General features: G+C 67.9%; 48 protein-coding genes and 1 tRNA gene (2 of these 49 running past the window's edge). 18 read left to right on the top strand and 31 right to left on the bottom strand.

Features of this window, described 5'->3' with window-relative positions:
- The 5 genes in view from mdtN to L1787_RS05215 are tightly spaced (at most 50 nt apart) and all read right to left on the bottom strand, a layout consistent with a single transcriptional unit that may run on beyond the window.
- Positions 1-199, bottom strand: partial view of a multidrug transporter subunit MdtN gene (mdtN, locus tag L1787_RS05235; RefSeq protein WP_235707481.1) — the 5' portion only. Its footprint begins 851 nt before the window's first position; 199 of the gene's 1,050 nt are visible here — the first part of the coding sequence; its start codon is at positions 197-199; its stop codon lies off the left edge, out of view.
- Between the two features lie 12 nt (positions 200-211).
- Positions 212-589, bottom strand: a complete 378-nt coding sequence (locus L1787_RS05230; RefSeq protein ID WP_235707480.1) for a hypothetical protein — start codon at positions 587-589, stop codon at positions 212-214.
- Positions 590-592: 3 nt separating this feature from the next.
- Complete coding sequence (locus L1787_RS05225) at positions 593-1,468, bottom strand: hypothetical protein (protein ID WP_235707479.1); 876 nt, start codon at positions 1,466-1,468, stop codon at positions 593-595.
- A 37-nt stretch (positions 1,469-1,505) separates the two neighbouring features.
- Complete coding sequence (gene gad / locus L1787_RS05220; RefSeq protein ID WP_235707478.1) at positions 1,506-2,903, bottom strand: glutamate decarboxylase; 1,398 nt, start codon at positions 2,901-2,903, stop codon at positions 1,506-1,508.
- Between the two features lie 50 nt (positions 2,904-2,953).
- Positions 2,954-4,066 carry a linear amide C-N hydrolase gene (locus L1787_RS05215; protein WP_255720261.1) on the bottom strand — a complete coding sequence of 371 codons (1,113 nt, stop codon included), beginning with the start codon at positions 4,064-4,066 and terminating at the stop codon, positions 2,954-2,956.
- Positions 4,067-4,476: 410 nt separating this feature from the next.
- Here L1787_RS05215 and L1787_RS05210 point away from each other — a divergent pair.
- Together L1787_RS05210 and L1787_RS05205 are read left to right on the top strand one after the other, a co-directional pair.
- A tRNA-Pro gene (locus L1787_RS05210) sits at positions 4,477-4,553 on the top strand.
- Positions 4,554-4,783: 230 nt separating this feature from the next.
- A complete protein-coding gene (locus tag L1787_RS05205; RefSeq protein ID WP_235707476.1) occupies positions 4,784-6,745 on the top strand; it encodes a methyl-accepting chemotaxis protein in 1,962 nt (653 codons plus the stop codon).
- A gap of 68 nt (positions 6,746-6,813) precedes the next feature.
- Here the strand turns inward: L1787_RS05205 and L1787_RS05200 are convergent, their stop codons facing one another.
- Positions 6,814-7,902 (bottom strand): mandelate racemase/muconate lactonizing enzyme family protein, encoded by a 1,089-nt coding sequence (locus L1787_RS05200; protein WP_235707475.1) that lies wholly within the window; start codon positions 7,900-7,902, stop codon positions 6,814-6,816.
- A gap of 259 nt (positions 7,903-8,161) precedes the next feature.
- On the opposite strand from L1787_RS05200, the gene L1787_RS05195 reads away from it, so the two are divergent.
- The 4 genes from L1787_RS05195 (at position 8,162) to L1787_RS05180 (ending at position 14,438) form a co-directional block, all read left to right on the top strand.
- A complete protein-coding gene (locus tag L1787_RS05195; protein WP_235707474.1) occupies positions 8,162-9,349 on the top strand; it encodes a mandelate racemase/muconate lactonizing enzyme family protein in 1,188 nt (395 codons plus the stop codon).
- A gap of 135 nt (positions 9,350-9,484) precedes the next feature.
- Positions 9,485-10,555, top strand: coding sequence for an HlyD family secretion protein (locus tag L1787_RS05190; RefSeq protein ID WP_255720260.1), 1,071 nt, complete (start codon positions 9,485-9,487; stop codon positions 10,553-10,555).
- Complete coding sequence (rbbA, locus tag L1787_RS05185; RefSeq protein ID WP_235707472.1) at positions 10,519-13,314, top strand: ribosome-associated ATPase/putative transporter RbbA; 2,796 nt, start codon at positions 10,519-10,521, stop codon at positions 13,312-13,314. The genes L1787_RS05190 and rbbA overlap by 37 nt, the downstream gene beginning before the upstream one ends.
- Complete coding sequence (locus L1787_RS05180; RefSeq protein WP_235707471.1) at positions 13,314-14,438, top strand: ABC transporter permease; 1,125 nt, start codon at positions 13,314-13,316, stop codon at positions 14,436-14,438. Before rbbA ends, L1787_RS05180 begins: the two co-directional genes overlap by 1 nt.
- Before the next feature lie 12 nt (positions 14,439-14,450).
- Here L1787_RS05180 and L1787_RS05175 read toward each other — a convergent pair whose 3' ends face one another.
- The 11 genes from L1787_RS05175 to L1787_RS05125 form a co-directional block, all read right to left on the bottom strand.
- Positions 14,451-15,839 (bottom strand): sigma-54-dependent transcriptional regulator, encoded by a 1,389-nt coding sequence (locus tag L1787_RS05175; RefSeq protein WP_235707470.1) that lies wholly within the window; start codon positions 15,837-15,839, stop codon positions 14,451-14,453.
- A complete protein-coding gene (locus L1787_RS25950; protein WP_235707469.1) occupies positions 15,836-17,302 on the bottom strand; it encodes a sensor histidine kinase in 1,467 nt (488 codons plus the stop codon). Before L1787_RS25950 ends, L1787_RS05175 begins: the two co-directional genes overlap by 4 nt.
- A gap of 47 nt (positions 17,303-17,349) precedes the next feature.
- Entirely contained in the window at positions 17,350-18,597 is a 1,248-nt protein-coding gene (mnhG, locus tag L1787_RS05165) for a monovalent cation/H(+) antiporter subunit G (protein WP_235707468.1), read from the bottom strand.
- Positions 18,594-18,887 (bottom strand): MrpF/PhaF family protein, encoded by a 294-nt coding sequence (locus tag L1787_RS05160; RefSeq protein WP_235707467.1) that lies wholly within the window; start codon positions 18,885-18,887, stop codon positions 18,594-18,596. The genes mnhG and L1787_RS05160 overlap by 4 nt, the downstream gene beginning before the upstream one ends.
- Positions 18,884-19,231: a Na+/H+ antiporter subunit E gene (locus tag L1787_RS05155; RefSeq protein ID WP_235707466.1), complete on the bottom strand. Its 348-nt coding sequence runs from the start codon at positions 19,229-19,231 to the stop codon at positions 18,884-18,886. Before L1787_RS05155 ends, L1787_RS05160 begins: the two co-directional genes overlap by 4 nt.
- Positions 19,228-20,748 (bottom strand): proton-conducting transporter transmembrane domain-containing protein, encoded by a 1,521-nt coding sequence (locus L1787_RS05150; protein WP_235707465.1) that lies wholly within the window; start codon positions 20,746-20,748, stop codon positions 19,228-19,230. Before L1787_RS05150 ends, L1787_RS05155 begins: the two co-directional genes overlap by 4 nt.
- Complete coding sequence (locus L1787_RS05145) at positions 20,741-21,127, bottom strand: NADH-quinone oxidoreductase subunit K (RefSeq protein WP_235707464.1); 387 nt, start codon at positions 21,125-21,127, stop codon at positions 20,741-20,743. The genes L1787_RS05150 and L1787_RS05145 overlap by 8 nt, the downstream gene beginning before the upstream one ends.
- Positions 21,124-21,525 (bottom strand): MnhB domain-containing protein, encoded by a 402-nt coding sequence (locus tag L1787_RS05140; protein WP_235707463.1) that lies wholly within the window; start codon positions 21,523-21,525, stop codon positions 21,124-21,126. The genes L1787_RS05145 and L1787_RS05140 overlap by 4 nt, the downstream gene beginning before the upstream one ends.
- A 2-nt stretch (positions 21,526-21,527) precedes the next feature.
- Positions 21,528-23,849: a hydrogen gas-evolving membrane-bound hydrogenase subunit E gene (mbhE, locus tag L1787_RS05135; RefSeq protein WP_235707462.1), complete on the bottom strand. Its 2,322-nt coding sequence runs from the start codon at positions 23,847-23,849 to the stop codon at positions 21,528-21,530.
- A 238-nt stretch (positions 23,850-24,087) separates the two neighbouring features.
- Positions 24,088-25,746 (bottom strand): tetratricopeptide repeat protein, encoded by a 1,659-nt coding sequence (locus L1787_RS05130; RefSeq protein ID WP_235707461.1) that lies wholly within the window; start codon positions 25,744-25,746, stop codon positions 24,088-24,090.
- Between the two features lie 285 nt (positions 25,747-26,031).
- Positions 26,032-27,045, bottom strand: a complete 1,014-nt coding sequence (locus L1787_RS05125; RefSeq protein WP_235707460.1) for a methyltransferase — start codon at positions 27,043-27,045, stop codon at positions 26,032-26,034.
- Positions 27,046-27,330: 285 nt separating this feature from the next.
- Here L1787_RS05125 and L1787_RS05120 point away from each other — a divergent pair, with 285 nt between their 5' ends.
- The 3 genes from L1787_RS05120 to arsB are packed head-to-tail and all read left to right on the top strand — an operon-like array spanning position 27,331 to position 29,222.
- A complete protein-coding gene (locus tag L1787_RS05120) occupies positions 27,331-27,669 on the top strand; it encodes an ArsR/SmtB family transcription factor (RefSeq protein ID WP_235707459.1) in 339 nt (112 codons plus the stop codon).
- Positions 27,670-27,696: 27 nt separating this feature from the next.
- A complete protein-coding gene (gene arsC / locus L1787_RS05115; protein ID WP_235707458.1) occupies positions 27,697-28,131 on the top strand; it encodes an arsenate reductase (glutaredoxin) in 435 nt (144 codons plus the stop codon).
- Positions 28,128-29,222, top strand: coding sequence for an ACR3 family arsenite efflux transporter (gene arsB, locus L1787_RS05110; RefSeq protein ID WP_235707457.1), 1,095 nt, complete (start codon positions 28,128-28,130; stop codon positions 29,220-29,222). The genes arsC and arsB overlap by 4 nt, the downstream gene beginning before the upstream one ends.
- A gap of 12 nt (positions 29,223-29,234) precedes the next feature.
- On the opposite strand, the gene L1787_RS05105 is transcribed toward arsB, so the two are convergent.
- From L1787_RS05105 to gloB, 3 genes are all read right to left on the bottom strand, one after another.
- Entirely contained in the window at positions 29,235-29,909 is a 675-nt protein-coding gene (locus L1787_RS05105; RefSeq protein ID WP_235707564.1) for an HAD family hydrolase, read from the bottom strand.
- A 183-nt stretch (positions 29,910-30,092) separates the two neighbouring features.
- Positions 30,093-30,518 carry a cupin domain-containing protein gene (locus tag L1787_RS05100; RefSeq protein ID WP_235707456.1) on the bottom strand — a complete coding sequence of 142 codons (426 nt, stop codon included), beginning with the start codon at positions 30,516-30,518 and terminating at the stop codon, positions 30,093-30,095.
- Entirely contained in the window at positions 30,515-31,243 is a 729-nt protein-coding gene (gene gloB, locus L1787_RS05095) for a hydroxyacylglutathione hydrolase (protein WP_369415058.1), read from the bottom strand. The genes L1787_RS05100 and gloB overlap by 4 nt, the downstream gene beginning before the upstream one ends.
- A 394-nt stretch (positions 31,244-31,637) precedes the next feature.
- Here gloB and L1787_RS05090 point away from each other — a divergent pair, with 394 nt between their 5' ends.
- Positions 31,638-32,462 carry a class I SAM-dependent methyltransferase gene (locus L1787_RS05090; RefSeq protein ID WP_235707454.1) on the top strand — a complete coding sequence of 275 codons (825 nt, stop codon included), beginning with the start codon at positions 31,638-31,640 and terminating at the stop codon, positions 32,460-32,462.
- Here L1787_RS05090 and metW read toward each other — a convergent pair.
- Positions 32,398-33,030 carry a methionine biosynthesis protein MetW gene (gene metW / locus L1787_RS05085; protein ID WP_235707453.1) on the bottom strand — a complete coding sequence of 211 codons (633 nt, stop codon included), beginning with the start codon at positions 33,028-33,030 and terminating at the stop codon, positions 32,398-32,400. The two genes, L1787_RS05090 and metW, sit on opposite strands and share 65 nt — an antisense overlap.
- A gap of 5 nt (positions 33,031-33,035) precedes the next feature.
- A complete protein-coding gene (gene metX, locus L1787_RS05080; protein ID WP_235707452.1) occupies positions 33,036-34,268 on the bottom strand; it encodes a homoserine O-acetyltransferase MetX in 1,233 nt (410 codons plus the stop codon).
- A 166-nt stretch (positions 34,269-34,434) separates the two neighbouring features.
- Between metX and L1787_RS05075 the strand changes: the two genes are divergently transcribed.
- The 3 genes from L1787_RS05075 to L1787_RS05065 are packed head-to-tail and all read left to right on the top strand — an operon-like array spanning position 34,435 to position 37,203.
- Complete coding sequence (locus L1787_RS05075; RefSeq protein ID WP_235707451.1) at positions 34,435-35,115, top strand: chorismate mutase; 681 nt, start codon at positions 34,435-34,437, stop codon at positions 35,113-35,115.
- The gene (gene hisC, locus L1787_RS05070) at positions 35,112-36,224 is read left to right on the top strand and encodes a histidinol-phosphate transaminase (RefSeq protein ID WP_235707450.1); all 1,113 of its coding nucleotides are present in this window, start codon (positions 35,112-35,114) and stop codon (positions 36,222-36,224) included. The genes L1787_RS05075 and hisC overlap by 4 nt, the downstream gene beginning before the upstream one ends.
- Positions 36,217-37,203 carry a prephenate/arogenate dehydrogenase family protein gene (locus L1787_RS05065; protein ID WP_235707449.1) on the top strand — a complete coding sequence of 329 codons (987 nt, stop codon included), beginning with the start codon at positions 36,217-36,219 and terminating at the stop codon, positions 37,201-37,203. Before hisC ends, L1787_RS05065 begins: the two co-directional genes overlap by 8 nt.
- On the opposite strand, the gene L1787_RS05060 is transcribed toward L1787_RS05065, so the two are convergent.
- Positions 37,184-38,134, bottom strand: a complete 951-nt coding sequence (locus tag L1787_RS05060; RefSeq protein WP_235707448.1) for a DUF2125 domain-containing protein — start codon at positions 38,132-38,134, stop codon at positions 37,184-37,186. The two genes, L1787_RS05065 and L1787_RS05060, sit on opposite strands and share 20 nt — an antisense overlap.
- Positions 38,135-38,394: 260 nt before the next feature.
- Between L1787_RS05060 and L1787_RS05055 the strand changes: the two genes are divergently transcribed.
- A complete protein-coding gene (locus L1787_RS05055) occupies positions 38,395-38,922 on the top strand; it encodes a gamma-glutamylcyclotransferase (RefSeq protein WP_235707447.1) in 528 nt (175 codons plus the stop codon).
- On the opposite strand, the gene L1787_RS05050 is transcribed toward L1787_RS05055, so the two are convergent.
- The 7 genes from L1787_RS05050 to argH form a co-directional block, all read right to left on the bottom strand.
- Complete coding sequence (locus L1787_RS05050; RefSeq protein ID WP_235707446.1) at positions 38,880-39,716, bottom strand: lysophospholipid acyltransferase family protein; 837 nt, start codon at positions 39,714-39,716, stop codon at positions 38,880-38,882. The genes L1787_RS05055 and L1787_RS05050 overlap by 43 nt on opposite strands.
- Position 39,717: 1 nt before the next feature.
- Positions 39,718-42,042 carry a hypothetical protein gene (locus L1787_RS05045; protein WP_235707445.1) on the bottom strand — a complete coding sequence of 775 codons (2,325 nt, stop codon included), beginning with the start codon at positions 42,040-42,042 and terminating at the stop codon, positions 39,718-39,720.
- Entirely contained in the window at positions 42,042-42,701 is a 660-nt protein-coding gene (gene ftsE / locus L1787_RS05040) for a cell division ATP-binding protein FtsE (protein WP_235707444.1), read from the bottom strand. The genes L1787_RS05045 and ftsE overlap by 1 nt, the downstream gene beginning before the upstream one ends.
- A gap of 786 nt (positions 42,702-43,487) precedes the next feature.
- The gene (locus L1787_RS05035) at positions 43,488-46,079 is read right to left on the bottom strand and encodes a TIGR02302 family protein (protein WP_235707443.1); all 2,592 of its coding nucleotides are present in this window, start codon (positions 46,077-46,079) and stop codon (positions 43,488-43,490) included.
- 367 nt (positions 46,080-46,446) lie between these two features.
- Positions 46,447-47,757, bottom strand: a complete 1,311-nt coding sequence (gene lysA / locus L1787_RS05030) for a diaminopimelate decarboxylase (RefSeq protein WP_235707442.1) — start codon at positions 47,755-47,757, stop codon at positions 46,447-46,449.
- Positions 47,757-47,945, bottom strand: coding sequence for a lipoprotein (locus L1787_RS05025; protein WP_235707441.1), 189 nt, complete (start codon positions 47,943-47,945; stop codon positions 47,757-47,759). Before L1787_RS05025 ends, lysA begins: the two co-directional genes overlap by 1 nt.
- On the bottom strand, positions 47,942-49,378 hold the full coding sequence (gene argH / locus L1787_RS05020) for an argininosuccinate lyase (RefSeq protein WP_255720254.1): 1,437 nt from the start codon (positions 49,376-49,378) through the stop codon (positions 47,942-47,944). The genes L1787_RS05025 and argH overlap by 4 nt, the downstream gene beginning before the upstream one ends.
- A gap of 46 nt (positions 49,379-49,424) precedes the next feature.
- On the opposite strand from argH, the gene L1787_RS05015 reads away from it, so the two are divergent.
- Together L1787_RS05015 and L1787_RS05010 are read left to right on the top strand one after the other, a co-directional pair.
- Positions 49,425-50,036 carry a TlpA family protein disulfide reductase gene (locus tag L1787_RS05015; protein WP_235707439.1) on the top strand — a complete coding sequence of 204 codons (612 nt, stop codon included), beginning with the start codon at positions 49,425-49,427 and terminating at the stop codon, positions 50,034-50,036.
- Positions 50,037-50,216: 180 nt separating this feature from the next.
- Positions 50,217-50,657 carry a L,D-transpeptidase gene (locus tag L1787_RS05010; protein ID WP_235707438.1) on the top strand — a complete coding sequence of 147 codons (441 nt, stop codon included), beginning with the start codon at positions 50,217-50,219 and terminating at the stop codon, positions 50,655-50,657.
- Between the two features lie 78 nt (positions 50,658-50,735).
- Here L1787_RS05010 and L1787_RS05005 read toward each other — a convergent pair whose 3' ends face one another.
- Positions 50,736-51,611 (bottom strand): ion channel, encoded by an 876-nt coding sequence (locus L1787_RS05005; RefSeq protein WP_235707437.1) that lies wholly within the window; start codon positions 51,609-51,611, stop codon positions 50,736-50,738.
- A 185-nt stretch (positions 51,612-51,796) separates the two neighbouring features.
- On the opposite strand from L1787_RS05005, the gene L1787_RS05000 reads away from it, so the two are divergent.
- Entirely contained in the window at positions 51,797-57,184 is a 5,388-nt protein-coding gene (locus L1787_RS05000; protein ID WP_235707436.1) for an alpha-2-macroglobulin family protein, read from the top strand.
- Positions 57,181-57,671 carry the beginning of a penicillin-binding protein 1C gene (gene pbpC, locus L1787_RS04995; RefSeq protein WP_235707562.1) on the top strand. The gene runs 1,591 nt beyond the window's last position, so only the first 491 of its 2,082 coding nucleotides appear in the window; its start codon is at positions 57,181-57,183; the stop codon falls past the right edge of the window. Before L1787_RS05000 ends, pbpC begins: the two co-directional genes overlap by 4 nt.

Here is a 57,671-nt window from a genome sequence, read left to right as displayed (position 1 = left end):
CCGGCAGCTCGACGATCCGCCCCGCCACCGTCGGCGCGATGTGGACGACGGTCGCGCTCAACACCGCTTCGTGGGAAAGCGGATTGCGCTCCGCCTTTCGCAGATGCTGCCAGCCGAGGATCGTCGCAGCGAGGATCACGGATGCGGCGACGATGGCGCCGCCGACGCGGGCCGGGCTGATATGATGGGGGGAAGCCACTCTAGCGCCTCCTCAGCGACCGAAGGCGAGACTGGAGACAAGGAACCCGACCGCCGTCGCGATCCCCACATAGACGAGAAGCCGCATCGGCAAGACGTCGTCGAGACCGATGGCGACGAAGATCACCCGCGCGACGATCGCCGCGCCGATCCCGGCAAAGGCCGCCAGGAGCCAGGACGGGAAATAGGCCCCGAGGAACGGCACCGCAGGCGCGACGGGCGTGCCGTTGCAGGCCGCCAGCGCGAACGCGATCGGCAGCAGCAGCGCCAAGGCGCGCCATCCCCCGCCCGCACCCCGGCCGAACCGCACCGGACGGCCGGACGGTCCGTGGCGGCCCGGCGCGCTGCGGCTCGTCTTCGAGAGGGCTGAGGGAATGGTCAATCGCCGCATGGTTCACGTGCTCTTCAAAGGCTCGGCCGCCGGATGACGCTCCGCGAGGCGGCTCTCATGCATGAGGAGGACCGCGCCGACGAAGAAGCCGAGCGCACCCAGCCCGATATGCGCCGTCGCGACGACCGGGATCCAGGCTGGTTCCGGTCCCGCCGGTACATAGGCCAGCAAACCGGCCGTCATGAAGAATATGCAGCCGAGAAGGTTTACGAAGACGATCCGCCAGTCGAGATCCCTCGGGCGCCAGCTCCAATAGGTGTGCGCCACCTCGATGAAGGCGATATAGCCGGAGACGAGGAAGAGGATCGAACCGACGAGACCCGGCAGGAACACCACGAGATCCTGCATCATCCACCCCGACGGACCGGTAAGCGCGTCATAGGTGTTGAAGTTGAACGCCACGGTGCCGAGAAACTGGGTGAAGGTCGACACCCATCCGGCATTGCGCGGCTGCCAGCCGATGAAGGCGATGCGCCGTCGCCCGTCACGGGGGACCACCGCAAACACGGTCGCGTTGGCCGCCTGGAAATGTTGGAGATAGGCCGCCATCGTGAACGGGATCGAGCCGAGAAAGAACGTGATGTTGATGATCTCGCGTGTCGGCCCGCCGAACGTGGGTGCGCCGAGGGTGAAGGCGCTCCCGAGCATGAAGAGACAAGCGCCGCCCGCGAACAGTGCGCCGATCAGATAATTGTAGGCCGCGCCCTGCCAGAACGGACGCTCGACGCCCTCGAGCCGACGCTCGGCCGGCCGCAGCCCCTTGCGATTCTCCCGCTCGCGCCACACGACGCGCCGTCCATCCTGGACATAATGATGCAGCGTGACGAACGGCCAGGCGCCCTCATCATGGACGCCCCCCGTCCCGATCACCGCCGTCATCACGCGATCCCATCCACAATGGACATTGCCGGCATCCTCAATGGTGGAAGCCGGACGCCTCTTCGCTGGTGAGAGGCGCCTTGGTCGGATGCGCCATGATGTGCTCGAGCGCCGCCTTCATGTCGTCGACGAGGAGCGAGCAGAGGTCGAAGCTCACGCCGTTGCGCACGAGAATGCGCTGGATCGCCTGATGCTCACAGTTCGCGGGAAGCGTGTAAGCCGGCACCTGCCAGCCGCGCACGCGCAAACGATCGGCGAGATCGAAGAGGGTAAAGCCCGGATCGGCGCCTTCCTTGAGCCTCCAGGAGACGGCCGGAATGCCGCGCTTCATGTCGCCGTCATAGACGATCTCGAACGGCCCCATCGCGGCGATCTCGCCCGCGAGATAGCGCGCGGAGGCGTAACAGGCACCGTGCACCTTGCGGTAGCCCTCCCGACCGAGGCGCAGGAAGTTATAATATTGGCAGACGATCTGCCCGCCCGGACGGGAGAAATTGAGCGCAATGTCGCGCATATTGCCGCCGAGATAATTGACCCAGAAGATCATCTCTTCCGGCAGATCCTTTTCCTCGCGCCACAGGACCCAGCCGACGCCGAGCGGGGCGAGGCCGAATTTGTGGCCCGACGCGTTGATCGAGCGCACGCGCGGCAGACGGAAATCCCAGGGAAGATCGGGCGCACAGAACGGGGCGAGGAAGCCCCCGCTCGCCCCGTCGACATGGATCGGAATGTCGAGGCCGGTCTTCGCCTCGAACGCGTCGAGCGCGTCGCTCACGTCCTTCACCGGCTCGAACTCGCCCGTAAAGGTGACGCCGAGGGTCAGGACGACGCCGATGGTGTTCTCGTCGCAACGGGCGATCACCTCTTCCGGCGTCATCAGGAGGCGGCCGTCCTCCATCGGGATCTCGCGATGCTCGATGTCCCAATAGCGGGTGAACTTGTGCCAACAGACCTGGACCGGGCCGGTGATGATGTTCGGCTTGTCGGTGGGCTTGCCGGCCGCGCGCTGGCGCGCCTCCCAACGCCGCTTCATCGCGAGCCCGCCGAGCATCGCCGCCTCGCTGGAGCCCGTGGTCGAGCAGCCGACCGCCTCGCCCGAACGTGGCGCGTTCCACAGATCGGCGAGCATCCGCACACACCGCGCCTCGATCTCGGCAGTCTGCGGATACTCGTCCTTGTCGATCATGTTCTTGTCGATGCAGTCGTCCATCAGGCGATGGACCTCCGGCTCCTCCCAGGTCTGGCAGAAGGTCGCCAGGTTCTGCCGGGAGTTGCCGTCGAGCATCAACTCGTCACGCACGGCCGCATAGATGCGGCGGGGGTCGTTCTCGCCGTCGGGAAAGTTCGCCTTCGGCAAGGCCGTGGCGAGTGCCGTCGCGCCATAGGTTTCGTCATAGACGCCATCGCGCCCATCGCGGGTCGGATCGTCGGCCATTCGTCCCTCGCCTCTTTCGCTTCTGTCCGTTCGTCTCGTCTCGGTCGCCGTCAGGCGGCGCGCGCCGCCATCAGGTGATCGGTTCCGTTTCCGTCGCCCATCAGATGCGCGAGAGGCACGACCCTCGGCCCGTCCGCCGCCGCGAGGGCGGTGAGGTCGAACCGGGCGAAGTTGAGGCTCTTATAATCGCGAACATAGAAGACCTTGCGGCCGAGATCGGCGAGCACCGTCCATGAGGTGAACTCGGTCGCATAAGGCGCCGACGCGTCCTCCGCGAGGCCCGGCACCTCGAGATGACCGTCGTCCGCGCCCGGATAGTCGATGCTGGCGCCGCGCGGCCGGTCGAAATTGTTCATCACGTGGCCGAGCGTCTGCACGGCGAGGTCGGGCGTCGCCGCCTTTTCGGTGAACTGGGCATAATAGACGGCCCGCACGAAGCGGCCGACCGACGTGTTGGAGGACGGCAGCCCCGCCGTCGCGATCCCCGAATCCGGCTGACGGACCTTGAGCGTGCCGAACGTGGCGCTCGGCCGATCGACATTGTCGAGGAAGGTGTAGTTGTCGAGATTGGTGAGGTGCCAGGAAAAGGCCGGCCCGTTGGTCATGACGCCGACGGGGTTGTCATAGATGTTGAGCGTGCCGCCGTCGAACTCGAGGATGAGGCCCGCGCCGGTCGCGTCGTGAACGACATAATGGAAGGGCGACTCGACACCGCCGAGGATCGCGAGCGGGTCGAGCATGATCGGCTGCGTCGCGATGGCATCTTTCAGCGCCGCGACGGAGGCGAACTGGCTGAGCGCCCAGCTCCCGAGATCGGACGCGGAGAGGACGGCCTGGGTCATCTCCACCGCCTTCTGCTTGCCGCTGGCGGACGGATAGGACAGGAGGCTGAAGGTCAGCCCCTGATCGTTCATCCCTTCGAGCACCTTGAGATCCGCAAGCCCGAGCGGCGCCTCCGCCGACGGCAAACGGGCCGGCATCGCGATCGCGATGAAGTCATATGCGGCCTCGAAGTGGAAGACCGGATGCCCTTCGCGCGCCGAGGCGAACGCCTCGCCCTTCGGGAAGTATGTGACTTGGTAAGGCAGGTCGATGGTCAACTCCATCGTCCGTCCGAAATAGGAGCTGCCTTGTTTATCTTGGTAGAGCAAAGACGTGCACATGAAACGATCGCCTCGGGTCGCACACGGAAGGCCTCTTCCGTGCGAAGAAGACTTCCTGATCTGATGGAACTGGGACGACGGACCGGGTCCCAGCCGGCATGGGGTTTGAACATGTGAACATGTTGCGGCAACGTAGGTCGGAGCTAGACACGGTCCTGCCCAGGCTGCTTCATTCCTTAGTCGAACCGGCAAGATTCATCAATCCAATGGCATCATCTTGAACCGATGATGGCGCGCCATGTCGCATCCCGCCCGCCCCGCGACCACCCGTTGCGGCACGGCGCGAGCATCGCACGCGCTGCCCCCGGACGATCGACTGGCGCCGCCGCGAGGGCCGTCCCGCGCTCGTCCCCAATCGGCCCGAACAGACGCTTGCACTGCCGCGCCAAAGGCGATACTCACCCCCACATCGGAGCGTAGCGCAGCCTGGTAGCGCACTTGACTGGGGGTCAAGGGGTCGTAGGTTCGAATCCTGCCGCTCCGACCATTTTCGCCGCTGAGATCCCGACCGCGCATCGTCGTGGACGCCCGGCCCCGGACGTTGAGGCGTCGGGTCGGCCTTTGCCTCCGGCCGCATCCCCATTCCAAACTCACGGCCCCATCCCAAACTCACGAAGAGCGGTGCAATGCCGCCTGACCGACCGTCGGGCAGTCAGGCGAAAGCCTCGTGTGTGACATTCGATCGTCCGAAAGTCACACAAGGGTGAGCCGCCCTCGATGGTACAGACAGCACTCACACGTTTGCGGATCGGCACCAAGGTCATGCTGATCGCCGTCGTCGCGCTTCTTGGGTTCGCGGTGATGCTCGGTGTCATCATGCTCACCGATATCTTGAAATCGCGGGTGAGTTCGGAGCGAGAGGCGGCGCTCGCCAACTATATCGAAGCGCGGACCATCGGCGAAGCGTTCCTGATGGCGCGGCGCAACGAGAAAGACTTCCTTCTGCGCAAGGACGAGGTGTACGCGCAGCGTCACGCCGAGTCGGCGGCCGCCATCGCCCGGTCGATCGCCGACCTCGCGAATGACGATGCGGGCGTCACCGCGGACCTTGCCGCGCTCGACCGCAATTTCAGCATCTACACCGAAGGTTTCGAGGCGGTGGCCGACGACACCATCCGCATGGGCCTCACCGAATCCGACGGGCTGCTCGGCGCCCTTCGCGCCGCGGTCCACACGATCGAAGCCGCGCTCGAGACGCACGACGCCCCGCGTCTCCAAGTGTCGATGCTGATGATGCGCCGCCATGAGAAGGACTTTCTTGCCCGCAAGCACCCGAAATATATCGAGCGCCTGACCAAAGAGCGCGACACCTTCGAGGCGCGCCTTCGCGAGGCCGACCTCTCGCCCCCGGAGCGGGAACGCCTCACGCGCCTGTCGAACGACTATGCGAACGCCTTCAACGCGCTGGCGACACTTCAGTTGAGGCTCGATGAACGCCTCGAGGCGTTGAGCAACGCCTATGCGGCCGCCGAGCCCATCCTGGAGGCGGTCGTCTCCACCAGCGATGCGCAATATAGAGCCGCCCAAAGCCGTATGGAGGCGATCGAGGCGCGCGGACAACGCATCCTCTTCGCGAGCGGGATCACGCTCGCCCTCGTCATAACCGGGCTCGCCGTCGCCATCGGGCGCGGCATCGCGGTGCCCATCAAACGGCTGTCCGACGCGATGACCCGTCTCAGCCAGGGGGACAAGTCGGCGAGCGTCGAAGCCGTCGGGCGGGACGAAGTCGCCGACATGGCGCGCGCGTTCGCGATCTTCCGCACCAATCTCGCCGAATCGGAAGCGCTCGCACTCCGCGAACAGGAGGCTCAGCGCCGCCAACAAGAGCGCAATGCGGTGATCGAGAGCCTCTCGCAATCCTTCAGCGGCAACGCCTCGGTTGTCGTGCGGGCGGTGACCGCGGCGGCATCCAACATGAACGAGACCGCCGCCGCGATGTCCGGCGCCGCGAGCGAGACCGCACGGCAGACCGAAGCGGTCGAGCGCTCCTCCGAGCGCACCTCGGTCAACGTGCAGACCGTCGCGAGCGCCACGGAAGAGCTGTCGTCCTCGATCACCGAGATCACGCGGCAGGTCAGCGAAAGCAGCAGCATCTCGCAAAATGCCGTCAAACAGGCGGAGCGGTCGGGCGCGCTCGTTCAGACCCTGTCACAAGCCGCCGAGCGGATCGGCGCCGTCGTCAACCTCATCAGCGACATCGCCAATCGGACCAACCTCCTCGCCCTCAATGCGACGATCGAAGCCGCGCGCGCCGGTGAGGCCGGCAAAGGCTTTGCGGTGGTCGCTGCGGAGGTGAAGGGCCTCGCCGAGCAGACCGCGAAGGCGACGACGGAGGAGATCTCACTCCAGATCGAGGGGATCCAGAACGCGACGGGCGAGACGGTCGGGACGATCGGCGAATTCTCCGCCGTCATCGGTCGGATCGCGGAGGTGAGCGGGGCGATCGCCGCCGCCGTCGAAGAGCAGGGCGCGGCGACGCGCGAGATCGCGCGCAACGTCCAGGATGCGGCGGACGGCAGCGAAGAGGTCACGACGAGCGTCGCCGCCGTCGCGCGCATCTCGCAAAGCAACGGCGCCGCCGCGGCCCAGCTCCTCGGCGCATCCGAGGACCTCGCCCAACAAGCGGCCGAGATGCAGGCCCATGTCGACGACTTCATCGCGAAATTGAAGGCGGCCTGAGCGGACTGCCTCCCCCCACCCCACGCGCCGCGGCATTCGGCGGGCGGACGAGCCGCCCGCCGACGCCGTCAACCGGCGCGATGCTCGGTGAGGCGACGAAAATCGAGGAGGATGCCGTGGCCCGGCCGGTCCGGCGCATGAGCCTTGCCCTCCTCGATCCGCAGCGGCTCCTCCAGAAAGCGGTTCAGGCTGAAGCCGTGAATTTCGAGGTATGAGCTGTTCGGAACGGCGGCGAGCAGGTGGACGTGGAGATCATGGATCCCGTGCGTCGTCACCGGCAGATTGTTCGCCTCGGCGAGATGGGCGACCTTCAGCCAGGGCGTTACGCCGCCGAGCGTCGCCGCGTCCGGCTCCGGAAAGCTCACCGCCTCCGCCTCGATGAAACGGGCGAACTCGTGGATGCTGTGGAAGTTCTCGCCGGTGGCGACCGGCAGACCGCCATCGCGCACGATGCGCGTGTGCCCGGCGACATCTTCCGGGATCGTCGGCTCCTCGATCCAGAAGAGATCGTAAGTCGCGAGGGCGCGGGCGGCGCGGATCGCCTCGTCCATGCGCCAGATCATATTGGCGTCGGCCATCAGCGTGATGTCCGGGCCGATATGAGCCCGCATCGCGGCGACGCGCTCGATATCCTCCGCCAGACGCGCCCGGCCGACCTTCATCTTGATCGCCCGGATGCCGCCGGCGATCGCCTCGCTCGCCTGGGCGATCAGCTTATCCGTCGGAAACTGGAGATCGACGCCGCCGACATAGGCCGAGACGGCCGGATCGTCGCCGCCGAGGAACCGGTAGAGCGGCAACTTCGCCCGCTTCGCCTTGAGGTCCCACAGGGCGACGTCGATCGCGGCCATCGCGAAGCTCACCGCCCCACCCCGGCCGACATAATGAAGATGCCACCAGTTCTTCTGCCAGATCGCCTCGATGGCATCGGCATCGGCGCCGATGAGGGTCGGCTTCAGATCGTTCTCGCACAGTGACCGGATCGCGTCCCCGCCCGCGCCGACGGTGTAGGTGTAGCCGAACCCGTCCGCCCCATCCGTGTCACGGATATGGACCACGACGAGGTCGAAATGGGTGATGATCCCGTGCGTCGAGTCCGACAGCGGAACGGGAAGCGGGACGTGATAGTGCGCAACGTCGACGGCTTCGATCTTCATGGGGCGAGTGGTCCTTGGGTTGTTTCCGAGGCGTTTTTCGTGGGGCGTCGCGATCGGTGCAATCGATCGCACCCTGTGGCGAGACGATATCGCGGCAATCGCGCGGTGCGCCAGTCCATGCCAGCGAACGCGCTTTCCAGACCGAAATCCAATGCGCTAACCTCATGAACAAACGCCGATTTCGAGATGGCGGCTCCGCCACGGACCGATTTCGGCATCCCGAGGAAACACCCCAGAACGGGCGGAAAAGACGACCGAAATGGCCGAAATCACACGCATCGACACCTACGTCCTCAAAGTGAAGAGCGGCGCGGGCAGCTTTTATTCATCGCAGGAATATTTCGACGAGCGCTCGAGCCTTCTCGTCCGCATCACGTCGAGCGACGGGACCGTCGGTTGGGGCGAAGGCGGGCAATACGGCCCGCCCGAGCCACCGGCCGCCTGCATCCGCGACGTTCTCGGCCCCAAGCTCCTCGGACGCGATCCGACCGCCCCGACGGCGATCTTCGAGGAGCTCTATAGCCGCACCCGCGATTTCGGTCAGAAGGGCGCATATGTCGAAGCGCTGAGCGCGATCGACATCGCCCTGTGGGACATTTTCGGCAAAGAGGTCGGCCGCCCGGTTCACGCCCTTCTCGGCGGCGCGATCCGCACCCGCGTCCGCGCCTACGGCACCGGCTGCTATTATCCGCCCGATTATCAGGACCGGCCGACGATGCTCGCCAAGCTCGAGGAGGAGGTGAAGCGGATCCGCGCCACCGGCGTCGGCGCGGTGAAGATGAAGATCGGCCTCCTTCCCATCAAGGACGATATCGAGCGTATGCGCCTCGTGCGGACGACGCTCGGCGAGGATGTCGACATCATGGTCGACGCGAACCACGCCTACACGGCGTCGGCGGCGATCCGCATCGGGCGGGCGATGGAAGAGCTCGGCTTCCTGTGGTTCGAGGAACCCGTCGTGCCGGAGGATCGGGCGGGCTATCGCCGCTTGCGCGCCGCGCTCGACGTGCCGATCGCCGGGGGCGAGGCGGAGTTCACCCGCTACGGCTTTCGCGACCTCATCGGCGAAGGCTGTGTCGACATCGTCCAGCCCGACATTTGCGCGTGCGGCGGCTTCACCGAGTGGCGGAACATCCTCGCCCTCGCGAGCGCGCACAACATCATGGTGGTGCCGCACGTCTGGGGCTCGGGCGTCGCCGTGGCGGCGGCGCTTCAGGCGCTCGCCATCGTGCCGCGCGCGCCCTACACGGCGAACCCGGTCCCTCTTCAGAACGAGACGATGATCGAGTTCGACCGCACCTATAATCCGCTGCGCGACGACCTCGTGAAACAGAAATTCGTCATCGAGGACGAATGCCTCACCATTCCGACCGGTCCCGGCCTCGGCGTCGACGTGGACGAGGACGCGGTCGCGCGGCATACGGTGCGACACGAACGCATTGGATGACCGCACACGGGCGGGCGGCATCTGATTTGCGTCAATGCGAATCGAACCGGCGTTTGCGACCGAGCCAAAGGGGGCGAATGCCTTTATAATTCCGTGTCATCATCCCGGCCCGGTTTCATGAGAGGCTGACCGCCCATGATCACCACCCGTAGAGTCTTACGCCCCGTCTTGGTGATCGCGGTCCTTGGGATCGTCGCCTATCTCGTCTGGCTGCAGCTACGCCCGAGCGGGGTTCCCGCGGGCTTTGCGGCATCGAATGGCCGGATCGAGGCGGTCGAGATCGACGTCGCCGCCAAGACCGGCGGGCGGATCGAGGATATCCTGGTCGACGAGGGCGAGGACGTCGCCGTCGGCCAGGTGCTCGCCAGGATGGACACGGCGACGCTACGGGCGCAGTTGCGCGAGGCGCAGGCCCTCCTCGCGCAAGCCAAGATCGGCGTCGATACCGCAAACGAGCAAGTCACCCAGGCCGAGGCCGAGCAACGGGCCTCCGAGGCTGTCCTCAAGCAGCGCGAGGCCGAGCTCGACATCGCCAAGAAGACGCTCGACCGCGTCACCCAGCTCGTGCGCCGCAACACCGCCCCGATCGCCCAACAGGACGAGGCCGACGCCACCCACCAAGGCGCGACCGCCATCGTCGCAGCCGCGGAAGCCCAGGTCGCGGCGACGAAGGCCGGAATCACCTCGGCCCAATCCGGCGTCGTCATGGCGAAGGCGAAGGTCGACGCGGCGGAGGCGACGATCGAGCGGATCGAGGCCGATCTCGCCGATGCCGTCCTCACCTCTCCCCGCGAGGGGCGGATCCAATATCTCGTCGCACGGCCCGGCGAGGTCGTCGCCTCAGGCGCGACCATCCTCAACCTCGTCGACCTCACCGACGTCTACATGACCCTCTTTTTGCCGACCTCCGAGGCCGGCCGCATCGCGATCGGCACCGAGGCGCGCATCGTTCTCGACGCGGCGCCGGAATACGTCATCCCCGCGACCGTCACCTATGTGGCGAGCGTCGCGCAATTCACGCCGAAGACGGTGGAAACGGAGGAAGAGCGCGAAAAGCTGACATTTCGGATCAAGGCGCGCATCGATCCGTCGCTCCTCAAGACGTACATCCAATACGTGAAGACGGGCCTTCCGGGCGTCGCCACCATCCGCCTCGACCCCGATGCGGCATGGCCGGACGATCTCGCGATAAGGCTGCCCCAGTGAGCGGCGGGGCGGCCGACGGCGAGGGCGCGGCCTCCCCCGTCGTCCGCCTCCGAAATGTCGGCTTCCACCATGGCTCGAAACGCGCCCTCGACGATATCAACCTCGACATCGCGGCGCGGGACATCGTCGGCTTCATCGGCCCCGACGGTGTCGGCAAGTCGACGCTCTTCTCGCTGATCGCCGGCGCTCGGCGGATCGAGAGCGGCACGGTGGAGGTGCTCGGCGGCGATATGGCGAACGCCGGCCACAGGCAAAGCGCCTGCCCTCAGATCGCCTATATGCCGCAAGGGCTCGGCAAGAACCTCTATCCGACCCTATCCGTCCGCGAGAATATCGACTTTTTCGCCCGCCTCTTCGGTCACGACCGGGCGGAGCGGACACGCCGCATCGCCGACCTCACGGAAAGCACGGGCCTCGCCCCTTTTCTCGACCGGCCGGCCGGCAAGCTCTCCGGCGGCATGAAGCAGAAGCTCGGCCTTTGCTGCGCCCTCGTCCACGACCCGGACCTTCTCATCCTCGACGAGCCGACGACCGGCGTCGATCCCCTGTCACGCCGCCAGTTCTGGGATCTCATCGACCATATCCGCGCGACACGGCCGCAAATGAGCGTCGTCGTCGCCACCGCCTATATGGAGGAGGCGGCGCGCTTTCGCCGGCTGATCGCGATGGACGATGGCAAGATCCTCGCCGAGGGCACGCCCGATGCGTTCCTCGAGCGCACCGGAACCGCCTCGCTGGAGGCCGCCTTCATCGCGCTCCTGCCGGAGGACAAGCGAGCCGGCTATCGCGAGGTGACGATCGCCCCGGCGCGCGACGGAGACGGTCCGATCGCAATCGAGGCTGAGGGCCTCACCAAGCGCTTCGGCGACTTCACGGCCGTCGATCACGCCTCGTTCCGGATCGAAAAGGGCGAGATCTTCGGCTTTCTCGGCTCCAACGGTTGCGGCAAGACCACGACGATGAAGATGTTGACCGGCCTTCTGCCCGCGAGCGAAGGCGAGGCGCGCCTCTTCGGCCATGCCGTCGAGCCGGACGACATCGAGACGCGTCGGCGCGTCGGCTACATGTCGCAGGCTTTTTCCCTCTATAGCGAGCTCTCGGTCCGCCAGAATCTGGAGCTTCACGCCCGCCTCTTTCATCTGCCGGCGGCCGAGCGGCCACGGCGCGTCGCCGAGATGATCGACCGCTTCGACCTTCGCGGCGTCGAGGGCCTTTATCCCGACGACCTTCCCCTCGGCCATCGCCAGCGCCTGTCGCTCGCGGTGGCGATGATCCACGCGCCGGAAATCCTCATCCTCGACGAGCCGACCTCGGGCGTCGATCCGGTCGCCCGCGCCGCGTTCTGGCGCATCCTCGCCGACCTCTCCCGCAAGGACGGGGTGACGATCTTCATCTCCACCCACTTCATGAACGAGGCGGAGCGGTGCGACCGCATCGCCTTGATGCACGCCGGCAAGGTGCTCGTCACCGACACGCCGGCGGCGCTGGTCGAAGCCCAAGGCGGCGGCTCGCTGGAGGACGCGTTCATCGCGCGGCTCGAGGCGGCGTCCGGCGCCGGCACCATCGCGCCCCCACCGCCAACCATCGACGACACACCGGCCGCCGCGCCGCGCGCACCCCGCGCACGCCGGCATTTCGATCCGCGGCGTGTTTTCAGTTATTCCCACCGCGAGGCGCTCGAGCTGACGCGCGATCCGATCCGCCTGACGCTCGCCCTTCTCGGCAGCGTCATCCTGATGTTCGTGATGGGCTACGGCATCAGCTTCGACGTCGAGGGGCTGAAATTCGTCGTCCTTGACCGCGATCAGACCGCGCGCAGCCGCGACTATATCGGCGAGCTTCAGGGCTCGCGCTATTTCATCGCCACCGAGCCCGCCTATTCCTATGACGAGATCGACGCGCGGATGCGGGCGGGCGAGATCAGCCTCGCCATCGAGATTCCGCCGGGTTTCGCGCGGGATATCGAGCGCGGCGCCCCGGTCTCCGTCGCCGCCTGGATCGACGGGGCGATGCCGACGCGGGCCGAGACCATCTCCGGTTACGTCCAGGGGATGCATGCCCACTGGCTCCAGACCCGCGCGACCGAGGCGGGTTATGGCGATCGGATCGCCCCGCTCGCGACGATCGAGCTGCGCTATCGCTATAATCCCTCCGTCAAGAGCATCATCGCAATCGTGCCGGGGGTGATCCCGGTTCTGATGATGCTGATCCCGGCGATGCTCGCCGCGCTCAGCGTCGTGCGCGAAAAGGAACTCGGCTCGATCGTCAATTTCTACGTGACGCCGACGACGCGGATCGAGTTTTTGCTCGGCAAGCAGATCCCCTACGTCGCCGTCTCGATGGTCAGCTTCCTCACGCTGGTCGTGCTCGCCGTCGGCCTTCTCGGCGTCCCGCTCACGGGAAGCCTGCCGACCCTCCTCCTCGGCGCCGTGCTCTATCTGTGCTGCTCCACCGCGATCGGGCTCCTCATCTCGACCTTCATGAAGAGCCAGATCGCCGCGGTCTTCGGCACCGCGATCCTGACGATCCTGCCGGCGGTCAACTTCTCCGGCATGATCGATCCGGTCTCGTCGCTTCAGGGTGTCGGCCGGCTCATCGGCGAGGTCTACCCGACCAGTTATTTCCTGGTGATCGCGCGCGGCGCCTTTTCCAAGGGGCTCGGATTTGCCGAGCTCTATCCGGCCTTCCTGCCGCTCCTCGTCGCGGCGCCGGTCCTTCTCGGCCTCACCGCCGCTCTCCTGCCGAAACAGGATCGGTGATGCGGACGCTTCTCAACATCATCAATCTCGGGGTGAAGGAGCTGCGCAATCTCCTGCGCGATCCGACGATGATGATCCTCGTCGTCTACGCGTTCTCGCTCGCCGTCTATAGCGGCGCGACGGCGGTGCCGGAGACACTCAATCGCGCACCGATCGCGATCGTCGACCACGATCAGTCGCAGCTTTCGGTGCGGATCACGGATTCGTTCTTTCCGCCTTATTTCACGGCGCCGATCCTGACGAGCGAGAGCGAGATGGACCGGCTGATGGACGAGGGCGAGGCGACGTTCGCCCTCGTCATCCCGCCGAATTTCCAGCGCGACGTTCTCGCCGGGCGGCGGCCGGCGGTTCAGCTCAATGTCGACGCGACGCGGATCTCGCAGGCCTTCACCGGGTCCGGCTACATCCAGACCATCATCTCCGACACCGTCGCCGCCTACGCCGAACGCCACCGATCGGCGTCCGGGCTGCCGATCGATCTCACCCTCCGCTCCCGCTTCAATCCGACCCTCGACAAGACATGGTTCGGCTCGATCATGGAGATCATCAACAACGTGACGATGCTGTCGATCGTCCTCACCGGCGCCGCCCTCATCCGCGAGCGCGAGCACGGCACGATCGAGCATCTCCTCGTCATGCCGGTGACGCCGTTCGAGATCATGGTGTCGAAGATCTGGTCGATGGGGCTCGTGGTTCTCGTCGCGGCGAGCCTTTCTCTCCTCGTCGTCGTCGAGGGATTCCTCGCGGTGCCGATCTCCGGGTCGGTCCCGCTTTTCGTGGCGGGCGCCGCCCTCCTCCTCTTCGCGACGACGTCGATGGGGATCTTCCTCGCCACCCTCGCGCGCTCGATGCCGCAATTCGGGCTTCTCCTGATCCTCACCCTCCTGCCGCTGCAGATGCTGTCGGGCGGGATGACGGCGCGAGAGAGCATGCCGGAATTTGTGCAGACGATCATGCTCGCCGCGCCGACGACGCACTTCGTGATCCTCGCCCAGGCGATCCTCTATCGCGGGGCGGGCATCGATGTGGTCTGGCCGCAGCTCGTGGCGATGGCGATCATAGGTGGCGCGCTCTTCACCCTGGCGCTCCTGCGTTTCCGCTCCACCATCAGCGAGATGACCTGAGCGCGGCCTGTCTCACGTCCGATCGTCGTCGGAGCGGCTGGTAAGGCCGTAACGGGTCATCTTCTCCCACAAGGTCGTCCGCGAGATGCCGAGGCGCTTCGCGGCCTCGCTCTGGACGCCGTCGGTGCGGTCGAGGGCCCGCAGGATGTGCTCCCGCTCGGCCGCCCGCCGCACCTCCGACAACGAGGCTTCGGATCCGACCGCGCCCTCGCCGGATGCCCCCTCGCCGGTCGCGGTGACGCCGCTTTTTTCGGGAAAGAGATCCACCGCGCCCACCGTGTCGCCGTCACAGAGCGCCACCGCCCGGTCGACCCGATTGATCAACTCGCGCACATTGCCGGCCCACGCGTGCTGACGGGCCAAAGCGAGCGCATCGGCGCCGAGCGCGAGGTCCGGCCGCCCGAACCGGCTCGCGGCCCGCGCGAGTTGGGTGGTGAGGTGTCGCTCGATATCGGCGGGCCGCTCGCGCAACGGGGCGAGCGTGCAGGTCACGACGTTGATTCGGAACCAGAGATCCTCGCGAAAGGTGCCCTCGGCGACCATCTTGGCGAGATCGCGGTTGGTCGCGCAGACGACGCGGCCGCGAAAGGCGAGATTGCGGGAGCCGCCGAGGCGGCGGAATTCGCCGGTCTCCAAGAGACGCAGCAATTTGACCTGCACCGACAGCGGCAACTCGCCGACTTCGTCGAGAAAGAGCGTCCCCTCTCCGGTCTCTTCCGCGACGCCCATATGCGCCCCGCTCGCGCCGGTGAAGGCGCCCTTCTCATGGCCGAAAATGATGGATTCGGTGAGGTCGGCCTGGAGCGCGCCGCAATTGACCGGGACGAACGGGCGCTCCGCCCTCGCACCGACCCCGTGGAGATAGCGCGCGGCCACCTCCTTGCCGGTTCCGGTTTCGCCGAGGAGGAGGACGGGAAGGTCGGTATCGGCGACTCGCGCCAGCGTCTTCGCGAGGCTGATCATCGCGGGCGAGACGCCGAGCGTCGTGTCGGAGCCGGCCGGGTCACTCTCTTGCGCGACCACCTCGGCGGTCCGCCCGACGGCGGCATTGAGCGTTTCGATCAGATCCTCGACGGCGAAGGGCTTCGTGATGTAGTGCCACGCCCCCTCCCGCACGAGGCGCACGGCCTGATCGATCGAGCCGAAGGCGGTCATGAACACGATCGGCACCATCCCGACCGACTGGAACTGATCGCGCATCACATCGTCCCCGTCGCCGTCGGGAAGGCGGATGTCGCAGACGACGATATCGGGGCGGAGCTTTCGGATCGCGCGCGCCGCCTCCCGCGCGCTATGGACCCAGGTAACGGCGAACCCCTCGAGGCTCAGCCGATCCTCGAGCGAGGCGCCGAGGATCTCGTCATCCTCGACGAGAAGGAGGTTGGGGACCGCTCCGGTCATCCGCCCTCCTTGGCTGTCCGCGTCGCGGCGGCTCCCGGAATGATGACGCTGATCGCGGTGCCCTCACCCGGCACGCTCTCGATCGCAAGTTCGGCGCCGATCTGCTCCACGAGGTTCGCGACGAGCCAGATGCCGATACTGCGCTCGTGCTCGATCGTCTCCCCTCCACCGCCGGTGAGCGCTGCGATCTGTGCCGGTGACATGCCTTCTCCCTGATCCTTCACCGTCACATGGCTTCGCCCGGCCGCCATGGAAACCGTCAGCGACACCGTGACCGCACTGCCGCGCGGCGCGGCGCGGATCGCATTGAGGATGAGGTTGAGAAGAATCTGGCGCAGCCCGTCGGCGTCGGTGTCGATCGCATCGTTCGCATCGACGTCCCATTTGATTTCGACCTCGGCGTGGCGCGCCTGGGTGGCGACGAGGAGGTCGATCTCACGGATCTCGTGGCCGGTGAGGCGTCGCCGGCCGGAGCGGCGGCGATAGGCGGCGAGCGTCACGTCGACGATCGAGGCGATCGAATCGAGACCGCGGGCGAGGAGCTCGACATTGCGGTGGCGCACGTCGGGATCGTCGCCATAGCGGCGGATCGTCGACACCGCGTTCATCAGCCCGGCGAGCGGGTTGCGCACCTCGTGGGCGAGGGTCGCCGCGAGGCGCGCGAGCACCGCGTCGCGCTCGCGCTCGGCAGCGACGGACAGCGCCTGATGGCGCGCCGCCTCGGAGCGTTCGCGCAATGCGAGCGCCGCTTCGAGACGGGTGAGCTCCGTGCCCTGAAGGCGCGGACCACGGGCGCCGCCGCCCTCGTCGGCGAGGCGTGCGATGAAACCGTCGAGCGGGCGCAGGATGCGGCGGGTCAGGAAATAGGTCGTGAGCGCGGCGAAGATCGCGACGACCATGTCGATCACGAGCGCGACGAGCTCGGCGCGCCGCGTCTCCTCGAAGACGGCGCGGGCATCGAACGTCGCGGTGATGGCGAAGGGGCCGGCGGGGCTCCGATAGGTGCGCGTCGCCTCGGCCTGCGATTCGCCGCGATTGAAGATCACCCGGGTGAGACCATCGGATGCGCGCGCCGCCTCGTCGAGATTGGCGCGCAGGATCGCCTCGTCGGTCTCGGCGATCACCACGGTTTGCGTCTCGCCGTCGGCATCGACCCACCGCACCGCCATCGCCTCTTCGAGGAGCGCGGTGCGATAGACGAGAAGCTGCGAGGCCGCTTCGGCGACCCGCTCCGAACCGCCCGGAATGGCCGAGGCGATCGCCCCCGCCACCGCGTCGAGATAGACGACGGCCTGGTCGCGGAGCGCCCCTTCCTCCGAGGCGCGCAGCACGCGCACACCGATCTGGGTGGAGCCGAACGCGACGACGAACATCGCGAGCGCGATCGTGAGGGGCAGAAGCGTCGTGAGCGAGACGCGCCGGTCGAGCCGGAGCCAGAAATCCGTCGACGATCGGTCCCGCACGCGCCCCCCTCGAAAGTGCGGCGCGGGACGAACCCGCGCCATCGATGTCAGCCCGCCGTCTCCATCGCGAGCACGTCGCCCCGGAAGCCGGGCGCGATCCGCTCGGTCCAGGGCATACCATACCACCGCGCACGCAGCGGTCGCGGCATGGTGCCGATGATCGCCGCGTCCGCAACCCGCACCATCGCCGCACGCGTGTTCGCGTTCTTCGGATCGGACGGGGCCTTGGTGTAGCGCGCGCCGTGACGATTGGCGATCTGCTCGAAGATCTCGGCGCGCGCCGGATCGGGCGAACCGACGTGCCAGATTTCCTCGGTGGGCCAAAGTCGGCTTTGAAGGGCCCAGTCGACGAGCTCGGGCAAGTGCTCTTCGCCGCCATCCTGCAGGACGACGCGGGCGGCGTCCTCCTCCACCGGATGGCCGGCATAGAGGATCGGGCCTTCGTGCACGGCGGGAAGCCGCAACAATCCGTCCGGGGCCCAGCTGAGGTCCGAGTGGAACGGCTCCACCCCGTGATGGAACCAGCCGTCCTGCGGCACCACCAAGAGCGTGCGCCCCGGCGCCCCATGGCGCAGAACCGCCTCCGGCACCCCCTCGTCATAGCGGACGGTGAGACCCGCGCCGCACTTTTCCATGTGCTCCTGGAGCGCCGCCATCGATGCGGCGCAGGCCTTGCGGATCCGGGCGCGCGCGTCGGGCTTGTCCTCGGCGAGCTCGATCGTCCGGCTGTCGACAATCGCGTGCGCCGTCAGCGGAACCTCGTTGCGGCAGGCGATCGCGTGGGCGCGGGCGAAGGCCCGCTCCTCCTGGCTGAGGATGAGGGCGAGACGGACGTCGGCGAGCCGCTCGAGCGGCCGCGGCTCCGCGGTCTGCTCCTCCGGCGAGGCGACATCCTCCGCGGTGGGCGCCAGCGCCGGCATCGGAACGGCGTCCCCGTCGGCGAGGCGGGCGCGCGGCGGCAAGGCTTCGCGGGTGAGGATGCCGTCGAGGGCGTCCCCGCTCGTGAGGCCGACGAGGGGCGTCCCCGAGATATAAGCCGCGCGGCCGAGAAGATGGCCGGCGACGGGGACCGTGAGGAGGAGGAAGAGGATCGTCAGCGATCCCATCAGCGCAACGTCGCTCGACCCCTGCCCGACGAGCGTTCCGAGAACCACGAGGCCGGCCCCCAGCGTGCCCGCCTTGGTGGCGGCGTGCATCCGCTGGAAGGGATCGGCGAAGCGCATCACGCCGACCGCGGCGACGATCAGGAAGCCGACCCCGACGAATTTCAGGATGAGTGCCAAAATCGCGGTCATGAGGTCTCTCCCTTCATGCGTTCGAGAAGGCCGGCGAAGGCGCAGGTCGCGAGGAAGCCGACGAGCGCGAGCCCGAAGGCGACATCGAGAAATTCGCGCCGCCCGGTGGCCGCGGTCACGAGCGCGGCGGCGGCGACGGCGATCGCCGTCACCATGTCGAGGGCGATGAAGCGGTCGGCATAGCTCGGCCCGGCGATCATGCGCACCGCGGCGAGCACCAGCGGGACCATGAGAACCGCGATCAGCACGAACGCGAACGTGGTGAGATGGGCGTCGATGGCTTCGATCATGCTTCGATCTCCTTGATGCGGCGTTCAAACTTTTCTTTGATTTCCGCGATCACCGCCTCCTCCGAATCCGCGTCGAGCACGTGGACGAAGAGCGTCCGCCGGTCGTCGCTGACGTGGAGCGAGGTGGTGCCGGGGGTGAGCGTCACGCAGTTGGCGAGCGTCGTGATCCCGGCGTCGGTGGTGATCTCGAGCGGCACGGCGATGATGGCCGATGACGGGTTCGGATCGCGGCTGAGCACCGTTTTCGCGACCGTCACGGACGACATCACCAACTCGCGCAGGAACACCACCGTCAGGATGGCGACGTTCATGCTGCGCCGCGGCAGAAGGGCAAGGCTCGTCATTGTTCGACCTCCGCAAGCGTCGTTTCGCCGAAGACGGCGGCGATGTAGGTGGCGGGATCGGCCATCGAGCGGGCGGCCCCGTCGGCGAACGCGATCAGCGGCTCGGGCGCGAAGCTGATCGCAAGGGTGATGGCGGCGAGCCCGCCGATCGCGGCGAGCATCGGGCGCGGCACGGCGCGCGGCGTGGTGCGCGGGCCGGCGGGGGCCTTCCAGAAGGCCTCCATCCAGATCTTCGTCATCGAGAAGATCGTGAGAAGGCCGACAAAGAGCGCGATCGCGCCGAGCCAGGCCGCCTCGTCCCGGAAGGTGACGTCGACGATGAGGAACTTCGCCCAGAAGCCGGAGAAGGGCGGAATGCCCGCGAGCGACAGCGCCGGGATGAGGAACAGGATCGCGAGAAGCGGCGAGCCACGCATCAGTCCGCCGGACTTGCGCACGTCGAACGTGCCGCTCGCGCGGTAGATCGCGCCGGCGAGCAGGAAGAGGTTCGCCTTCACGATGATGTGGTGGATGATGTAGAAGATCGCCGCCGCCATCGCCGCTTCGGTCGAGATGGCAAGGCCGAGCATGATGTAGCCGATCTGGCTGACGATGTGGAAGGACAGGATCCGCCTCACATCGTACTGCGTCGCCGCGCCGAAGACGCCGAAGAGCATCGTCCCGGCCGCCAGCACGCCGACCATGGTGCGGATCCCCGACCCTTCCACCTCGAAAATCAGGGTGAAGACGCGGAAGGCGGCGTAGATCCCGACCTTGGTGAGAAGGCCCGCGAAGACCGCCGACACCACGATCGAGGCCGTGTGATAGGACGCCGGCAGCCAGAAGAAGAGCGGGAAGAAGCCCGCCTTGATCCCGAAGCCCAGCAGGAAAAGCAGCGAGGAGATGGTGAGCGCCGCCGACGGCTCGGTTTCCGGCAGGACGCGCGCGAGATCGGCCATGTTGAGCGTGCCGGTCACGCCATAAAGGAGCGCGATCGCCATCAGGAAGAAGATCGTCGAGACGAGGTTGAGCACCGCATAGCGCAGCGCACCGTCGAGACGGGCCTTCGTGCGGCCGAGCGTCAAAAGTCCGAGCGCGGTGATGAGCATCACCTCGAACCAGACATAGAGATTGAAGATGTCGCCCGTCAGAAAGGCGCCGTTGACGCCGACGAGGAGACCGAAAAAGAGCGGATGAAAGCCGCCGCGGACCTCCCGCGTCTTGAGGTCGGCCATGCCGAAGATGGCGGCGGCGAGCGCGAGAATGCTCGAGACGACCACCATGCCCGCGCTGAGGCGATCGACCACGAAGGAAACGCCGAAGGGGGCGGCCCAACTGCCGAACTGCTTGGCGACGACCCCCTCTTCGAGGACGAGACGCAGGAGGAGGAGCGAGACCGCGACGAGCGCGGCGAGCCCCACCGCCGCGACGATGCCTTGCGCGCGCGGACTGCGCCACAAGACCGCCGTCAACGCCGCCGCCGCGAGCGGGATCAGGAGCGGCAGAAGGACGAGGATCGCGTCCGATTGATCAGCCATTCGTGGCGCCTCCGGTCGTAAAGGGGGTGCCGAGATCCTCGGCGGCGGTCATCTCGCGCGTGTCGATCGTGCCGTCCGAGCGGTAGACCTGAAGGGCGAGCGCGGCGGCGAAGGCGACGAGGGAGAAGCCGATCACGATGGCCGTCAGGATGAGCGCCTGCGGCAACGGATTGGCGCTCGCGGTGCCGAGCACCTCCTCGCCCTTCTCGATGACCGGGGGCGCGATTTCCTGGAGCCCGCCGGCGAGGAAGATCAGGAGGTTGGTCCCGGCCGACATCAGCGAGACGCCGAAAATGATCCGCATCACGTTGCGCGACAGCACGAGATAGATGCCCGCCCCCATGATCGCGGCGATGGCGAGTGAGAAGACGAGGTTCACGGTGCGACCTCCTCGTAAAGACGCAGAACGAGGCAGAGGACGCCGCCGAGCACGACGAGATAGACGCCGATATCGAAGATCGTCGCGGTGCCGAGATGGAGCGCGCCGCTCGTCCACCAATGGGTGAGATAGGAGGCGTCGCTGACGAGCCCCGGAATGCCGGAGAGGCAGGCGATCGAGAGGCCCACTCCGACGAGCACCACGGGATGGATGCGCAGCATCCGCCGCACGGATCCCACCCCGCTGGTGAGGGCGAGCGTCGAGAACGCCGCCGCCGCCATCAACCCGCCGACAAAGCCGCCGCCGGGATCGTTGTGACCGCGCATCAGGATGAAGAGCGAGCCGACGAGCATCAGCGCGAAGAACACTCGTGACATTGTCGCAAAGATGATCGGCATGATCAGCCTTTCGCCGGTTTCGTGGGGGTGGAGCGGCGGCGCAGGAGCGCCCAGGCCGCGAGCGTCGCGAAGGCGACGACGGCGACTTCGCCGAGCGTGTCGATCGCCCGGAAGTCGACGAGGATGACGTTGACGACGTTGCGCCCGTACGCCTCGAGGTAGCTGTTCGCCCCGAAGAAGAGGCTGAGCTCCATGTCGGGCGGAGCCGACGACATCGACGCCGCACCGATGAAGACGAAGACGGCGAAGAGCGAAGCGAGGATCGCATCGCGCCGCCGCTCGCGCGGCAGGCGGGTGTGCTCACGCTTGACGGGCAGGCGCAGGAGCACCGCCGTCAGGATCACGACGAGAAGCGTCTCGACCGCGAACTGGGTGAGCGCGAGATCCGGCGCGCCGTTGAGGAGGAAGATCAGCGCCGAGGCGAAGCCCACGATGCCGACCGAGACGAGCGCGCCGACGAGCGAACGCGTCAGCGTCGTCGCGATCGCGCCGACCGCGGCGAGCACCAGGACGGCGAGCACGCTGATCCGCAGCGGCCCCGTCGCCGAGATCGGCGCGCCGTTGCCCGCAAGGAGCAGCCCGAGGCCGAGAATGACGACCACGGAGGCCATCACGACGGCCGTATAACGATGCTGATCGCCGTTCTGGAGGATCCGCGTCGAGGTGCTCGCGAGGTTGAGCGTGCCGTTGAACACCTTGTCGTAGAAGCGGTCGCCGAACAGGCCGTGCAGGATGCGCCGGCGACGAAGGCGGATGTGGATCGGCGTCCAGAACACCGCCAAGAGCACGCCCATCGTGATGACGACGCCCGACAGGACGAGCATCGGAGTCACGCCGTGCCAGAGCGAGAAGGACACGTCGACCGGGATCCCGGTGAGGGCGAGGACCGCCGGCCCGATCAACGTCACGGCGACGACATTGGGCACGATGCCGAGCGCGATGCCGCCGAGCGCCAAAGTGAGCGGGCCGATGAGAAGGCCCGGCGTCTCACCATGGCGCACTTTGGGGGTGCGGCGACGGTTGAGGAAGAAGGGCCGGATCGAGACGATGCCGGCGACACCCACCATCACCGAGTTGACGATCACCGCGATCACCACAGGAATGGCGTTCCAGCCGCTCGAAAGCTGCGCCTCGAAGAGATATTCTTTCGAGATGAAGCCGATAAAAGGCGGCAGGCCGGCCATCGAGAAACTCGCGAGGACCGCGGCGAGCGCGGTGAAGGGCAGTACCCGCGCGAGACCGCCGAGACGGCCGAGATGGGCCTCCCCGGTCGCATGGATCGCGTTGCCGGCGCAGAAGAAGAGCGCCGCCTTGTAGAAGGCATGGGTGATCAGGAAGCCGACGGTCGCGACGACGGCCACTTCGCCATTGAGGCCGATCAGCATCACGAGGATGCCGAGCGAGGCGACGGTCGATTGGGCGAGCACCGCCTTGAAACCCGTCGCCCGCAGCGCCTCGAAGGAGGCGACCAGCATCGTGAGCGAACCGACGATGACGAGCGTCGCGCCGAACCAGGGCACGGTCGCGAACACGTGATCGAAGCGGGCGAGGAGGAACACGCCGAGCTTCACCATGGTCGCGGAATGGAGGTAGGCCGAGGCCGGGGTCGGCGCCTGCATCGCGTTCGGCAGCCAGAACTGGAACGGCACCTGCGCCGATTTCGTGAACGCGCCGAGGAGCATCAGGACGATGATCGGCACGAGCCACGGGCTCGCGACGAGCTCGTCGGAGCGGGCGATCACTTCAGTGTAGGAGAAGGTCCCGAGCGACAGGCCGATGAGAAGAATGCTCGCGAAGAGGGCGAGCCCGCCGCCGCCGGTGACGATCAGCGCCTGGAGCGCCGCTTTGCGCGCCTCCGCCTTCTCGCTGTCGAAGCCGACGAGCAGGAAGGACAGAAGGCTCGTCGCCTCCCAGAAGAGGAACATCACGACGAGATTGTCGGCGAGCACGGTGCCGAGCATCGCCGTCATGAAGAGGAGGATGAGGCTCAAGAAGCGCCCCGCGGTCGCGCGCGGCTTCTCGGCGAAGTAGGCGCCGGCATAGAGCGTGACGAGCGTCCCGATCCCGGTGATGAGGAGCGAGAAGAGGAGCGAGAAGCCGTCGAGGCGGAACGAGAAGTCGACGCCGAGTGACGGGACCCAGGTGTAGCTCGCGAGGATCACCTCCCCCGCCGCGATCGTCGGCTGTTGGCGCGCAAGGAGGACGAACGCGGCGAGCGGCGCGAGGGCGAGGAGCGGCGCGCCGAAGCGTCCCCCCATGAGGAGCACCGGCCGCGCGAGAAGCGCGGCTCCGGCGCAGATCAATAACAAGATGACAAACAGCAACGCGGCACCTCTTGCGATTTCGAGCCTGAACGGCCCTATCGCAACGTGCGTGCCACCTGTGTTTTTGGCGGATTTCCTGGGATTTACTCAGACAACGTCGAGACGATCCGTCCGGATATTCTAACGGATTTCGGCGCCCTGTTCAGAAATCCGAACACGGCGCCCAGCAATTCAAAATAGTCCCCCCGCATGGGAAAGCAACTTTGTGGCGGTATTCTCCCGAGCGGGGTGGCGCGCCTCACGCCGCCGCGGCGCGGGCGCAGAAACAGGACGCCGCCACCGGAATATCGGCCCGTGCCGCCGCGAAGGCGAGGCGCTGTTTGACGAGCCGCCCTTCCGCCGTGTCGCCCATCCGCCGCCGGGTGAGGCAATCGTCGAGACCGCGCAGGCTCCACACATTGTCCGGGTGTATCGTCGCCCGGCTGAGCGTACCGCCGAGGCCGAGATCCTCGCGATAGACCGCCTCCGCCTCCTCCACCCGGTCCTGCTCCAACAACAACGCGCCGAGCGCGTGGCGGGTCGGCTGGATCCAGCCCCACGGCTCGTCATAGGGAAGCGCGTCGTCGAGCACGACGGAGCGGCGCAGATGGGCGAAGGCCGCCTCGTGGTTGCCTTTGCGGTACTCGATCTCGCCGTTCAGCATCTCCTCGGCGATCGCGAGGAGGTCGAGGCAGACATTGTTGTGAAGGAGCCGGCTTTCGGGCACCCGCTCGCGGGCGGCGAGGAAGTTCGCTTTTTCCCTCTCTGCTTCGGCCACCGCGCCGAGCGCGGCATGCGCGACGCCCTTCGCATAGTGGATCGATGCGGTGGTGACGCAATAGAGGTCGCGATCCTCCGGCAGCGGCTCGGCGATGATCTCACGCCATTTGCCGAAGCGGATGAAGACGTGCTGCTTCATCGAAAGATAGCTTTCGATGAAATCCGCCATCGGCGGGGTTTGGAGGCGCAGCAGCGCCTCGGGCGTCGTGTCGATCAGCTCCTCTGCGGCGGCGAGCGCCGGCACGTACTGGCCGAGGAACATCGCCCCGTAGATCGCGAAATGATAATTGTGCACGCGGTAGGCGGTGTAGAAATTCATCGGCCCGATATCAGCGAGATATTTCCGGTCCGCCTCGATCGCCCGCTGATTGTCGACGAGGACATCGCGATAGTGGCCGCATTGGATGTCGAGATGGGTCGGCATGTGGATGAGGTGGCCGGCATCGGGCACCAGCGTGCGCAGCGCATCGCCCGCGATCAGCGCCTTTTCCGGGAAGGGCGACATCTCCATCAGGTGCACATAGAGGTGAAGAACGCCCGGATGGCGCATCGCGGCCGGATCCTGCCGCATCGCCCGTTCGAGGAGGGCGCGCGCCTCCTCCGTCCCCGCGCCCTTCGCGACCGTGCCGGTCGCAAGATCCCACATCTTCCAGGGGGTCTGGTTGAGGATCGCCTCGGCGAAGATGGTGGCGATGTCGAGATCGTTCGGAAAGGCGGCGTAGGCGGGGCGCATCGCGGCGGCGAAGGCGTCGTTCCAGGGCGCCTGATCGTCGATCGGATCGCGCTGGGGGTAGCGGGCGGGCAGCGCCTCGATCAGCGCGCGCTCGGGCGCGGTGACGCGGTCGGCGAGCGCGAGGGCGGCCCGCGCCTCGTCATAGCCGATGGCAAGGGCGTTCGCCTTGCCGACCGGGTCGAAATGGCGCCACTCCATGTTGTAATTCGGCCCGATCGCGTAAGCGACGCCCCAATGGGCCATGGCGCAATCGGGGTCGTGCTCCAGCGCCTTGCGGAAGCACGTGACCGCCTCCTCATGATTGTAGGCGAAGGTCCAGACGAGGCCACGATCGAACCAGAGCTGAGCGTCCGGCGACGTGGTCGTCACGGCGCGGCTATAGACGTCGATATCGTAATAGGCCATGGCGCTCTCCAACGGGAGGCGGCGCTTGCCGGACGGGCGAGATCGCGCCGCACATGAGGAAAAACGGGCTGGCGACCAACATTGAAGACGCGGCCCCGGCCAACCCGGATGCGATAGCACGATACGATCCGCAGACTACCACATGCGCCGCCGCGGCGCAGGCCCCGACGCCCCGCCCCCCGAACGAAAACGGCCCCGACACGCAAGGCGCATCGGAGCCGCGAGAGCACGCTGGCCGGGGACCGGCGATTGTCCATCCGCCGGTGGACCGGCGTCTGCCGTTCGTCAGGCCGGCTTCACGCCGCGGGCGAGCATCGTCATGCCGGGAATCATCGGCTCGACGCTGACGTCCTTGAAGCCCGCGGCGCTCAGCGCGTCGGCGAGCCAGCCGGCGTCCAGCGAACGAGCGCGCGGGGTGAAGGCGGTGTGCTGAAGCTGCCAGAGGGCGGCATTCTTGGGGCCGGTGCGGTCGGCTTCCACGATGAAGTCGTGGATCAGGATCTGGCCGCCGGGGGCGAGCCCGTCGAACGCGCGCGCGATGAGGTTCTTGTGCAGCTCCCCGTCGACGCCCGAAAAGAGATACGACATCAGGACGACATCGACCCCGGTCGGCCATTTCGCCTCGATGGCGTTCTCGTGGATATAGGAGATGCGCTCCGACAGCCCGGCCTCGGCGACATAACGCTCGCCGAGCGCGGCGACGTTCGGGAACTCCACCACCGTCGCCTTGAGGTTCGGGAACGCCTTGCACAGCGTGATCGAGAAGGCACCCGTTCCGCCGCCGACATCGACGAGATGCCGCGCGCCGGAGAGATCGATCGATTTTGCAAGCCCACGCGCCGGGCCCAGCGAGCCCGCATGTTGGCTTTCAGAATAGATCCGGGCTTCCTCCGCGTCGGAGAACCAGTCGGCATAGGAGCTCGTCGCATCCTCCGGCAGGTCGTCGGACAGAGCGAGGTCGATCTGATCGAGAAGGCGGTACATCTGCCGGTCGACCTGAAGGCGCAGATAGTCGCCGAAATCGTACTTCGCGCCCTTCACGAGGAAGGCCTCGGCGGCCGGCGAGTTCGCGAACTTGCCGTCGTCGACGGAGACGAGGCCGAGGCCGGCGAGCGCGGTGAGCAGCGTGTTGCAGCGGTCCGTGTGAAGGCCGCAAGCGCGCGACAGCTCCGCGGCCGTCATCGCATCACCGGACAAATGCGTGAACACATTGTGATGAAGCGCGGCGAAGAGCGCTTTTGATCCCATGAAGCCGAAGGCAATATCGGATATTTCTTCCGGCTTTGTTAGAATCTCCATGTAAAGTGCGTCCCTTTCATTAGTAATGGCCGCAAGCGGCGACAGGACGTCGCGCAAACTTTCGGCGCTGGGAAGGCCGCTGTTGTGCCGCGAACTGGCGCCATTTGGCAAGCCTGCCCCCGTCATGGCCGCATCCCAGACGGATATTGGCACCCGATTGCCGCCGCGATACGCGCAAATCGCACACATATGCGGCAATCATCTAAGCAGACGGGAGGACGACGGCCGCGGAATCGCCGGCGGCGGGGACTTCCATCGGCCGATCAATTCGACTATTCTAGAATCATGGAAAGATCAGACGCCATCACCGCCCTCGCCGCCCTCGCGCAGGAAACCCGGCTCGACATCTTCCGCCTCCTCGTCGAGGCGGCGCCGGACGGGCTCGCGGTCGGGCGCATCGGCGAGGCGCTGTCGCTCGCCCCGGCGACGCTGTCCTTCCATCTCAGCCAATTGAAGAATGCCGGCCTCGTCACCTGCCGCCGGGACGGCCGGTCGCTGATCTATGCCGCGCACGTGACGCGGATGACCGGCCTCATCGGCTACCTGACCGACAATTGCTGCGCCGCCGACCCCGCGCGATGCGGTTTCACCGACGCCGAAGCGGCCACCGATCGCGCCGTCTGACGACACCGCCTTTTTGCGAGACACGAGATGACGATCACCATCTACCACAACCCCCAATGCGGCACGTCCCGTAACGTCCTGGCGCTCATCCGCAATAGCGGGGCCGAACCCGTCATCGTCGAATATCTGAAGACGCCGCCATCGCGCGAGCGGCTGACCGCGCTGATCGCGGCGATGGGCATCACCCCGCGGGCGCTCCTGCGCCAGAAGGGAACGCCTTATGACGCGCTCGGCCTCGCCGACGAGAGCCTTTCGGACGCGGCATTGATCGACGCGATGATGGCGCACCCGATCCTCATCAACCGGCCGATGGTCGAAACGCCGCTCGGCACGCGCCTTTGCCGCCCCTCCGAAACCGTGCTCGACATTCTCCCCGATCCCCAGAACGGCGCCTTTTCCAAGGAAGACGGCGCGCCGGTGGTGGATGCGGCCGGCCACCGTGTGAAGGCCGGCGACGAATGAGCGCCGCCGACAAGGCCGCGCCCCTTCCGCAGGCTCCCACGGGCCTCGGCGTGTTCGAGCGCTGGCTCTCCCTTTGGGTGGCGCTCGCGATCCTCGCCGGGATCGGCCTCGGCACCACCCTCCCCGGCCTGTTCGGCGTCTTCGCGGCGCTCGAGGTCGCCAAGGTGAATCTCGCCGTCGCGGTCCTCGTCTGGGCGATGGTCTACCCGATGATGGTCGCGGTCGACTTCGCGAGCCTTGCCCATATCGGCGACCGGCCGAAGGGACTCGTCCTCACCGTCGTCGTCAACTGGCTGATCAAGCCCTTCACGATGGCCGGGCTCGCCGTCCTCTTCTTCGAGGTGGTCTTCGCCCCCTTCATCGCGCCGCAGGACGCGGAGCAATATATCGCCGGCCTCATCCTGTTGGGCGCGGCGCCGTGCACGGCGATGGTGTTCGTCTGGTCGCAGCTCACGCGCGGCGATGCGACCTATACGCTCGTCCAGGTGTCGGTGAACGACGTCATCATGATCTTCGCCTTCGCGCCGATCGTCGCCTTCCTGCTGGGCGTCACCGATATTGCGGTGCCGTGGGGCACGCTTCTCCTGTCGGTCGCGCTCTATATCCTCGTGCCGCTGGCCGCCGGGATCGCGACGCGCCGTTGGCTCCTGGCGCGCGCGGCACCCGGCACGGGTGCGGCGGCGATCGAGCGCTTCGGCGCGACGATGAAGCCCGTCTCCGTCCTCGGCCTTCTTCTGACGGTCGTGCTGCTGTTCGGTTTTCAGGGGCCGGTGATCCTCGATCGGCCGCTGGTGATCGCGATGATCGCGACGCCCCTCGTCATCCAGTCCTACGGGATCTTCGCGATCGCCTATCTCGCCGCCTGGGCCTGGCGCGTGCCGCACAAGGTCGCCGCGCCGTGCGCGCTCATCGGCACGTCGAATTTCTTCGAGCTCGCCGTCGCGGTGGCGATCAGCATTTTCGGCCTCTCTTCCGGTGCGGCTCTCGCGACGGTCGTCGGCGTGCTCGTCGAGGTGCCCGTCATGCTCTCCCTCGTCGCCATCGCCAACGCGACGCGGCGGCACTTTCCAGGCGCCGCGTCGGCGGAGTGAGCGGCCGGCCCGCTACCGGCGCCCGCCCACCTCGTCGATATGATCGAGCAGCTCGCTCGGATCCTCGTAGACGCGGATCGCCCCGGATTGGCGCAGCTCGTCGACGCCATAGCCGCCGCTCAAGAGGCCGACCCCGAGCGCCCGGCAGCGCGTCGCGGCGAGCATGTCCCACACGCTGTCCCCGACGATGACGGAGGTTTCGATCGGCTTGTCGAGGCGCCGCGCGGCCTCCACGAAGAGATCGGGGTCGGGCTTGGCATATTTCACCTGGTCGCGGGTGACGACGACGGCCATCGACGGATCGACGCCGAGCGCCTCGATGTTGACCTTCGCCGTCTCCATCCGCCCGCTGGTCGCGATCGCCCAGGGAATCTCCGCCTCGGTGAGCCAGGCGAGAAGCTCGCGAGCGCCGGGCAGCGGACGGATCTGGCTCGCATATTTGCGATAGGCGCCGGCATGGGCGGCGCGGATGCGCTCGACGCGCTCGGTGCTGATCTCGAGCTCGGTCTCGCGCAGGAGCTGATTGGTGAAGAGCCCGCCGCTCATCCCGATCTTGCGGTGGATGCGCCAGACCGAAAGGTCGATCCCCTCCGCGTCGAGCGCCTCCTTCCAGGCGAGCACGTGCTGATAGACGCTGTCGACGAGCGTTCCGTCGAGATCGAAGATGAAAACCGGCTCGATGCGCATCCCATTCCCCCGCGTCAACATGGTGAGGCGAGTGCGAACCATACGTGAGGCCCGCCTCGCCCACACCCCTTAGCAGGGCGGAGGCAGCGTAGTTTGCCCAAAGGCTTCGCAAACGATCCGCTTACGCAGCGAATCGAAACGAAATATTGCCGCTATACAATGCCGGGCCGCAATCCGCCGAGTTCAATCGCCCGACGGCCGCCAATCGGGCGGGGCCATCTCGAACCCCTCGAACGAAAAGCCCGGCGCGACGGTGCAGCCGACGAGCGTCCATGCGCCGAGCGGCTCGGCCGCCTGCCATTGCCCGGTCGGCACGACGATCTGCGGCCGCTCGCCCGCCGCGATGTCGGGACCGAGACGATGCACCGTCGTCGCGATCCCGTCGGCCGACAGGGACAGCGCCAGCGGACCGCCGGCATAATAGTGCCAGACCTCGGCCGCATCGAGCACGCGGTGCCAGTGCGAGCGCTGGCCAGCCTCGAGGAGATAATAGATCGCCGTCGAATGGCCGCGCCCACCGTCCGGCGCGTCGCGGTAGGTCTCGACGAAGTGGCCCCCCTCGGGGTGGGGCTGCATCCCGAGGGTCGCGATGATGTCGGCAGGCGTCAAAACGAGTCGCGCCCTTTGCGAAGATGCGCGAACACCTCGACCGGATCGGCGCCGGCCATGCCGAGCTGCGCGGCAACCGACGGGTCGTCGGCGCGCATGAACGGATTGGTGGCCTTTTCCGCCGCCATCGTGGTCGGAACGGTCGGCTCGCCCCGCTCACGCGCGGCCTCGACGACCTTGAGCCGCTCGGCGATCGCCGCATCCTCGGGCAGCGCCTGATGGCCGTAACGCGCGTTGGTGAGGGTGTATTCGTGGCCGCAATAGATCTTCGTGTCGTCCGGCAGCGCGGCGCGCAGCGTCTTGAACGAGTTCCACATCGTCGCCGGATCGCCCTCGAAGAGACGGCCGCAGCCCATGGCGAACAGCGTGTCGGCGGTGAAGGCGATGCCGGCACCCGGGAAATAATAAGAAAGCGGGCCGGAGGTGTGGCCGGGCGTCGCGATCGCCTTCACCTCGAGGCCGCCGAGGGTGAACTCGGCGCCATCATCCAGCGTCTCGTCGAGCTCCTTGATCCGGTCGGCCTCGGCCTTCGGGCCGATGACCTTGGCCGAGCCCTTCACCGCGTCGATCGCCTGCACGTGATCGGTGTGGTGGTGGGTGACGAGAATCGTTGTCAGCGTCCACCCTTCCTCGGCGAGCGCGGCCTTGATCGGGCCCGCTTCGGGCGCGTCGATCAGGATCGTCTCGTCACCCGTGTGGACGAGGACAGCGTAGTTATCGGACAAGCAAGGGATCAGTCGGATATCGACCATGGCGCACTCCGTTCGTCGAACGTCTCACTGAGAGCGATTTGCGCCGCAGCGACGTCACGGTCACTGCGGCGCAAATCGCTCTCCGAAGAGACGAGAGCCTCGTTCTTCCATCGCCCGTCGCCGGGCTGACCAGAGCGCCCTCGACGGTGCGTGGCTCCGAAGACGGAAAGCCGTCCGAACTCATCGCGGCGCGCTCTGCCTCTCGAACGGGTCGTCGACCCGGTCCGAAGATCGATCGCTTCTAGCATCTTCACAAGCAACGCGCCACGGCTCCGCCACCATGCCGCTGTCAAAGCGCCGCATCCCTCGACGCGCAAGGCGGCAATCACCATGCTATGACAAGTGGAACGACAACGGGGAAGCGTTCATGCATCTCGACGTTTCCGAGTTGCGTGCGTTTTACAAGACGCCGCTCGGGCGCATCGCGCGACAGATCGTTTCGGCCGAACTGAGATCGGCCTGGGCTTCCGTCGCGGGCGAAGACATCGCCGGCATCGGGCACACAACCCCGTATTTGCGGCCCTTTCTCGGCGAGGCGACGCGCGTCGTCGCGCTGATGCCGGCGGCCGAGGGCGTCCTTCATTGGCCGGGCGAAGGGCCGAACGTCACGGCCCTCGCGCACGAGGATGCGCTGCCGCTCCCGGACAATTCGATCGACAAGCTCTTTCTGATGCACGTCCTCGAAACCTCAAAGGATCCTTACGCGGTGCTGCGCGAGGCCTGGCGGGTTCTGGTGCCGTCGGGGCGGATTTTCGTGGTGGTGCCCTATCGCTCGGGCGCCTGGGCGCGGGCCGACCATACCCCGATGGGCCTCGGCCGGCCGTTCTCGCGCTTCCAGCTCACCGAGCTGATGGAGAGCGCCTGGCTCGAGCCCACCACCGTCCGCCGCTTTCTCTTCGTCCCGCCGACGCGGCGACGCTTCGTGCTGGGCTCGGCAAGCGTGTGGGAACGGCTCGGCCGCCAGACGATGCCGCGCTTTGCCGGAATGCTGGGCGTCGAAGCCCAGAAAACGCTGATCCGCGGGATCCCGGTGAACAAATCCAATCGCGGCCTGAAGATCTTCGCCCCCGCCCTCGCCCCGGTCCCGAAGCCGGCATCGATGTGCGAGGAGGCGGGCGAATCACGCGTCAGCGGCGCAGGAGAAACACCGCCTGCTCGCCAAAGAGGTTCCAAAACCACCAGGGCGCGTTGATCGGGATCCGCTGCCCCCAGGTGTTGACCGCGATCGCCCGGTCCACCTCGACGCCCATGTCCGCGCACAGATTGATGAAGTCGCGGATGGTGCAGAAATGGATGTTGCTCGTCGCCCACCAGGGGTCCGGCAACAGCCGCGTCGTCGGCATCTCCCCCTGGAACAGCAGCTTGAGGCGCACGCGCCAGAAGCCGAAATTCGGGAACGAGACGATGCAGCACGTCCCGATCCGCAGAAGATTTTCGAGGACGGCGCGGGGGTCGCGCGTCGCCTGGAGCGTCTGGCTGAGGATCACATAGTCGAAGGCGCGATCGGGATAGGCCGCGAGGTCGGTGTCGGCGTCGCCCTGGATCACCGACAAGCCGAGCGAAACGGCCTCGTTCACCCCCGCTTGATTGAGCTCGATCCCCGACGCCCGCACCCCGTGCGAGCCTTCGAGGAGCGCCATCAGCGCCCCGTCGCCGCAGCCGACATCGAGGATGCGGCTGCCGGGCGCGACGAGTTCGCGGATCACATCATAGTCGACGCGCGTCGGCGCGATGGTGGAGCTGTCCGTCGTGGCTGTCATGGTGCTCATCGGGGCGGCGAGGCCGGCGGCTCGATGCCGCGCGCGATGGCGGCGCCGGTCAGGAAGCCGCGCACGGCGCGGTGGAATTTCGGCTCTTCGAGAAGGAACGCGTCGTGTCCCTTGTCGGTCTCGATCTCGACGAAGGAGACCTGCGCGGCGGCCGCGTTGAGGGCGTGCACGATGGTTCGGCTCTCGGAGGTCGGGAACAACCAGTCGGAGGTGAAGGAGACGACGCACCAGCGCGTCTCCGACCCGCGAAAGGCGTTGGCGACACGCCCGCCATGCTCGGCGGCGAGATCGAAATAATCCATCGCGCGGGTGAGGTAGAGATAGGCGTTGGCATCGAACCGGTCGACGAAGGTCGAGCCTTGGTGCCGCAGATAGGATTCGATCTGGAAGTCGGCGTCGAACCCGTAGGTGACGACATCACGATCCTGCAACGCGCGGCCGAACTTTCGGTGCAACGCCGTCTCCGACACGTAGGTGATGTGCGCGGCCATGCGGGCGACCGACAGCCCCTTTTTGGGCCTCACCCCATGCTCGAGATAGCGCCCGCCCCGCCATTCGGGATCGGCCATGATCGCCTGCCGCCCGACCTCGTGGAAGCCGATATTCTGCGCCGAATGACGCGTCCCGGTCGCGATCGGCACCGCGGCGAAGACACGGTCGCCATAGGAGGCGCCCCATTCGAGCACCTGCATCCCGCCCATCGAGCCGCCGACGACGGCGAACAATGTGTCGATGCCGAGATGCTCCACGAGGCGAACCTGTGCGCGCACCATGTCGGCAATGGTGACGACCGGCATATCGAGCCCGTAGGCCCGCCCCGTCTCGGGATTGAGCGAGGCCGGACCCGTCGTCCCCGAACAGCCGCCGAGGACGTTGGCGCAGATCACGAAAAAATGGTCGGTGTCGACCGGCTTGCCCGGACCGACCAGCGAATCCCACCACCCGCCGCGGCCGGTCACGGGGTTGCGGTTGGCGGCGTGCTGGTCGCCCGTCAGCGCGTGGCAGACGACGATGGCGTTCGTCCTGTCGGCATTGAGGGTGCCGTAGGTCTGATAGGCGATCTGCCAGTTGTCGAGAGAGACGCCCGAGTCGAGTTTCAGCGGTGCGTCGTGGAACCGGGCGACCTGGCTCGTCGGCTGGTCGACCTCGCTTCGGCGGCGGGCTTCTCGGTCGTCTTCTGTCGCGCCGATGTGGGGTGAACCACCATCGGCCACGAAGTCAGAGGTCATAGTATCGTCTCCGGGGCAAGGCCCAGGACCCCACCCATCGAGCAAGCCCTACACCTCCCATGAGGGGCCGGACGCTATGCCGCCGGTGCGGGACGGGTCAATGTTTTCTTTGCGTCGGCTGCACCGAAGGGCTATCCAGCCGGCTCGCACATTTCAGTAGATCGGTATGGTTACGCCCCTTTCCAGAGATAGCAGCGATTCGCTGAGCGCCCTTCGCGACCGGCTCGACCTCGTCGATACCGGCCTTCATCGGCTGTTGCGCGAGCGCTTTGAGATCGTGAGCGAAATCGGCGCCGCCAAGGGGCCCGACGAAAGCGTGATCCGCCCGGCGCGTGAGGCGGCGGTGATCGAGAACCGTCTGTCGCTCCACACCGGCACCCTACCCCATGCGACGCTGGTGCACATCTGGCGGGTGCTGATCGGTGCGGCCTGCGTGGCGCAGCGGCCCTTCCGCGTCCATGTCGCCGGCCCGCTCGACGTCGCGCGCTACCTCTACGGACCCGTCGAGATGACCCTCGCGAGCCCGGCCGAGGCCGTCGCCGCGCTCGCCGATGCGCCCGGCGACATCGCGGTCATCGACGGTGCGACGGGCGACCGATGGTGGAGCGCGCGCAATGCGGCGCACGTCATCGGACGATACCGGCAAAGTGACGACGGCGTCGCCGTCGTCCTCGGCGGCGCGGGCGTCTCCCGCGGCACCGGCCCCCTCGCCCTCGTCCTGCGCGACGAGGCCCCGGTCGAGGTCTCCGCCGGCGAGATCGGCCCGGAGGACGACGTCCTCGGCCTCTACCACCCTTTCCCTTTCCCCGTTCCCGTCGCCCAACCCCTGACATCGAGCCCCAAATGAGTGCTGCAAAGTCTCCCGAGCCGCGTCCCTCCGTCCTCGAAATCGCCGCCTACATTCCCGGCCGCGCGAAAGGCGGCAGCGCGGGCAAGCAGCATAAGCTTTCCTCGAACGAGAACCCGCTCGGCCCGAGCCCCGAGGCGCGCGAGGCGTTCTTGTCGGCCGCCCAGTCGCTCGAACGATACCCCGACGGGTCCGCGACCGACCTTCGCGAGGCGATCGCCTCCGCCTACGGCCTCAAGGCCGACCGGATCATCTGCGGCAATGGGTCCGACGAGATCCTCGCGATGATCGCGAACGCCTATCTGCGCGAAGGCGACGAGGCGGTCTTCACCGAGCACGCATTTCTCGTCTACCGCATCGTGACCCTCGCGGCCGGCGCGACGCCGGTGGTCGTGAAGGAGACGGATCTGACCGTCGATGTCGACGCGATCCTCGCGGCGGTGACGGACAAGACGCGCATCGTCTTCCTCGCCAATCCCAACAATCCGACGGGATCCTACACCTCGATCAACGAGGTGCGGCGGCTGCGCGACAGCCTTCCCGCCGGCGTCCTCCTGGTGATCGACGCGGCCTATGCCGAGTACGTCCAGAAGAACGACTATGAGGCCGGGATCGAGCTCGTCGCGACGCGCAATGACACGATCATGACGCGCACCTTCTCCAAGATCTACGGCCTCGCTGCCCTCCGCCTCGGCTGGGCCTATGCGCCGGAGGCGGTGATCAACACCCTCCACCGCGTGCGCGGCCCGTTCAACGTCAACGCCGCCGCCCTCGCGGCCGGGGTCGCCGCCCTCAAGGACCGCGCGCACACCGACCGCTCGATCGCCCACAATGCGCGCTGGTTGCCGGAGCTGCGCGAACGGATCGCCGCGCTCGGCTTTCCCGTGGCGCCCAGCGTCGGCAACTTCGTCCTCATCGACTTTTCCGCGGTGCCCGGCGGCGACGCCGGCGCGGCGGACGAGTTCCTGTCCGCTCGCGGCGTGATCCTGCGCCGCGTCTCCGCCTACGGCCTTCCCCAAATGCTGCGCATGACGGTGGGCGACGACGAGAGCAACGAGGCGACGATCGCCGCGCTGCGCGCATACAGAGACACATTGAACAATGGCTGACGAACCCGGATCCTTTCGCTTCTCGCGCGTCGCGATCATCGGGATCGGTCTCATCGGGTCTTCGGTGGCGCTCGCGCTGCGGGCCAAGGGCTTTGAAGGACCGATCGCGATCGGCGACCGCAATGGCGATGCCCTGCGCGTCGCCGCCGAATTGGAGCTCGGCACGAGCTATCACACCAGCGCGGCGAAGGCCGTCGCCGGGGCCGATCTCGTGATGCTGTGCGTGCCGGTCGGCGCAATGTCGGCCACCGGCCGCGCGATCGCCCCCGCCCTCGCCGAAGGCGCCATCGTGACCGACACCGGCTCGGTGAAGGAATCCGTGATCGAGGCGCTGACCGGGGTCCTCCCCGCGCACGCCCGCGTCGTCGCCGGGCACCCGATCGCCGGTTCCGAGCAATCCGGCCCGCGCGCGGGCTATGGCACCCTCTTCGAGCGGCGCTGGTCGATCCTGACGCCGACCGAGGGGACCGATCCCGAGGCGGTCGACATCGTCGCCGACATGTGGCGCCGGTTCGGCTCGGAAATCGAGCTGATGGACCCCAAGCGGCACGACCTCGTGCTCGCCATCACCTCGCACCTGCCGCATCTCATCGCGTACAATATCGTCCGCACCGCCTACGATATGGAATCGGTCGCGGAGTCGGAGGTGATCAAGTTCTCCGCCGGCGGCTTTCGCGACTTCACCCGCATCGCGGCCTCCGACCCAACCATGTGGCGCGACGTCTTCCTCAACAATCGCGAGGCGGTTCTCGAAACGCTCGGCCGCTTCTCGGAGGATCTTGCGAGCCTCCAGCGCGCCATCCGCTGGGGCGAAGGCGACCTCCTTTACGAGGTGTTCGAGCGCACCCGCGCGATCCGCATGGGCATCATCGATGCCGGCCAGGACACGGCGGCCCCCGATTTCGGCCGCCCCCGCTCCCACACCGACGGCGCCCCCGAAGACGGCGCCGCCCGTTCGGTCAACGGCGAGCGAGGCTGAGCGGCGGCACGGTGAACAGCGGGACGAAGCCGGCCACGACCTGGCTGTCGCGAATGCGGAAGGTGACCTTGCGCGCCTTCCGCTCGTCGATCGTCGTCTCCGGCGCGAACGACAGCACGTTGTTCAGCACCGAGGTGACCGTCTTTCCCGCCTCGGGCGCGACCCTTTCGACATAGGGAACGTCGTTGTCATATCCCGCGATCGCGACATCGATCTCCCCGTTGAGCCGGCCGTCAGCGCCCAGCACGACGTCGCCGCTCGCCGCGAGCTTCATGCCGCCGCTCTCGGCCGTCGCGGCGTCGATGACGATGGGCAGGCCATCGGCCAACAGGCTCACCATCAGCGCGTCGGGGCTGCCCGCCAGGAGCGAGGCGCCGTCGCCGACCCGGCCGCGGAAGGCGATATGAACCGGCTCCCCACCTTCGACCGGCTGCAGGTCATCGAGCCGCAGGGCGATATCGAGATCGGCCGGTGTGTCGGGATTGCGGCGAATATTGGCGACCACCTTGCCGATATCGACGGCCGCCCCGCCGAGCGTCTCGAAGGTGACGTCGAGGAGTTCGGCGTCGAGGCGGTCGAGCGCATGGCGCTTGAGGTTGAGCCGGGCGCTCGCGTGCGCCAGCGACCACTCGGCGATGACCGGCGCGGCGCCGTAGGTCGCGACCTGCGCGGGAGAGGCGATCTCCGCGAGCAAGCGCGAGGGATTATAGACCTGCGCGACCACCGTCAGGCCGCCGAGCGTCACCGTGGTGGTGCCGTTGCCGATGCGCGTGTCCTCGCCGCACCGCACCTCGATGCGGAAGGGGAAACCCGTCACACTGCGCCGGGTGCACTCGGCGAGCGCTCCGCCACTATACGCGCCCCGCTCGGCCCGCTCGATCTGACGATCGACGAACGTCGCGGCGACGAACCAAAGGACAGACCAGACCACCAGCGCTCCGAGGATAGCTCCCAACAGAAGCTTGAAGCGCAGTGCGTTGGACCGTTTCCCCATTCTCAAACCCCGATCAATATCTCTTTTCGACCCCATCGGCTGGGTTCAGGTCGCCGCAATAGCCCGGCCGGCCGATCGGTCGGATCGACGTGGCTCAACGGGCGCCAAACGCCCCAAACATTGGACGCAGCGGACCCTAGCACCACTGACACAATTGTGGGGCCCGATCATCTGCAACGAAGGAGGGGTGCGTACTGATGTCACTGTTCGTATTCGGCTACGGCTCGTTGATGTGGCGGCCCGGCTTTCCCTACAAAGATAGACAATACGCCACGATTCGGGGCCGTCACCGAAGTCTTTGCGTCTATTCCTTTGTTCATCGCGGCACAGAGACGCGCCCCGGCCTCGTCATGGGTCTCGACAGGGGCGGCGCCTGCCGCGGTGTCGTCTTCGAGGTGGACGACGCGGACCGAGACGAAGTCATCGCCTATTTGCGGGCGCGCGAGCAGGTGACGAACGTCTATCTGGAGCGCACGCTCCCCGCCCTTCGCGCCGACGGGACGACCGTCTCCGCCCTCACCTATGTCGTCGACCGCGCCCACCGCCAATATGCCGGACGGCTCTCGCTCGAGGAAACCGTCGAGTGGGTGCGCGGCGCGGTGGGCCAATCGGGTCCGAACGAAGACTACGTCCTCGCGACCGCCGACCATCTCGTGGAAGCCGGGGTCGTCGATCCGCGCCTTCACGTCCTCGCGGAGCGGTTGCGCGCGCTCGATGGCGCCTGAGCGCGGGCGACGAGACGGGCGGTCTCCGTCTCGATCGCGGCTTCGAGGCGGGCGCGGGCGTCCTCCCGCTTCAGGCCCGGCTCAATCGGCGGCAGGAACGACATCGTGATGGTACCCGGATATTTGACGAAGCGGCGGCGCGGCCAGAACAGGCCGGAATTGAGCGCCACCGGCACCATCTCCACCTTCAGCTTCTCGTAGAGGAACACCGCGCCGATCTTATAGTCCGGTGGCGCGCCCGGCAGGCGGCGCGTTCCTTCGGGAAAGATCGCGATCTGCGCGCCGCGGTCGAGCGCCGCCTTGGCGTCGATGGCGAGTTGCTTCAGCGCCTGGGGTCCTGAGGCGCGGTTGACGGGGATCATCCCGAAATAGCGGGCGTACCAGCCATAAAGCGGGATCTTCAAAAGCTCCTGCTTCAGGATGATGACCCCTTTCGGCAGGACCGGCAGAAGGGCCTGCGTCTCCCAGGCCGACTGGTGCTTCGCCGCGACGAGCGCCGGCCCCGTCGGGATGTGCTCCTTGCCGAGGATCTCGACCTTCTGGCCGACGATCACCCGCAGGAGCCACATGTCGCCGAGCACCCATATTTTGAGCGCCGCGCGCATCTTCTCGGCCGGCAGAACGAAGATCCAGGCCGACAAGATGCCGACGCAAATAAAATAGGCCGTCGCAAGGACCGAATAGATCGCCGTGCGCACGAGCGCCACGGCGTGGGCGAGCCCGTCCTTGCGGGGCCCTTTGTCCTCGCGGCGCGAGGGGGCGGCGGGGGCCGTGGCGGATTTTGAGATCGACATATCAGAACGACAGATGATTGAGGTGCCGGCGCACCGACCAATTGGACGTGAGCGTCACGAGGAGGACGACGCCGAGGCCGACGCCCGCGAGTGCGATATAACCGAAAAGGCCGATGCTGGGATCACCAAGAAGCGCGGCCGCCTGCGGCGAACCGCCCGCATGGCCGACGACCAGGTCGCCGAGCTCCAGCGCGCCGAAGAGCACGAGGGCGGCGGCGAGCCCGATCGCCGCGCCGCGAAACCCGATCTTGAGGAAACGCCGCCGGAACGCGCGGGCGATGAACCGGTCCTCCGCCCCGAGCACGTGAAGGACCGCGATCGTCGCGGCGTTCATCGCAAGCGCCGATCGCGTGGCGAAGACGATCGAGATCGCGGTCGCGACGAGCATCAGGCCGAGCGCGCCGATCGTCCCCCAGGCCGCGGTCGCGGCCATCCCGGAAAGCCGCTCGCTCCAGGCGGAGTGATCGTCGAGCGAGGCGCCGGGAATCTCGGCCACCGCGTCCGACAAAGACGCCGCCACAGGCCCGCTCCGCGCCGCGACCACGAGGCGGGGGACCGGCAGGATCGACAGGTCCATCCCCTCCCCGAGCCATGGCTCCAGCAACGCCTCGGATTGGTCGAGCGGCAGCACCGTCACCTCCGAGAGGCCGTCGGTGCTGGCGAGGATCTCGGCCACCCGTTGCAGGCGGCTGTCGATATCGTCCCCGTCGAGCGGCAGGACGCTGACGCTCACCTCGTCGAGAACCGAGACACTCCACGCATCGGCGGCACGGTGGACGAGGATCGCGCCGCCGAGCAGCAGCGCGCACAGGAAGGTCATGATCGCGATGACGACGGTGAGGCCGCGCCCCGCCACCGTATCGGGCGCGACGATCGGGCCGTGAATGGCCTCCACCTCGCCCGCGGTCTCCAAAATGACGCCGCGCGGCGGCGGTGGCGCGGCAGCGCGGCGGCTCTCCGCGGCGAGCCGCTCGCCCCCCTCGGCGCGGCGTTGCGCCGCCCCGGCCGCACCCCGGCGTGGCTCGACACCGTCTGTCCCCTGGCTTGGAGCCGTCTCCTCCATCCCATCCGGCGGCGCGGCGTCCTCCCGCCCATGCCGCAGCTCGGCGTCATCGGCCCCGTGGCGCGAGGCGGCATCATCGGCCTCGCGGCGCTGGCCCGCGCCATCCGCCTCGCGGCGCGGTGCGGCCCCGATATCGTCATCCGAGATTCGAGCGCCGGCCCGGCCGGCATCCTCAACCGTCTCGCCGCTCCGATCCCGACGGGCCCGCTCCTCGCGAGACCGGCGGGACGGCCCCGCCGCCCTCGCCTCTCCAGCGGGCGGCGCTTCGGCGTTCCCCTCCGCCGCCCCACGCGGCAAGGCCTCTCGCGATCGGCGCGCGGCACGCGGCTCCTCCCGCCGGGCCATGTCGGCCGTGTCGCGCGCGGCGGGGACGGGTTCAACGCGCTCGCGCGCGGCGGAGACGGATTCGGCGCGCGCCTCCGGCGCCGGACGGCCTTCGGAGCCGGCGCGTTGCGCATCGCGGCGCCGATCGAGCCCCGGATGGGGGGTGTTCGCCGCGCTTCGTGGCGCCTCCCGGTCGGCGCGGCGCGGGTCCCGGACCGGGGCGGCTTCGGGGGCCGGGCCACGGCGTCCGTTCTGTCCGCCCTCATCTTCGGTGCGCCGCGAGCGGGGGGCGTCATACGCCTCGCGCGCAGGAGGGCGCGCCGGCGGCGCAGTTTCGGGCCTTGCGGCGGGGCGGGCCTGCGGGGCGGAGTTCGCGTCCCGAACGGGACGGCGCGGGGCGGATGGCTCTTGCGCAACGGCGTCGCGCCGGGCGGGCTCGCCGGTCTGACGCGCAGGCGCACGCTCGGGCGATCGCCGCGGCACCGTCCCCTGCTCCGCCCCCCGTTCCGGCAAGACACCGCGTCGCCCGCGCGACACCTCCGCCGGCGCGGCGGCGGGCTCGGCGTGTCTCGCATCCTCGGCCCGCTCCCGCTCTCCCGGCCGCATCCGGCGCGGGCGCTGGGCTTCGCCGCGCTCAGCCTCGGGCGCCGGCTCGCTGCGCGATGCGACGGGAACCTTGCGCGGCGGCTCCGGGGCACGGCGCCGGACGGTCGCGGCGGCGCGGCGTGGCGCAGCCTCGCCCTGTCCCGTTGGCGCGGGGTCGGCGGGTCGCTCCTCCGGCGGACGGTGGCTCGTGGGGGTCGCGAGCGAGCGGCGGCGCGGCGTTTCCGGCGCACGCGGCTCCTGCGCCTCGCGCTCCCGGCGGCGCGCGCTGCGCTCGCGCTCGGCCCGGTCGGACTGCTGCTGCGGCCGATCGAATTCGCCCTGCCCTCCTTCCATCAGGTGGAGGTCTCCAACTGCCCGTCGAAGAGGATGAGGCGCGGGACGTCGACCTGATCCATCAGGCCGATATCGTGCGTCGCGATCACCACCGACGTGCCGAGCCGATTGAGCTCCAGAAAGAGGCGTAACAGGCGCTTTGCCATCGGCGGATCGACATTGCCGGTCGGTTCGTCCGCCAGGAGGACGTCGGGCTGCGTGATGAGGGCGCGCGCGATCGCGACGCGCTGCTTCTCACCGCCTGACAGGACCGGCGGAAAGGCGTTCTTGCGATGGGCGAGGCCCACCCATTTCAGGAGTTCGAGAACATCGGCATGGTAGGAGGCCGGGTCTCGCCCCTGGATGCGCAGAGGAAGGGCGACATTGTCGTAGGTCGAAAGGTGGTCGAGGAGGCGAAAATCCTGGAACACCACGCCGATCCGGCGGCGCATGCCCGGCATTTCCTGGCGGCGCAGCAAGCTGACATCCGCGCCGAAGAGGCTCATGAAGCCGCGCGAGGGCCGCAGCGACAGGGACAAAAGCCGCATCAAAGTGGTCTTCCCGGCCCCCGACGGTCCGGTCAGGAACTGGAACGAACGCGTCGGAATGGTGAAGGAGAGGTCGCGCAGGATCTCCGGTCCGTTGCCGTAGCGCAATCCCACATTCTCCAGCGTGATCATGGGCCTCCCCGCTGGCCATCATCGTACGAAAGGCGTTCCGACGCGTCACGGCACGATCGCGAGCCGGAGACTATCACGGTGTCGATGTCCGCGCCGCAATTTGCGCCGACCTCGCCCGCTGCACTGTGCATAGGCGGGCGCGATGCGCATTGCGCCCTCGCCTGCCCCGTGCCGGGCCGGTGTCGCACGGTGCCGACGCCGGAACAAGACACACCGTTTGCCCGCCGCCGCCTCCCCGCCGCACTCCAGATCGAACGCGCTGAAATGTCGAGCCGCCGCCGCTCGGACCACCCGGACGCGAGACCCGCGTCACCTCCGTTACCGACAAGCGCCCCAACGCAAGCGGCGCACCGATCAGGCCGAAACCAGCCGGCTTCGCCTCCGCCGAGCAACGCCGCCCCCCGCAAATCCGTCATCGACGCGCCGCCCATCCCCGCGCCGTACAGCGTTTCGCTCTCGTCTCGGGCGATCGCCCCCGCCGCATGGGGAAAGCGCATCCGCCCCGCCCGAAGCGACACGGGCCTCGCCTTAGCCTGTTCCTCGGAGCCCGCCGTCGCTGAAGCCCGTTAAGAGGCGGATGGCGGGCGAGTGCAAGGGCGAAGAGCGAAGCGTCCCTTGCGCTCGTTCGCCATCCGCCTCAGGGCTTCTTCAGCGACGGCGGGCTTCGAGGAACAGGCGCTCCCCCTGTTCTTTGGTGACGTCAGAGCCCCGCGGCCGCGCCGCCTCCCGCCCGCCTAGCACCGACGCTCAGCGGTTCGCGACGCCCAGCCACGCCGAGGCGTGGCCTTATTGGGGCAGGAGCCGCTCGAGATAATCCCGTTCGAGGCGTGGGATCGCCCGGTCGCCGAGGCGTTTGCGGAGTTCTTGCAGGATCCGCCGGGCGCGTTGGGTCTCGATCTCGTCGGGAATGCCGACGCGGCTCGTGTCCGTATAGGTTCCCTCGCGCCGGGCGCGGCCGAGCGGATCGGCACCGGGCCCTTGGCGGGGTGCGCCGACATCTTCGCCGCTGTCGCCGCCCTGCTGTTGCTGCTGAGCTTCGGCCATTTGCTGGGCCATGTCGCGCGCCCCGTCCCGCAAGGCCTGGAGGGCGTCGGACTGATCGTCGACCGCGCGGCCCGCCTGGTCCTGGCCGAGAGCTTCGCCCGCCTCGCCCATCGACTGGCCGGCATCGCCGAACTGCTCGCCGGGCTCGAAGCCCTGCTCCTCGAGACGCCGCATCATCTCGTCGAGCTGCTCGCGCAGTTCCGACTGTTGCTGCTGAAGGCGGCGCATCGCCTCGGCGCGCTCGTCCGGGCTCATCTGCTGGCCGCCCTGCTGGCCGTTCTGCCCCTCGCCGCGCTGACCCTGTTGCTGGCCGGGCTGGCCCAATTGAGGCGGGAAATTGCGGCTGAGCGGGTTGCCGAACGGATCCATCGGCTGGCCGCGGCCTTCCCCCTGCCGGCCGTTTTCGTTCATGCCGTAGGTCTCGTCCATCAGCTCTTGCTGGCGCTGGATCATCTTGCCGAGCTCGTCGAGCGCGCGGCCGTTCTGGCCCATCGGATCGCCTTGCTGCTGGCCCTGGCCGCCCTGCGCCATCTGGAGGTTCTGCATCATCTGCTGCAGCTCCGCGAGGAGCGACTCGGCCTCCTCGGTGCGGCCCTGATTGGCGAGTTCCTGGATCCGGTTGAGGAGATCGTCGAGATTTTGCTGGGTGAGCTCCGTCGCGTTCGGGTCCATCTGTTGCTGCGGCATGTTCTGCATCCGCTCGGCGAGCGCCTGCATATAACGCTGCATCGCCTCGCGAAGCTCCTGGGTGAGGCGGGCGATCTCCTCCGGCGGCGCGCCATCCTCGATCGCCTGACGCAGACGCTCCTGCGCAGCCTGCAGCGCGCGCTCGGCGTCAGAGAGGCCGTCATCCTCCAGCATCAAAGCGAGATCCCAGAGCTGGTCGAGCATCTCGCGCAATTCGTCGTCGGTGTCGGCGGCGACGAGATCGCGATAGGCGGCCTTGGTGGCGAGGAAGGCGCCGGGGCTGCCGATCTCCTCCGGGGTGAGGAGGAGGAGGTCCATCGCGTCGATGACCCGCGCCTGGGCGCGCGCATCCATCGCGAGGATAGTCCGCTGCTCGACGATGGCGCGCGCCATCGGATTGACGAAGGTGCGGGCGGGAAGGCGGAAGCGTTCGGGCCGGCTATAGCCGGTCTGACCGACGCCGTCGGTCGCCTCGAGCACCAGGCGGACCTCCTGTCCGGCATAGGGATGCTGCGACAGATCCTGCACGGTGCGGGCGGCGCCGCGCATCCCGGCCCCGCCCGGAAGGGTGAGCGCGAAGGCCGGATCCTCCACGAGGGGGCGGCGGTCGTTGGGCGCGCTTTCCGGTGTGACGATGCCGCGGGCGGAGGCGATACCGTAATCGTCGCCGAGCTCATAACGGACCTCGAAACCGTCCCGCTGATCGGCTGCGGGGGGCTCGATGAAGGCGACCGTCGGCGGGGAGTCGCCGTCGGCGACGAACTGCCAGCCGTCGACCGTCGTCCCATCACGGCGAACCTCGACGGCCATCGGCCCGTCGATGGTGACGACGCTTTCGTGGGCGCGGGCCACCTCGCCCGCCGTCCCCTCGCCGATCGGGGCCAGCGCTTCCTCGCGCGCGCCGTCCTTGTCGGAGACGAGAAGGTCGATGCCGGTGACGCCCTGGCTGCGCACGGTGAGCTTGGAGCCGGCCGGAACGCGGATCCCGTTGCCGGTGTCGACCCGCGTCGCCGCCGACAGGAAGAGCGGCTGGCGGCCGGTATAGGCCGGCGGCGTCACCCAGGCATCGAGACGGAACTGGGGGCCGCTCGCGGTCTCGACCGGATCGGAGAAATCGAACGGGGTGATCAGCCGCTCGGCGAGCGCCCCGGCACCGACGAGGATACCGATAAAGGCGATGATGCCGACCGCCGAGCGCAACGCATAGGGATCGTGGGGGACGAGATCGGCGCGCGGAATCGGAATCCGCAGCGCCTTGAGCCGCGCCTCGGCCCGCTCGCGATGGACGCGCCAGAGGCTGGCGGCGAACGCGTCGGAGCCGGGGGTCAGCGCGTCCTCATAGGTGTCGAGCGGGCGGTGGTCGAGCGCGGCGTCGGTCTCGAGACGGCGAACGGCTTCGTCCCGACCCGGCATCTTGAGCCGGCGCAGGCGCCAGCCCGCGGCGAGGAAGGCGACGGCGAAGAGCGTGAGACCGATGACCTTCGCGAGCGACGGAAGGCCCACCCACAAGCCCATCCACGCGCTCGCCACGAAGACGACCACGACCCCGACCATCGGCGCCACGGCCGGCCACAGACGTTCCCAGGCGAGCGCGGCCCGGGCCGAGAGGATCAGACGAGACAGTCGGCGGTTCAGCGGCAAGGTCATGATACTCGACCCCCTATTGTCGCGGTACATCGCGAGACGGGTGACAGCTTAGACAGAGTATCGGCCACGACAAGGCGCCCTCCCTCTTCCCCGCTCACGATCAGGTGTATTCGAGGGGCGCGCAATAGCGTACGGCAAGCTCCAAGCAAGCCTCGTGCCGAGCCCGCTCCAAAGAGCGTGCCTGCCCAATCGACTATGCCGCCCCCACAGTCCAGCGATACACGGGACGACAATCTGCCGCGCACGCCGCACGGCCCGCGCCACCGGTATACAAGGCCGTATGTGGAAGGCGCGCGCAAGGCGGACGGGACACGCGAACGGCGACCTCCCGTCGAGCCCCTTTCGACCGGGCCGACGGGAGGTCGCCTCAGCGAACGGCCGTCGTCGCCCCGATCACCGTCTCCCCCGCCTCGGCGATCCAGTCCGGGACGCTGTCGCGGGCGATCTGCTCGGCCGGCGGCATCGGCGCGCGCACCACATGGAAGCGGTCGCCCGAGACGAGCACCTCCGGCACCAGCGTGCGCGTGTTGTAGGTGGAGGACTGCACCGCCCCATAGGCGCCCGCCGACATGATCGCGACGAGATCGCCCTCTTCGATCGGCGACACGTCGCGACCGAGGGCGAGATAATCGCCCGTCTCGCAGACCGGACCGACGATATCGACCCGCTCGACGGCGCCCGCGCGCGGCCGGACGGCGCGCACCTCGTGGTGCGCGTCGTAAAGGGTCGGGCGGATGAGGTCGTTCATCGCGGCGTCGACGACGAGGAAGGTCTTCGCCTCGCCCGCTTTCTTGTAGATGACGCGGGTGAGGAGGATCCCGGAATTGGCGGCGATCATCCGCCCCGGCTCCAAAATGATGCGGCAGCCGAAGCGGTTCGCGTAACGCGCGATCAGCGCGGCATAGGCCTCGGGGCGTGGCGGCTCGGCGGCCTCGTCGTCATAGGGCACGCCGAGGCCGCCGCCGAGATCGATGTGCTTGATCGTGTGCCCGTCGGCGCGCAGCGTGTCGAGCAGGTCGCCGAGCACGCGAAAGGCGTTGTCGAACGGGTCGAGCGCGGTGATCTGCGAGCCGATATGCATGTCGACGCCGGCAACGGCGAGGCCGGGCAGCGCCGCCGCCTCGCGATAGACCTCGCGCGCACGGCTCGCTGGGATGCCGAATTTCGTTTCCGAAGCGCCGGTTGCGATCTTGGCGTGGGTGCGCGCATCGACATCCGGATTGACGCGGAGCGAAACCGGCGCCGTGACGCCGCGCTCGCTCGCGAGCCGCGACAGGGCGAAGAGCTCCCGCTCCGATTCCACGTTGAAGCACAAAATGCCCGCATCGAGCCCGGCGACGAGCTCGGCGTCCGTCTTTCCGACCCCCGAAAAGACGATCCGCTCACCTGGAACGCCCGCCGCGAGCGCGCGGGCGAGCTCGCCCCCCGAGACGACATCCATGCCCGCCCCGAGATTGGCGAGAAGGGTCAGAATCGCCTGGTTGGAATTCGCCTTCATCGCATAACAGACGAGGTTCGGAACGCCCGCCTCGTCGAGCGCGTCCGCGAACACCCGGTAGTGCCGCGTGAAGGTCGCGGCGGAATAGACATAGGCCGGTGTGCCGACCGCGGCGGCGATCGCCGAAAGCGGCACGTCCTCGGCATGGAGCTCGCCGCTGCGGACTTCGAAATGGTGCATTATTGAAGAATCGGGTCGAGCACGAAGGAGCGATCGGGCGCCTTGGTGCCGTGAGGATCGGTCGGGTCGACGGGCACTTGCTTCATCGACTGGGTGGCGGCGGGCGGCTCGGGCGAGCCGCGGCGACCGCACGCGCCGACATTGAGCGCGGCGGCCATCGCCGCGAGAAGAAGAGCGAGGCGGATCATGCGTCGGCCCAGAGGACGGCGCGCCAGCGGGCCGCCTCCTCGCGCACCCGCTCCGGCGCCGTGCCGCCGAGACTCGTACGGCTCGCGACCGAGCGGTCGACGGTGAGGACCGTCAGCGCGTCCTCGGTGATCCGGCCGTCGACTTCCTGAAGCTCGGCGAGGGTCAGCTCGGCGATCTCCTTGCCCTTGCGGTCGGCGGCGAGAACGGCGGCGCCGGTGATGTGATGGGCCTCGCGGAACGGCAAGCCCAGCGTGCGGACCAGCCAATCGGCAAGGTCCGTCGCCGTCGTGTGACCCTTTGAGGCGAGTGCGCGCATCGCGTCCTCGTTGACGGTGAGGTCCCGCACCATGCCTGCGCTCGCCCGCACGCACAATGAGAGAGCGGGCAGCGCGTCGAACAGCGGGGGCTTATCCTCCTGCATGTCCTTCGAATAAGCGAGCGGGACGCCCTTCATCACGATGAGGAGCGTGTTCAGCGCCCCGACGATGCGCCCGACCTTGGCGCGCACCAGCTCGGCCGCGTCCGGGTTCTTCTTTTGCGGCATGATCGAGGAGCCGGTGGTGAACTGGTCCGACAGCTTGACGAAGCCGAACGGGGCCGAACACCAGATGACCACCTCCTCGGCGAAACGGGACAGATGCGTCGCGGCGATCGCAGCGGCGGCGAGCGCCTCGAGCGCGAAATCGCGCGAGGAGACGGCATCGAGCGAATTGTGCATCGGCCCCTCGAAGCCGAGGGCGGACGCCGTCATTTCCCGGTCGATCGGGAAGGCGGTGCCGGCGAGCGCGGCCGCGCCGAGCGGGCTTTCGTTCATCCGGTGCCGCGCGTCGCGGATCCGGCCGCGGTCGCGGGCGATCATCTCGACATAAGCGAGGCAATGGTGCCCGAACGTCACCGGCTGGGCGGACTGAAGGTGCGTGAAGCCCGGCATGATGGTCGCGGCATGACGCTCGGCGACCTCGACGAAGGCGCGTTGCAGATCGCCGAGCTCGGCGTCCAGCCCGTCGAGCGCGTCGCGCACCCAGAGCTTGAAGTCGGTCGCGACCTGATCGTTGCGGGAGCGGGCCGTGTGGAGACGGCCGGCGGGCTCGCCGATCAGATCCTTGAGCCGCGCCTCGATGTTCATGTGGATGTCTTCGAGGGCGCGGGAGAAGGGGAACGTGCCCGCCTCGATCTCGCCGGCGATGGTGTGGAGCCCCTCGGAAATCCGCGCCGCGTCGTCCTCGGTGACGATCCCGGTCGCGGCGAGCATCGCGACATGCGCCAGCGATCCGCTGATATCTTGTGTCGCAAGGCGCTTGTCGACGTCGATCGAAGCGTTGATCTCTTCCATAATGGCGCCCGGGCCGGCCTCGAATCGGCCGCCCCACAGGGCGTTCCCCGCGCCAACTTGCGGGGCCGGGGTGGACGTTTTCAGCGTGCGCTCGGTCATGACGGATCAACAGAACCTGGAGGACACCGTGTCGCGGCGTCGTTGGATGAGTTTGGGCGGAGCCGCAATCGGCGTCGTTGTCATTTTCGCGGTGGCGGTCGTCGTCACCGCGCGGCCCGATCTCTTTAGTGTTGCAAGCGGCGCGTCGCAATGCCAGGCGACCCAGCGCGTGGCCGACGCCGTCGAACCGATGACGACGGGCTACATGGCCGCCTTCCAGACGCTCGACCCCGTGGACGTCACCGCCCTCCCTTATGACGGCGAGGCGACCCTTGCCGACGTCACCGGCAGGCTGACGCTTCTCAATCTGTGGGCGACATGGTGCGCCCCCTGCCGGGTGGAGATGCCGGAGCTCGCGGCCCTTCAGAGCGAACTCGGCGGGGACGACTTTTCCGTCGTCGCCGTTTCGATCGACGACAAGGACCGCAACCGGCCGGAGGATTTCCTCGAAGAATCGGGCGCATCCAACCTCGCTTATCACCGCGAGCCGACGCTGAGCCTCTTTAACTCGCTCCGCGCCGAAGGCCTCGCCCAGGGGATGCCGACGACGCTGCTCCTCGGCCCCGACGGGTGCACCGCCGGCGTTCTCCACGGCGCGGCAGCGTGGAATTCCGAGGATGCGAAGGCGTTGATCCGCGCCGCGATCGAGGCGAACTGACCGCGCGTGCCGCTCCGCGGGGCCGGGCCGGATCGGGCCGCCCGGCGCTCCGCCGGCGCGTTTGCGCAACACACGAGAAAAACAACGCGTGATCGATGCGCTTCCGAATTGCGCGCGAGCGGCGATTGCGGCGAAACTGCGACGACCTGCCGCTCTTGCGGTCGATCGACGGAGTTTTTCATGCGCTCTCGATATTCCGCGATCCTCATGGTCTGGCTCGTGGCGTGCGGGCTCGGCATGGCCACGCAAAGCGTCGCCGCGTCGACCGTGATCGCCACGATCGATCTGTCGACGCAGACGATGTACGTCTCCGTCGGCGGCCGCCCGGCCTATACCTGGGCCGTGTCGACCGGACGGAAGGGCTATCGCACCCCCACCGGCAATTACCGGCCGACGCGAATGTACAAGAAATATTTTTCCCGAAAATACGACAACTCGCCGATGCCCTATTCGATCTTCTTTCGCGGCGGGTATGCGATCCACGGCACCTATTACACCAAGCGTCTCGGCCGGCCGGCCTCGCACGGATGCGTGCGTCTTCATCCGAACAATGCGCGCACGCTCTACGATCTCGTCGCCAAGCACGGGCGCGGCAACACGCGGATCCGCGTCCGCTACTGAATGAACGGATGAAGCCTGAGCGGGGCGGCGGGCGGCGGAGCGCTGCCCCCGCACCGCCGCGCGAAAACGCCCGACGCGTCAGACCGCGCCTTCTGTCGGGATGTTGATCACCTCGCCGCAATGTTTGCAGTGCACCGCGTCGAGATCGTGTCGCTCGAGGCCGCATTTGGGGCACTCATACGCGACCTTCATCGGCCGGAACACGGCCTGGAGAAGGCGCAGGAAGAGCCCCACCCCCACGAGCATGATCACGATCGACAGGACGCGCCCCCACGGCCCGTCCGCCGTGACGTCGCCGAAGCCGGTCGTCGTCAATGTGGTGATCGTATAATAAAGCGCGTCGAGGAACGTCGCGAATTGCGGGTTGTTGCCGTGCTCGACCACGAAGACGAGCGAGGTGATGACGAACACGAAAACGATGAGGTTCACAGCCGATTCGATCACCTCTTCCTGCTGGCGGAACCAGATGAAGTCGCGGCGCAGCTCGTAGAGGAGCCGGTAGGACCGCAGGACGCGCAGCATCCTCAGAACGCGCACGAAATTGAGATCCGGCAGGATCGCCGAGCCGAACAGCGCCACGATCACCACGAGGTCGATCCAGAAGGACAGCCGTCGCATCTCCGTCGTCGGGCGTCGCGAGATCATCAGCCGGATCGCGAGATCCAAAGTGAGGACCACCCCGATCACGAAATCCACGATCTGATAGCTCTCGGCGGTCCCCGTCACGCTCGAGGCGATAAAATAGGTGATCGACAGGATATCGAAGCCGAGGACGGCGAAGCGAAAGCGCCGCGCGGCGGGCGAGCGTCCATAATAAAGGTCGCGCAGTACCTGGACGATGTGTTCGCGCCGCGACTGGGACGTCTCCCCGGAATGATGGTCGCGATCGGGCGCGGGCGGCTTGGCCGCCGACCAGACGGACGATCCCTTTCGGCTCTCCTCGCGCCCCGTCACGAGACCTCGACGGGCAGAAGATCGCGGATGCGGTTCATGGCGTCTCCTTCACTCGCTATCCCGCGTTCGGCGAGAGGCGTCAGGCGGTGTCGGTACAATCTTCGCGCCGCTCTGCCAAACCCCGCCTGCCCGTTCCAACGCTCTCCCATTCAGGGTAAACAGATTGGCAAAACGGGGAGGCGAGCATGTCGAAACGTGGTCCGCAATTCGCAGCATTCCGTCGGGGCGCATGGGCCGTCCTCGTCCTCGCCGTCGCGGCGAGCCCGGCGCTCGCGGATCGATCGCTCGAAATGTTGCGCGACTTCGACCTTCCGGGCGGCGATTATCAGACCCTGCGCGAGGTCGAGCTGCGCGACTGCCAACAGGCCTGCCTCGCCGACAGCCAATGCGGCGCCTTCACCTATAATGAGCGCGCACGCTGGTGTTTCCTGAAGAGCGGCTCGGACGAGCGCGTGCCCTACAAGGGCGCGACCTCGGCCGTGGTGATCGACGACGCGCCGGCCGAGACGCTTCCCCTTCCCGATCTCGCCTTCCTCCCGAGCGACATCGTCACCGAGGCGACACGGCTTGAAGCCAAGATCGGCGCCGCGCGCAGCACGGGCCGCACGATCGGCCTCATCAACGCCTCCACCGCCGACCAGCTCGCCGCGAGTCGCACGGCCGACTGGCTCGCCTTCGCCGAGCGGATGCTCAACGCCGACTACGACGCCTATGACGACCAGCGCGAGGCGGAGAGCCTCGCCGCCGCCGCCGGCTATCTCGGTATCCGCGACGCGACGAGCCTCACCGAGCAGGCCCGCGCGCTCGCCGTCGTCTCCAGCGCCATGGAAAAGCAAGGCCTCTTCCGTCCCGCGATCGAGGCGGCGGCGGCAAGCCTCGTCCTCAATCTCGACCCCGGCGTCGAGCAGCGCCTCGAGCGGCTGCGCGCCGAGCACGGTTTCCGCGTGCTCGATTATTCCGTCGACACGGAGACCGCCTCGCCGCGCATGTGCGTCCAATTCTCCGAGACGCTGCAGGGGGATGCGAGCGACCTCGAACGCTTCGTCGTGGTCGACATGATCGCCAACCCGACCGTCTCCGTCGACAGCCGCCAGCTCTGCGTCGAAGGTCTCGAACACGGCGCGCGCTACCAGATCGCGCTGCGCGATGGGGTGCCCTCGACCGTCGGCGAGACATTGCAGAGCCCGGCGAATTTCCGCGTCTATGTGCGCGATCGCTCACCGCTCGCCCGGTTCGAGTCGAACCGCTTCGTGCTTCCCGCCTCCGCCGAGGGGATCCCGGTCACGACGATCAACACCGAAACGCTCGACATGGCGCTCTACCGGATCAACGACCGCAATCTCGCCTCCGTCGTCCGCTCCGAGGATTTCAAGCGCCAGCTCTGGAGCTATGAGACGGAGACGATCGCCGACGAGCGCGGCAGCCTCGCCTGGACCGGCGAGATGAGCGTCCGGTCGGACCTCAACAAGGAGGTGACGACCCTTTTCCCGCTCGACGACGTGCTCTCCTCGACTGAACCCGGTGTCTATATCCTTACCGCGCGCCCTGCCGAGTCGGCCGACGATTCGCAGACGCTCGCGACGCAATGGTTCGTCGTCTCCGATATCGGCGTCTCGACCTACTCGAACGGCGGCACGGTCGACGTCTTCGTCCGCTCCCTGCGGACGGCGGAGCCGAGCGCCGGCGTCGAGGTCGCGCTCCTTGCCCGCAACGAGGAGGTTCTCGCCACCGGGCGGACCGACGCCGAGGGGCACGCCCGCCTCGCCTCCACCTCGCGGCCCGAAGGCGGCCTGACGCCGACCGTCGTCACCGCAAGCTCGGCCGATGGCGACTATGCCTTCATCCCCCTCGTCGGGGGCGCGTTCGAGTTGACCGACAGGGGTGTCGCCGGCCGCGCGGCGCCCGGACCGATCGACGCCTTCCTTGCGACCGAGCGCGGCGTCTACCGTGCCGGCGAGACCGTCCACCTCACGACCCTCGTGCGCGATGACGGCTCGACCGCCCTGCCGCTTCCCGTCACCATCAAGCTGACGCGGCCGGACGGCGTCCTCTCCCGCCGCATCACGCAGCGGGCGGACACGGCCGGCGGCTTCGCGCTCGACCTGCCGCTCACCACCAACGCTGCCACCGGGACCTGGCAGGTGAGCGCGCACATCGACCCCAAAGGCCCGGCGGTCGGCACGACGACCTTCCTCGTCGAGGACTTCGTGCCCCAGCGGATCGAGGTCGCGTTGACGAGCGACGCTGAAGAGGCCGTCGCCGGCGGCACGCTGACGGCCGAGCTCGAGGCGAAATTCCTCTATGGCGCGCCCGCGTCCGACCTCATGATCGAGGGCGGCGTCACCTTGCGGGCGGCCGACGGGATCGCGGCCTTCCCCGGCTATCGGTTCGGGCTCGACGCCGAGCCCTTCACCCCGCGCCGCGCGCCCCTCTTCGACCTGCCGCGCACGGACGCTGAGGGCAAGGCGTCGATCGCGGTTCCGATCGCCGACGTCTCCGACGCCACCGGCGCGCTCGAAGCGCGCATCGCCTTGCGGGTGCGCGAGCCCGGCGGGCGCACGGTCGAGGACACGCTCACCCTCCCCGTCGCGACCAACCAGCCGATGCTCGGCATCAAGCCGTTGTTCGACGACAACCGCGTCGGCCAGGGCTCCGACGCCCGCTTCGAGGTGATCGCGCTCACCGCCGACCGCACCCGCGCGACCGGCGAGGCGGAGTGGACCCTCACCAAGATCAACCGGTCCTTCCAATGGTATCGCCGCAACGACCGCTGGTTCTACGAGGCCGTCGAGCGGCTCGAGGAGGTGGCGAGCGGCACCGTCGACATCGCCGCCGACACGCCGGGCCGCATCGCCGTCCCGGTCGACTGGGGCCAGTACAGGCTCGAAGTCGCGGACGCCGCCGACCCGCACACGGCAAGCTCGATGACGTTCTATAGCGGCTGGATGGAGTCCGGCGCCGGCGCCGACACGCCCGACGTGCTCGAAGTCCATCTCGACAAGGACCATTATGCGGCGGGCGATACCGCCACCTTGTCGATCGCGCCGCGCTATGCCGGCACCGCCCTCGTCACCGTGATGACCGGGGACGTGCAGCATTTCGAATATGTCGATGTGCCCGAAAGCGGGGCGAGCGTGCCGATCACCGTCGTGGCGGACTGGTCGCCGGGTGCCTATGTCTCGGCGACGCTGGTGCGCCCGGCCGGCGCCAGCGGCGACGATCGGCCCCTGCCCCAGCGCGCCGTCGGCATCGCCTATCTCAACGTCGACACGGCGGACCGCCGGCTCGACGTCGCGATCGACGCCCCGGATATGACCGAACCGCGCCAGAGCGTGACCGTGCCGGTCTCGATCGAGGGGATCGCTGCCGGCGAGACCGCCTATCTGACGCTCGCCGCCGTCGATGTCGGCATTTTGAACATCACCGGCTACACGCCCCCCGATGTCGACGGATATTATCTCGGCCAGCGCCAGCTCGCGGTCGAATTGCGCGACCTTTATGGCGACCTCATCAACGGCTTCAGCGGCACGCGGGGCAGCGTCCGCTCCGGCGGTGACGGCATGGCCTCCGGCACCAACGCGCTGCCGCCGAACGAGGAGCCGGTGTCGCTCTTCTCCGGCCTCGTCGCCACCGACGGGGACGGAAAGGCCGAGGTGACGTTCGACGTTCCCGCCTTCAACGGCACGCTGCGGCTGATGGCGATCGCGTGGACCGAGACGAAGGTCGGCGATTCCAGTGCCGACATGATCGTGCGCGATCCGGTCGTCCTCGCCGGCTCCCTGCCGCGCTTCCTCGCGCCCAACGATTCGACCCGGATGCGCTTCGACCTCCACAACGTCTCCGGCGCGGAAGGGACCTACACCCTCACCATCGCCGCCGAGGGCCCGCTCGTCTTCGACCATGACGAAGAGACGCTCGACCTCGCCGCGGACGAGCGCGCCTCGATCGAGATGCCGATCGCGGCGACCGGCGTCGGCACCGCGACGCTCGTCGCGACGCTGACGGGTCCGGACGGATCGGAGCTCGTCTCCGACTACACGCTCGCCGTGCGGCCGGCCGCAAGTCCGGTCTCGAACCGGCGCATCGTCGCCCTTTCCCCCGGCGAGGCGACCACGCTGACGGCGAGCCTCACCCAAGGGTTCGACGATGACGCGGCGGTCAGCGTCTCGGTCGGCTCCGGCGAGACGAACACCGCCGGCCTCCTCAGGATGCTCGACCGCTTTCCCTATGGGTGCGCCGAGCAGACCGTGAGCCGCGCCCTGCCGCTCCTCTATCTCAACGAGGTCGCGGCCAGCATCGGGCTCGACGACGACGAGGCGATCGGCCCGCGCATCGAGAAGGCGATCGAGCGCGTGCTCGCCTTCCAGAGCGCGTCGGGCGGGTTCGGCCTCTGGTCGCCCGGTTACGATCTATGGCTCTCGGCCTATGTGATGGACTTCTTCACCCGGGCCCGCGAGGCCGGCTATGAGGTGCCGAGCGTCGCCTTCGAATCCGGTCTCGACCGGCTCCAGTCGGTGCTCTCTTATGTCGGCGACGTCGATGGGGAGCGGGGGACGGAGATCGCCTATGCGACCTATGTCCTCGCCCGCAATGGCCGCGCCGCGATCGGCGATCTGCGCTATTTCGCCGAAGAGAAGCTCGACGCTTTCGTCGCCCCGCTCGCCCGCGCCCAACTCGCGGCGAGCCTCTCCCTCGCCGGCGACGCGCCCCTCGCCCGCACGCTGTTCCAGAACGCCGTCCACTCCCGCTTCTCGCAGCGGCCGGACCGCATGGACTACGGCACCCCGATCCGCGATGCGGCGGCGATCGTGACGCTCGCGGCGGAAAGCAATGTCGGCGAAGGCACGGTCGCCGACCTGTCCGGCGTCCTCTCGCGGCTCGAAGCGGACGATCTCGAACGCCCCTTCTCCACCCAGGAAGCCGCCTGGCTCCTCCTCGCGACCCATGCCGCGGCACCGCCGGCCGGCAGCGTCTCGCTCGACGGAACGCCCCTCACCTCGCCCCTCTTCCGCGAACTGACCCCCGCTGCGCTGCGCGACGAGGTCGTCATCCGCAATGATGGGCGCGACACGGTGTCGGTCGCGACCACGGTGTCGGGCACGCCGCTCACGCCGCTGCCGCCGACGGCGGAGGGCCTTTCGATCGAACGCGCCTTCTTCACGCTCGACGGCGCGGAGACGACGCCGAACCAGGTGCCGCAGAACACGCGCCTCCTCGTCCGCCTCACCCTCACGAAGACGGCGGACGTTCCGATGCGCATCATGCTGACCGATCTGCTGCCCGCCGGCTTCGAGATCGAAAACCCGCGCCTCGTCTCGACCGCCGACATCGCGACCTTCCCGATGGCCCAGCTCGGCCAGTCGCCGGAATTCACCGAGTTCCGGGACGACCGTTTCGCCGCCGCCTGGACGCTCGCCAAGTCGTCCGACGAGCCGATCACCGTGACCTACATGGTCCGCGCCGTCTCGCCGGGAACGTTCACGCTCCCGGCGGCGGAGGTCTCCGATATGTACCAGCCGCGTTATGTGGCGCGGACGGCGGCGGGGACCATCGCCGTGGTGCCGACGCGCTGAGCGCGCCGGCGCGCCCGAAAGCCGCCCGCCGTCTGGCGGGGGTCGGCGGCCGGCGGATCGGGAGCGGCCTGTCGGTCGCCCTCCTTCTCGGGACGGCCGTCGCGCTCGCCGTCCCGGTCCTCGACGCGCGCCATCCGCCGCCGCTCACCGGCGCAGCGCCCTCCACCCTCGTCCTCGACCGGCACGGCGCGCTCCTGCGGGCCTTCACCGACGGCAATGGACGCTGGCGCCTGCCCGTCACGGTGGCCGAGGTCGATCCGCGGTTCGTGGATCTCCTCGTCGCCTATGAGGACAAACGCTTCGCGACCCATCTCGGCGTCGACCCGCTGGCGGCGGGCCGCGCGGCCTTTCAGGCAGCAACGAGCGGCCGTCTCGTCTCCGGCGCGTCGACGCTGACGATGCAGACCGTCCGCCTCCTCACCGAGCGACGGGAGCGCACCTTCGTGCGCAAGCTCGAGGAAGCGGCGCGCGCGATCCAGCTCGAACG

Source organism: Acuticoccus kalidii (assembly GCF_021556395.1).
In the GTDB taxonomy this organism is placed as follows: Bacteria; Pseudomonadota; Alphaproteobacteria; order Rhizobiales; family Amorphaceae; genus Acuticoccus; species Acuticoccus kalidii.
Note: the sequence above shows the minus strand (reverse complement) of the source record. Positions and strands in the feature narration are given on the sequence as shown.

Bases quoted from the DNA above. Each gene is read 5' to 3' on its own strand.
- L1787_RS05230 (WP_235707480.1), bottom strand. From the start codon at position 589: ATGCGGCGATTGACCATTCCCTCAGCCCTCTCGAAGACGAGCCGCAGC.
- L1787_RS05225 (WP_235707479.1), bottom strand. From the start codon at position 1,468: ATGACGGCGGTGATCGGGACGGGGGGCGTCCATGATGAGGGCGCCTGG.
- gad (WP_235707478.1), bottom strand. From the start codon at position 2,903: ATGGCCGACGATCCGACCCGCGATGGGCGCGATGGCGTCTATGACGAA.
- L1787_RS05215 (WP_255720261.1), bottom strand. From the start codon at position 4,066: ATGTGCACGTCTTTGCTCTACCAAGATAAACAAGGCAGCTCCTATTTC.
- L1787_RS05205 (WP_235707476.1), top strand. From the start codon at position 4,784: ATGGTACAGACAGCACTCACACGTTTGCGGATCGGCACCAAGGTCATG.
- L1787_RS05200 (WP_235707475.1), bottom strand. From the start codon at position 7,902: ATGAAGATCGAAGCCGTCGACGTTGCGCACTATCACGTCCCGCTTCCC.
- L1787_RS05195 (WP_235707474.1), top strand. From the start codon at position 8,162: ATGGCCGAAATCACACGCATCGACACCTACGTCCTCAAAGTGAAGAGC.
- L1787_RS05190 (WP_255720260.1), top strand. From the start codon at position 9,485: ATGATCACCACCCGTAGAGTCTTACGCCCCGTCTTGGTGATCGCGGTC.
- rbbA (WP_235707472.1), top strand. From the start codon at position 10,519: ATGGCCGGACGATCTCGCGATAAGGCTGCCCCAGTGAGCGGCGGGGCG.
- L1787_RS05180 (WP_235707471.1), top strand. From the start codon at position 13,314: ATGCGGACGCTTCTCAACATCATCAATCTCGGGGTGAAGGAGCTGCGC.
- L1787_RS05175 (WP_235707470.1), bottom strand. From the start codon at position 15,839: ATGACCGGAGCGGTCCCCAACCTCCTTCTCGTCGAGGATGACGAGATC.
- mnhG (WP_235707468.1), bottom strand. From the start codon at position 18,597: ATGACCGCGATTTTGGCACTCATCCTGAAATTCGTCGGGGTCGGCTTC.
- L1787_RS05160 (WP_235707467.1), bottom strand. From the start codon at position 18,887: ATGATCGAAGCCATCGACGCCCATCTCACCACGTTCGCGTTCGTGCTG.
- L1787_RS05155 (WP_235707466.1), bottom strand. From the start codon at position 19,231: ATGACGAGCCTTGCCCTTCTGCCGCGGCGCAGCATGAACGTCGCCATC.
- L1787_RS05150 (WP_235707465.1), bottom strand. From the start codon at position 20,748: ATGGCTGATCAATCGGACGCGATCCTCGTCCTTCTGCCGCTCCTGATC.
- L1787_RS05140 (WP_235707463.1), bottom strand. From the start codon at position 21,525: ATGCCGATCATCTTTGCGACAATGTCACGAGTGTTCTTCGCGCTGATG.
- L1787_RS05130 (WP_235707461.1), bottom strand. From the start codon at position 25,746: ATGGCCTATTACGATATCGACGTCTATAGCCGCGCCGTGACGACCACG.
- L1787_RS05125 (WP_235707460.1), bottom strand. From the start codon at position 27,045: ATGGAGATTCTAACAAAGCCGGAAGAAATATCCGATATTGCCTTCGGC.
- L1787_RS05120 (WP_235707459.1), top strand. From the start codon at position 27,331: ATGGAAAGATCAGACGCCATCACCGCCCTCGCCGCCCTCGCGCAGGAA.
- arsC (WP_235707458.1), top strand. From the start codon at position 27,697: ATGACGATCACCATCTACCACAACCCCCAATGCGGCACGTCCCGTAAC.
- arsB (WP_235707457.1), top strand. From the start codon at position 28,128: ATGAGCGCCGCCGACAAGGCCGCGCCCCTTCCGCAGGCTCCCACGGGC.
- L1787_RS05105 (WP_235707564.1), bottom strand. From the start codon at position 29,909: ATGCGCATCGAGCCGGTTTTCATCTTCGATCTCGACGGAACGCTCGTC.
- L1787_RS05090 (WP_235707454.1), top strand. From the start codon at position 31,638: ATGCATCTCGACGTTTCCGAGTTGCGTGCGTTTTACAAGACGCCGCTC.
- metW (WP_235707453.1), bottom strand. From the start codon at position 33,030: ATGACAGCCACGACGGACAGCTCCACCATCGCGCCGACGCGCGTCGAC.
- metX (WP_235707452.1), bottom strand. From the start codon at position 34,268: ATGACCTCTGACTTCGTGGCCGATGGTGGTTCACCCCACATCGGCGCG.
- L1787_RS05075 (WP_235707451.1), top strand. From the start codon at position 34,435: ATGGTTACGCCCCTTTCCAGAGATAGCAGCGATTCGCTGAGCGCCCTT.
- hisC (WP_235707450.1), top strand. From the start codon at position 35,112: ATGAGTGCTGCAAAGTCTCCCGAGCCGCGTCCCTCCGTCCTCGAAATC.
- L1787_RS05065 (WP_235707449.1), top strand. From the start codon at position 36,217: ATGGCTGACGAACCCGGATCCTTTCGCTTCTCGCGCGTCGCGATCATC.
- L1787_RS05055 (WP_235707447.1), top strand. From the start codon at position 38,395: ATGTCACTGTTCGTATTCGGCTACGGCTCGTTGATGTGGCGGCCCGGC.
- L1787_RS05050 (WP_235707446.1), bottom strand. From the start codon at position 39,716: ATGTCGATCTCAAAATCCGCCACGGCCCCCGCCGCCCCCTCGCGCCGC.
- L1787_RS05045 (WP_235707445.1), bottom strand. From the start codon at position 42,042: ATGGAAGGAGGGCAGGGCGAATTCGATCGGCCGCAGCAGCAGTCCGAC.
- ftsE (WP_235707444.1), bottom strand. From the start codon at position 42,701: ATGATCACGCTGGAGAATGTGGGATTGCGCTACGGCAACGGACCGGAG.
- L1787_RS05035 (WP_235707443.1), bottom strand. From the start codon at position 46,079: ATGACCTTGCCGCTGAACCGCCGACTGTCTCGTCTGATCCTCTCGGCC.
- lysA (WP_235707442.1), bottom strand. From the start codon at position 47,757: ATGCACCATTTCGAAGTCCGCAGCGGCGAGCTCCATGCCGAGGACGTG.
- L1787_RS05025 (WP_235707441.1), bottom strand. From the start codon at position 47,945: ATGATCCGCCTCGCTCTTCTTCTCGCGGCGATGGCCGCCGCGCTCAAT.
- argH (WP_255720254.1), bottom strand. From the start codon at position 49,378: ATGACCGAGCGCACGCTGAAAACGTCCACCCCGGCCCCGCAAGTTGGC.
- L1787_RS05015 (WP_235707439.1), top strand. From the start codon at position 49,425: ATGAGTTTGGGCGGAGCCGCAATCGGCGTCGTTGTCATTTTCGCGGTG.
- L1787_RS05010 (WP_235707438.1), top strand. From the start codon at position 50,217: ATGCGCTCTCGATATTCCGCGATCCTCATGGTCTGGCTCGTGGCGTGC.
- L1787_RS05000 (WP_235707436.1), top strand. From the start codon at position 51,797: ATGTCGAAACGTGGTCCGCAATTCGCAGCATTCCGTCGGGGCGCATGG.